This window comes from Bradyrhizobium sp. TM239 (assembly GCF_036247985.1).
GTDB classification, from domain to species: Bacteria; Pseudomonadota; Alphaproteobacteria; order Rhizobiales; family Xanthobacteraceae; genus Bradyrhizobium; species Bradyrhizobium ottawaense.
This window is the reverse complement of record NZ_BTIR01000016.1, coordinates 56323-111915: the sequence shown is the minus strand read 5'-3', so window position 1 is coordinate 111915 and position 55593 is coordinate 56323. Positions and strand designations below refer to the sequence as shown.

Here is a 55593-nt window from a genome sequence, read left to right as displayed (position 1 = left end):
TCCGCGTCATGGCGCCACGCTCGACGGCATGGCCAAGCTCAAGCCCGCCTTCGAGAAGGACGGCACGGTCACCGCGGGCTCGGCATCCGGCATCAATGACGGCGCCGCCGCCGTGGTGCTGATGACCGCCAAGCAGGCCGCCAAGGAAGGCAAGAAGCCGCTCGCGCGGATCGTGTCCTGGGCGCAGGCCGGCGTCGATCCGAAGATCATGGGCTCGGGCCCGATCCCGGCCTCGCGCGCCGCGCTGAAGAAGGCCGGCTGGAATGTAGGCGATCTCGACCTGATCGAGGCCAACGAAGCCTTCGCGGCGCAAGCCTGCGCCGTCAACAAGGATCTCGGCTGGGATACCTCCAAGGTCAACGTCAACGGCGGCGCGATCGCGATCGGGCATCCCGTCGGCGCGTCCGGCGCACGCGTGCTGGTGACGCTGCTGCACGAGATGCAGAAGCGCGATTCGAAGAAGGGCCTCGCCACGCTGTGCATCGGCGGCGGCATGGGCATTGCGATGTGCATCGCGCGCGACTGAAGATAGCTGACACGTAGCTTACGCGCAGTTTGCGCGTGCGCTGCACACGTCAGTGAGTGCGTTGCACGCGACTAAAAAGGCAGCGGTTGCAAATCAAATATTCTTCGCAACCGTGCAGGCCTCGACTAAATACAAACGCCCGGCTCAACGCCGGGCGTTTTGTTCTTGATGTCCGTCAAACCAACCGCATAATCCAACGTTAAAAACGATCGCTTCAGAAACGTCCGAAGAGTCCAAGGGAAGGAATACGACATGGCACGTGTTGCATTGGTCACGGGTGGTACGCGGGGCATCGGTGCTGCGATCAGCAAGGCACTGAAGGCGGCGGGATACAAGGTTGCGGCGAGCTATGCCGGCAACGATACGGCGGCGGAGAAGTTCAAGGCCGAGACCGGCATCGCCGTCTACAAATGGGACGTCAGCAGTTTCGATGCCTGCGCCGAGGGCGTGAAGAAGGTCGAGGCCGATCTCGGGCCGGTCGAGGTGCTCGTCAACAATGCCGGCATCACCCGCGACACCGCCTTCCACAAGATGACGCTGGAGCAGTGGAACGCGGTCATCAACACCAATCTCGGCTCGCTCTTCAACATGACGCGTCAGGTCATCGAAGGCATGCGTGCGCGCAAGTTCGGCCGCATCATCTCGATCTCGTCGATCAACGGCCAGAAGGGGCAGTTTGGTCAGGTCAATTATTCCGCGGCGAAGGCCGGCGACATCGGCTTCACCAAGGCGCTCGCGCTCGAGAATGCCAAGGGCGGCATTACCGTCAACGCGATCTGCCCCGGCTACATCAACACCGAAATGGTGCAGGCGGTGCCGAAGGACGTTTTGGAGAAGAACGTGATCCCGCAGATCCCGGTCGCCCGGCTCGGCGAGCCCGAGGAGATTGCCCGCGCGGTCGTGTTCCTCGCGGCCGACGAGGCCGGATTCATCACAGGCTCGACCATGACCATCAATGGCGGCCAATATCAGGCCTGATGCGGCGCCAAGCCTTTCGATCAAAAGCCTGTAGCTTCAGGCGCAACAAGGCGATAGTGAAGGCGACAATGCCCGGCCTCGTGCCGGGCATCGTTGTCCTCAGAGCCTTCGTTCAATGACCCCGCGCACAGCCACGCTGATCGGATTGACCGCGATCCTGATGTGGTCGCTGCTGTCGGTGATGACGGTGGCGACCGGAAAGATCCCGGCGTTCCAGCTCGCCGCCATGACCTTCGCGATCGGCGGCCTGGTCGGCCTGCTCACCTGGATCGGCCGCGGCGAGGCGGCGAAGAGCCTGCGTCAGCCGCTGGTCGTCTGGGCTGTCGGCGTCGGCGGCCTGTTCGGCTATCACGCGCTGTATTTCCTCGCGCTGCGCTTCGCGCCGCCGGCCGAAGCCGGCTTGCTCAACTATCTCTGGCCGCTCCTGATCGTGCTGTTCTCGTCCTTCCTGCCGGGCGAGCGGCTCGCCCCGCATCACATCGTCGGCGCGGTGCTCGGCCTTGTCGGCACCGTGCTGCTGTTCGCCGGCAACACCTCCGGCTTCGCGGCGGGGCAGGTGCCGGGATTGGCTGCGGCCTTCATCGCCGCGTTCGTCTGGGCGGCTTATTCGGTGCTGTCGCGCCGGCTCAAGGCCGTGCCGACCGATGCGGTCGCCGGATTCTGCCTGGCCACCGCCGCGCTTGCCGCGCTGATGCACGGCCTGCTCGAGACCACCGTCTGGCCGGAGACCACGCTGCAATGGCTCTCGGTGATTGCGCTCGGCATCGGTCCCGTCGGAGCCGCCTTCTACGCATGGGACATCGGCATGAAGCGCGGTGACATCCGCGTGCTCGGCGCCGCCTCCTACGCGACGCCGCTGCTCTCGACCGGCTTCCTCATCGCCGCCGGTTTTGCCAAGGCCAGCGCCAACATCGCCATTGCCGCGATCCTGATTGCCGGCGGCGGCTTGATTGCCGCGAAGGACATGGTGCTAAGGAAGAGGTGAAGGGAGCTACGGCTCCCAGCCCTTTGGTGCGAGCTCGAAGCCTGCGAACTCGAATGCCGGAGCCACGGTGCAGCCGACCAGCGTCCACTCGCCCGTCGTCTCCGCGGATTGCCAGGCCTGCGCCGGCACGATCGCCTGTGGCCGGTCTCCATTCGCAAGGTCCGTGCCGAGCCGCACCTCGTGCTGCGAGCAGCCGTCATGGGCGATGCGCAGCATCAAGGGGCTGCCGGCGTAATAGTGCCATGTCTCGACCGCATCGACGCGATGCCAGTGCGACCGCTCGCCGCGTGCCAGCAGGAAGTAGATCAGGGTCGAGCGCGACCGTCCGTTGACGTCCGTGGTCTGGTCGCGAAACGTCTCGCGGTAATGGCCGCCCTCGGGATGCGGACGGAGTTCAAGGCGCGCGATGATCTCGGCTGCGGTCGGCATCGATCCAGTCAGGACTTTCTTCTGCAGGACTTGCTCTTCAGGACTTGTTCTTGCGCTCGCGCAGCTCGCCGAACACCGCGGCGGCATCCGCGCCCTTCATGTGCAGCCTTGCTGCGACCGACGGTTCGTCGGCGCGCAGGAACACGTTGGCCCGCTTCTCGTCGCCGAGCAGTGTGGGAATGGTCGGCTTGTTCTCGGCCCTGAGCCTCGTCACCTCCGCCGCGCGTGCCTGGAGCGCCGCATTGTCGGGATCGACGGTGAGCGCGAACTTGACGTTTGAGGCCGTGTATTCGTGGCCGCAATAGAGCTTGAAGTCGTCGGGCAGGGCACGCAGCTTCAGAAGCGAATCCCACATCATCGGATAGGTGCCCTCGAACACGCGGCCGCAGCCGATCGAGAACAGCGTGTCGGCGGCGAACACCGTCTTCTCGGTGTCGAACACGTAGGAGATGTGGTCGAGCGTGTGGCCGGGCGTCTCCAGGACGCGCGCCAGCAAATTGCCGATCTTGACCACGTCGGCATTGGCGACACGCAGGTCGACGTTGGCGATTTCGGTGGTCTTGTCGTGCGGCGCGACGACGCGGCAATTGTATTTCCGCTTGAGTTCGGCGACCCCGCCGACATGATCGCCGTGATGATGGGTGATCAGGATGTCGGTGAGCTGCCAGCCCTCGCGCTCCAGCGCCGCCAGGATGGGGCCGGCCTCAGGCGCGTCGATCGACGCCGTCGCCTTGGTTTCCACATCGTGGATCAGATAGCCGAAATTGTCGTTTAAACAGCTGAAAGTACGAATTTCGGCGGCCATGTCATCTCCATCGGGCTCAGCCCCGCCAGACAAATATGGCGTTAACGTTGCGCAGGCAATGCAATATTCCGCGCGCGGCGGCGGTCTCGTGCATGTTACATTGCCGTCATGACCATCGACGTCGTCGACCTCCGCGAGTTCTATTCCCGCCGCCTCGGGATCGTGGCGCGGCAAATGATCAATCGCGGCATCAGGGAACGCTGGCCGAGGGCGGAGGGCCAGCGCGTGCTCGGCCTCGGCTATCCCACACCCTATTTGGGGTTGTTCCGCGAAGATGCCGAGCGCTGCCTCGCCTTCATGCCGGCGGCCCAGGGTGTCCTGAAATGGCCGACGGGTCGGCCGGCGCTGGCCTCGCTGGTCGACGAATTCTCGCTGCCGCTTCCCGACGCTGCGGTCGACCGCATCCTGCTGGTCCACGCGCTGGAGATGTCGGACGATCCGGCCGCGCTGCTGCGCGAGGTCTGGCGCGTGCTGTCGCCGTCCGGGCGCGTGATCGCGGTGATCCCGAACCGGCGCGGGGTGTGGACCCGCACCGACAGCACGCCGTTCGGTCACGGCCGGCCCTATTCGCGCTCGCAGATCACCGATCTGCTGCGCCAGACCTGGTTCACCCCGACCGCTTGGGGCGAGGCGCTGTTCATGCCGCCCTATGCCGGCGGCTGGGTGCTGAAATCGGCGCAGATGTGGGAGCGCGCCGGTGCGGCACTGTCGCTGCCCTTCGCCGGCGTCCATATCGTGGAGGCGACCAAGCAGGTCTACCGCGCGATCCCCGCCAAGCGCGAGCGGGCGCGGCTCATTCCGTCGCTGGCGAAGCCCGTGCTGGTGCCGTCCTCGACGACGGCGACGCGCAGCTAAGTCTCACAAGCGTTGCCGCGACCGATGGTCGTCAAAAACAAATCGTCCCGGCGAGGCCGGGACGATTCCAGATCAGTCGATCAGAAGAAGCTCACTTACTCGCTGGGCGCGAGATCGTCGCCGGATGCGGCTGGAGCCGCCTCTCGCTCGGGGCGCGGGCCATGCGGCCGGCGCCGCCGGCGCGGGAAGCGTTCGCCACCGCCGGCACCGCCCTCGAAGCCGGCCTGGCCGGCATTCGTGCCGCCATTCACCTGCGGCTGCGCACCGGTGATGAAGGAGGGCAGGCGATCGACGTTGCCGGCGTCGGTGACGACGGGCTGCGGCTGATTCTGCGGTTGCGGCTGGGGCTGATATTGCGGCTGCGGGCGATGGTCGCGCTCGCGGTGCTCGCGCGGTTGCTGCTGTTCGCGCTGATAGGGCTGGTTGTCGCGCTGCTGATGATCACGCTGGTGATGATCGCGCTGGCCGTCGCGGTCGCGCGCGAAGGGCTGCTGCTGTTGCGGCTGCGGAACGAAGCCCGGCTCCTGGCCGAAATTCGAGAAGTTCTCGCCGTCGTCGTCGCCGTCGTCGCTGTTGCTGCTGATCGGCTCGTCACCGCGCGGCTGCTGGTTCTGGCGGAACTGTTCCTGGGCAGCGGCGATCAGGCGGAAATAATGCTCGGCGTGCTGGTAGTAGTTCTCGGCTGCAACGGGGTCACCGGAAGAGCGCGCGTCGCGTGCGAGCTGGAGATACTTCTCAGCGATGTGTGAGGCGGTGCCGCGGATCTTGATGTCGGGTCCGTTGGACTCGTAGACCCGGGTCATCGGGTTCTGGCTGCGCCGGTTGTTGTTGTTATTGTTATTGTTGCGGTTGCGCATCCGCTGCTTGTTCTGACCGTTTCTCATGTCCTGCCTTTAATTCCAGCCCTAAACGTTGCACGCATTACTGATTGCTAGGAGTGACCTCGTGCCAGCGGTTCACATCGCTCGCGCGCACCGCGCGCAAGAGCGGATCAAACCCTGCCGATGTTCGTCGACCGTCGCGTTCAACAAGGACGCGTTCCCCACCCGCCAGCACTGATCGCCAGCGAACCCATTCATTTTGCCTGCCGAAACAAGCCCAGCTGTGTTGCGTAAGTCTTCAAGCGCAATATCAGGCTTTCGTTCACTTTGCGGTCGGAGAGCAGCGCAGCTCCAATGGCTATCGCGCTTCACAGGACCTGCGGCTTGGAACCTTTATCAGTAAAGCTCTCGCCCGAGAGCCCGGCTTTCGCCCGTAGGTCTACGGGGCCGGCACCGATGTGTTGATCGGAACGTAGTCGTTCCCAAGGGATATTCCAAGAGCTTTTTGCAAGCCAATCCGGCTTTTATGGGGGCATTTTTCGGGCCGAAACGGCCCGCGGAATGCCCGCCAGGTCGGCCTTGGGTGGCCTGTCCACCGTTAACGCGCCTGCCGTCATCAAGGTTTCAATATTTCTGGCCTGCCCCTGTCCGGCCTCGACGATCAGCGCTCCGCCGGGGGCGAGACGCTCGGCGGCCTGCGGGATCAGGGCGCGATAGGCGTCATATCCGTCATTGCCGCCGTCGAGCGCCAGATGCGGATCGTGCTCGCGCACCTCGATGCTCAGTTTCGGAATTTCGGCGGAGGGAATATAGGGCGGGTTCGAGACGATGAGGTCAAACGGCCCGCGCAGCGCCGTCAGATAGGAGCAGGCAACGAAGCCGGCGCGGCCGGCGAGGCCGAGAGCGGCCGCATTGTCGCGCGCCGTGTCGAGCGCCGTCAGGCTGACGTCGGTGCCGACGCCAAAAGCGCCGGGAATCTCGCGCAGCAATGCGAGCAGGATGGCGCCCGATCCAGTGCCGATATCGGCGATCAATGGGCGCCGCCCCGATATCGCGAGGCCGCGAAAGATCTCGAGCGCCAGTTCGACGACGGTCTCGGTGTCCGGCCGCGGGACCAGTGTCGCCTCGGACAGCCGCAGCGGCATGCCCCAGAACTCCCGCGCGCCGAGAATGCGGGCGACCGGCTCATGCGCGAGCCGGCGCTGCGCGTATCGCTCGAGCCGCGTGGTCTCCTCAGGCGTGAGTTGTCGCGATGCCTGCGTCGCCATCCCGGTCAGATCGAGCTCCAGCGCGGCCCCGACGAGCAGGCGCGCATCGAGGGTCGCCTCCTCGATGCCGGCCGATTGCAGCCGTGCCGCGAGCGCGCGCCGCGCACTCTCGACATTATGTCCGGGATCGATATTTGTCGCCAATGGAGCCATCCTGCCTGCCATCGTGGATAGATCGGCCGGCTCGCTTGCGTCAACGGAAAGGAGCGCGTTTGATCGCGCCTCGCAGCGACGGAGGGGTCCATGACGGCCTATGACGATCAGAACGTCTTCGCAAAGGTCCTGCGCGGCGAGATTCCCTGCTTCGAGGTTTTCAGGGACGACCGCAGCTTGGCCTTCCTCGACATCATGCCGCGCACGCCCGGACACACGCTGGTGATTCCGCGGGCGCCGGCGCGCGGCATCCTGGATATCGCGGAGGACGATCTGGCCGCCGTCGCCCGGACGGCCAAGCGAATCGCGATTGCGGCGATGAAGGCGTTTGACGCTGAGGGCATCATCCTCCAGCAGTTCAGCGAGCCGGCCAGCGGGCAGGTGGTCCTGCACCTGCACATGCACGTCATGCCCGTCAGGGCCGGCGTCGATCTCTTGCCGGCGCAGACGCGCAAGGAAGATATGGCCGTGCTCGCCGATCACGCCAAGCGGATGATCGCGGCGCTTGGCGGCTGAGCCTGGTCGTTGAATGGCGGCTGACTAAACGCCAAGGTAGCGCTGCAGCAGCTCCGGCTGGGCCTTGAGCTCCCGTGCCGGGCCCTCGTGCACGATGTGACCGTTGTTGATGATATAGATCCGGCTCGCCAGCGCCAGCGTCGCCGCCAAATTCTGCTCGACCAGCACGATGGTCTGGCCGGCCGCCGCCAGCTCGCGACAGGCCTTGACGAGATCGTGGACGATCACGGGCGCGAGCCCCTCGAACGGCTCGTCCAGCAGCACGATCTTGGGATCGCGCACCAGCGCCCGCGCGATCGCGAGCATCTGCTGCTCGCCGCCGGAGAGCTCGGTGCCGCGGTTGCTCCGTCGCTCCTTCAGCCGCGGAAACATCTCGTAGATGCGGTCGAGCGGCCAGCGTTTCGGCGCGGTGATCCCGGCAAGGGTGATGTTCTCCTCCACCGACAGGCTGCCGAAGATACGGCGCTCCTCGTGCACGAGCTGCATGCCCGCCTGCGCGATCCTGTGGCTCCTGCGTCCGGCGATATCGATGCCGTCGAACTTCACGCTGCCGCTGCGCGGCGTCACGACGCCCATCAGGCTCTTCAGCGTCGTGCTCTTGCCGGCGCCGTTGCGGCCGAGCAGCGCCACCACCTCGTGACGTTCGACGTGCATGGCGACGTCGAACAGGATGTGGGAATCCCCGTAATAGCTGTTCAGGCCGTTGACCTCGATCAGGCTCATGCGGCGATCTCCCCGTGCACGCCGCCGAGATAGGCTTCCTGCACGGCGGCGTTGGTCCTGATTTCCTCCGGCGTGCCGTCGAGCAGCACCTTGCCCTCCTGAAGCACCGTCACGCGCTCGACCAGCTCGAACAGCGAATCCATGTCGTGGTCGATGATGATCATGGTGCGGCCCCGCGCGATCGATTTGAGCAGCTTGACGGTCTCGATCCGTTCACGCGGGCTCATGCCCGCGAGCGGCTCGTCGAGCAGCAGCAGGCGCGGCGAGGTCGCGAGCGCGAGCCCGATCTCGAGCCTGCGCTTCTCGCCATAAGCGAGTTCGGAGACCGGCGTGTCGGCACGGCGGGTCAGGTTGACCAAAGCGAGCGTATGCTCCACCTGCTCGGCCAGGCCTTTGACGCTGGACAGCTTGCGGAAGAGGTCGAGGCGGAACTTGCCGCGCAGCTCGGCGAGCGCGGCGATCGTCAGGTTCTGCCGCACCGTCAGCCCGGTGAAGAGCTGGTTGACCTGGTAGCTCTTGGTGAGCCCGAGCTGGCAAACCTCGGTGACCTTCAATCCCGTGATGTCGCGTCCCTCGAACACGATCTGGCCCGATGTCGGCGCGATCTCGCAGGTCAGCATCTTGAAGAAGGTCGACTTGCCGGCGCCGTTGGGACCGATGATGCCGCGCAGCTCGCCTTGATTGACGCTGAAATCGATGTCGCTGTTGGCGACGAGGCCGCCATAGCGCTTGGTCAGGCCGGTGGCTTTCAGGATGGGTCCGGAATAAGCGGGGTGCGCGACTTCCTTGGCCTGCATCGGCGCCGGCACGGGTTGTAGCGTCGTCTCAGTGTCCGGCTCGGCCTCCGTATCGTGCCGCTTACGCCTGCCGGCGACGAGGCGATAAAGGTCCGCCAGACCGCCGATGATGCCACCGCGCAGGAAGCAGACCAGCAGCACGAACACGACGCCGAGCACCAGCTTCCAGGCGGCACCCAAGCCCAGCGCGGACTGGAGGAAATCCTGAAGGAAGAGCCAGACGGTCGCGCCGACCAGCGGCCCGAACAATGTGCCGCGGCCGCCGATGGCAGTCTGCATCACCAGCTGGCCGGACGTGTCGAAAGTGAAGGCGTCCGGCGGCATGAAGGCCTGGAGCACGCCAAGCAGGCCCCCGGCGAAACCGGCGTAGGCGGCTGCGATCACGAAGGCGGTCAATTTGTAGCCGTGGATGTTGTGGCCGACAGCGGTGGCGCGCAGCGGATTGTCCCGGATCGCGCTCAGAATTGCGCCGACCGGCGAGCGCACGATCCTCAGCGCGATGATGACGCCGATGAAGTAGCACAGCGCGATGAACTGGTAGAGTGACCAGCCATTGGTGAAGTGGACGGTGGTGAAGCCGAGATCGAAGCTCGGCGTCGGCACGCCCGGCAGGCCGTTCTCGCCGCCGGTGAAGTCGGAGAGCGGATTGAACTCGACGAAGAAGAACACTTCCGCGATCGCGACCGTGATCATGGCGAAGTAGATGCCGGTGCGGCGGAGCGCGATCAGGCCGATCAGATAGCCGGTCGCGGCCGCTGCGATCATGCCGATGATCAGCGCGCCCAACACGTTGCCGAAGCCGGCGCGGGTCAGGAGGTAGGCGGCGACGAAGCCGCCGGTGCCGTAGAAGGCGGACTGGCCGAACGACAACAGGCCGGTGAAGCCGAACAGGATGTCGAAGCCGAGGCCGAACAGGCCCCAGACCAGGATCCGGTTCACGGTGTTGGGCGCGAAGCCGAGATGGGGCAGCACGAAGGGAGCCACGATCAGGCCGATGGCCGTCAGTGTTTCGATCAGGAAGGGGCGTTGCTTGAGCATCAGGAGACCACTTACTCGCGGCCCTGGACGCCGAGCAGGCCATGCGGTCGCACCACGAGCACGAGCGTCATCGCCGCAAACAGCATCACATAGGCGTAGCCGGGGTTGAACATGGAGGTGACGCTGATGATCTCGCCGGCGATCAGGCCGCCCAGGATCGCGCCTGGAAACGAGCCGACGCCGCCGATCACCACCACCACGAAGGTCTGGACCAGGATGTCGTCACCGATGCCCGGTGTCAGCGACACCACCGGCGCGTTGACGATGCCGGCAAAGCCGGCGGCCATCGCGCCGATGCCGAACACCACCATGAAGACCCGGTAGACATTGATGCCGAGCGAATCCACCATCACGGAGTCCTCGATGCCGGCCCGCACGATCATGCCGAGCCGGGTCCGGTACAGGATGATGAACAGCGCGCCGAGTGCGATCGCGACGATGCCGACCACCGCGAGGCGGTAGGTCGGATAGAACATGAAGCCGAGATTGGTGATGCCCTGGAATATCGCCGGCGGCGGCACCAGCTGCGACTGGCTGGAGAAGATCAGCCGGATGATCTCGACGAAGCAGATGCCGAGCCCGAAGGTCACGAGCAACTGGTCCTCGTGCGGCCGATGATAGAAATGGCGAATGATGACGCGTTCCATCGCAACGCCCAGCAGCATCACGAACAGCGAGCCGGCGATCACGGCGAGGATGAACGATTCGGTGTACTGGTAGGCGACGAAGCCGGCATAGCCGCCGATCATGAACATCGCGCCATGCGCGAGGTTGAGCACGCCGAGCGTGCCGTAGATAATGGTCAGGCCGGAGCTGATCAGCGCGAGCAGCGCGCCGAGCGCGAGCCCGTTGAAGAGCTGCGAGACGAGGTTGGGCCAACTAATCATGCAATGATCACGGTTGTGGCGCGTTCCGGCGGTGCGCAGAAAAGGATGACGCCGCAGGAGCCGGAAGCGACCTACGGCGTCACAGGGGGGTAGCGCGAGCTCAGCTGTAGTCGCCGGGATGGCAGCCGAAGGCGTCCGGCTTCTGCATCAAGCCTTCGCCCGGGACGATCTCGACCACGTCGTACCAGTCTTCCTTGGTCTTCATGTCCTTCTGCTGCTTGCCCTTGACGATGATCACCGGGCGGACGCACTGATGGTCCTCGGGGCGGTAATGCACGTCGCCGACCAGGGACGGCAGCGTCTCGCCCTTCTCATAGGCCTTGATCACGTCGGGCGGGTTGAAGCTGCCGGCCTGCTCGCACATGCGGGCCCAGTGCGCGAAGCTGACATAGGCGTTCTCCGCGCCCCATTCCGGCTTGTAGCCGTACTTCTTCTCGAAGGCCTCGTTGAACATCTTGGCGAGCGGAAACTTGTCCTCGAGCGTCCACCAATAGTCGGTGGCGGCGTAGACGCCTTGCATCAGCCCGCCGGTCTCGCGCGCGATGAAGGGCACCTGGTAGGGGACGACCAGCTTCATCTTGTCGAGCACGCCGAACTGCTTGGCCTGCTGGGTCGATAGCACCGCGTCGTGACCCCAGTTGACGTTGATCAGCACGTCGGCGCCGGAATTCGCGACGTTCAGCAGATACGAGGAATAATCGGGCGCGCCGAGCGGCGCGACCTGGTTGGTCACGGTGGTCCAGCCGGCGGTCGCAAGGAAGTCCTGCATCGACTTGGTGACGGTGTGACCGTAGGTGTAATCAGGCGTGAGATACGCAGCCTTCTTGCCCTTGCCGAACTCCTTGACCATGACGGGGCCGATCGCCGCCGCGGCGGTCTGGCCGAAGAAGTTCTGGCGGAAGCCGTAACGGACGCAGTCCTTGCCGGTGGTGTCGTTCGAGCCGGAGATGCCGCAGACGAACAGCACATGCTCGCGCTGGGCGAGCTTGTTCAGCGCCACGGCAACGGCGCTCGAGGTGCCGCCGGTGATCATGATCGCCTTGTTCTCGCTGATGAAGCGCTGCTGCGCCTGCACGGCCTCGTTCGGCTTGGCCGCAGAATCCGCGACGCCGAATTTCAGCTCCTTGCCCAGCACGCCCTTGCTGGTCTTCGGCGAGATCTTCTTGATCAGGTCGTGACCGCTGTTGATGTGCTCGATCGCGAGCTGATAGCCCTTGAGCTCGTCCTCGCCCTGAACGGCATAGGTTCCGGTGCGCGGCACCGAGATGCCGATGAAGGCGGTGGAACCCGAAACGCCCGCGGGATAGGAGCCGACGGCCGGCTTGTCCTCGGCGAAGGCCGGCATCGCAGGCAGCACCGAGCCGCCGATGAGGCCTGCCGTGGTCTGGAGCAGGCCGCGGCGCGAGAGGCCACGGCGAATGAGATTGTCGGTCATGATCGTTTCCTCCGGATATCGTTCTTGTTTGCAGGCAAAACACGACCTGTCCGGCGGCAACCGGCCTCGAAGGGCCTGCCTGCACCGGGCACGTCACATCCGCGTGTGGCTCCTGGACGTAAACATTGCTCGTGAACACCTTCTGTCAATTTCGCCTTTGGTCGAACGACGAAAATTATCGCGTGAAAACATATCGGATCACGATATATATTAGTCTTTGTGAGTACGAGATTGGCGGGTTCGGCGAGAGAGATGCCGCGGCAGACGACAGTAGCGGGTACCCGGAAGCGACGGTCCTGGCCGCAAGAGGCGGAGCGGCAGGAGGCGGCGTGGCCTGCCGGGGAGGGGAGCGACCAGCGCGCATCGCCGCAGCCCGGCGATGCCTTGCGCATGCCGGAGCCGCGCAGCCGGTCCGCCGGTCAGCGGGGGCCGGCCGTCGGCTCCGTTCAGGCCAAGCGCACGCCCGTACCGATGCAGAGACTGAGCGTGCGGGCCCAGAACGTCCTGAAGGAGCTCGCGGTCGAGCTCACCGGCGAGCAGCCGCCGAAGGGGGCCTGGTCGCCCTCGCGCGATCTGCTGCTCGCGCTGACGGCCGAGCGGCTTGCGACGACGCGCAATTGCGGTCCTCACACGATGCGGGAGATCGTCGACTGGGCGCAGGGCTGCGGCGTGACCATCAAGCCGGTGATCCCGCCCGTCGGCTCGCTGTCGCAGATGTGGGGTGAGTTGATCACGAATGCATCCGAAGGCGCCTTGACCAGCGCCGAGATCGCCAGTGCGCTCCAGCGCTCGATCAGGCGGAAGAGCGTTCGTATTCCGATCGCGTTTCAGGTCATCCTGGTGAAGAAGCTCTCCAACTTCGAATAGCAGGGCTGTAAAGCACCCTATATTTGTGCATCTGCGACGCCCGTCGGTGGTTCCGCCCGGCCATCCTTGCTAGTCTCGGCAGCGCCCGCTCCGCCGGCGGGCGGAGGTCGAAGGTACGGAATGGCTGACGCGAAGCGGAAGACTGGACGCACGGCGCGCGCTACGCCCTCGAGGGGCGGCGCAATGCGTGAGGCTGACTATGCGGCGCTCGCGCAATTCCGCTATCAGCTGCGCACTTTCCTCGCCTTTAGTGAAGCGGCGGCCCAGAACGCCGGACTGACGCCGCAGCAGCACCAGGCCCTGCTGGCGATCAAGGGATTGGCCGACCCCGGCGGTGCCAGCGTCGGCGACATCGCCGGCTTCCTCCTGATCCGGCACCATACGGCGGTGGAACTGGTGGACCGCATGGCGAAGCTGAAGCTGATCGGCCGGGAAGCCGATCCCGAGGATGCAAGGCGCGTCCTGGTCAAGCTGACGGCCAAGGGCGAGCAGAAGCTGCGGTCGCTTTCGCGCATTCACCTGGACGAGCTGAGCGCCGCTGCACCCGCGTTGGGCAAGATCCTGCGATCGTTCCCGGCAAAGGTGCGCTGAGGCAGGGATCAGGCTGCCGCGCCTTGAGCGGCGAGCTGCGCGGCCTGATGCTCGGTGGTCAGCGCATCGGTCAATTCGCCGAGCGCTTCGCCTGCGATCACCTGCGGCAGCTTGTAGAGCGTCAGGTTGATGCGATGGTCGGTGACGCGCCCTTGCGGAAAATTGTAGGTGCGGATGCGCTCGGAGCGGTCGCCTGAGCCGACCTTCTCCTTGCGCTCGGCCGAGCGCGCGGCATCGACGCGCTGGCGCTCGGCGTCGTAGATGCGCGAGCGCAGGATGTTCATGGCGGAGGCGCGGTTCTTGTGCTGCGAGCGGCTGTCCTGCATCATCACCACGATGCCGGTCGGGATGTGGGTGATGCGGATCGCCGATTCCGTCTTGTTGACGTGCTGGCCGCCGGCGCCTTGCGCGCGCATGGTCTCGATCCTGAGATCGTCGTTCTTGATGTCGACGTCGACCTCCTCGACCTCGGGCATCACGGCCACCGTCGCGGCCGACGTGTGGATGCGTCCCTGCGTCTCGGTGTCCGGCACGCGCTGCACACGATGCACGCCGGATTCGAATTTCAGCTTGGAGAACGCGCCGCGGCCCTGCACCTCCGCGATGATTTCCTTGTAGCCGCCGACGGTGCCTTCGCTGGCCGAGATCACCTCGACCTTCCAGCCCTGCAAGGCAGCGAAGCGCTCGTACATCCGGAACAGGTCTCCGGCAAACAGCGAGGCCTCGTCGCCGCCGGTGCCGGCGCGGATTTCCAGCACCACGTTGCGGTCGTCCATGGCGTCCTTGGGCAGCAGCGCGACGCGGATCTTCTGGACCAGCTCCTCGATTTTCGGCGCGAGCTCGTCGCGTTCGGCTTCCGCCATGCCGCGCATCTCGGCATCGGTCGCGGGATCGGCGATCAGCGCCTCGGTGTCGGCGAGTTCTTTGACGGCAGACCGATATGCCTTCACGGCCTCGATCAGCGGGGTGATCTCGGCGAGCTCGCGCGTGATCTGCACATAGCGCTCGGAGGAGAGCTGTCCCAGCGATTCGGCCTCAAGAGAGGCGTGATGTGCAAGGAGCACGTCCAGTTTGGCTTCGGGGAGTGACGACATCGGTTCAGTCTCAAATGGCGGAAGGAGGCGAGGCGGCAGCGAGCGGCGACAGGCCCGCTACAATGCCAGGCCTTCGGCCTCGGCAAATTCCGTCAGTTTCTGCCGGATCGAGACGCTGCCCGACGGCGCGTCCAGGAGCGGGCCGAGCATGGCTTCGGCCTTCTTGGCATCGAGATCGATGACCATGGCCTTGACCGGACCGAGCGCGGTTGCCGAAAGCGACAGCGAGCGGTAGCCCAGCGCAATCAGGGCCAGTGCGCCGATCGGCTTGGACGCCATCTCGCCGCAGAGCGAGAGCGACTTGTTCGCCGCCTGCGATTTGCGCGCGATCTCGCGCAGCGCGCGCAGGATCGGCGCCGACATGGTGTCGAAGCGCTCGGAGACCTTGGCATTGCCGCGATCGACCGCGAACAGGAACTGGAACAGGTCGTTGGAGCCGACCGAGATGAAGTCGACCTTCTTCAGGAGCTCGTCGAGCTGATAGAGCAGCGCGGGGACCTCGACCATGGTGCCGATGTCGATTCTTTCAGGCAGCGTATGGCCGTGCTGGCGCAAGTAGGTGAGCTCGCGTTCGACCAGCGCCTTCGCCGAATCGAATTCGGCGACCTCCGAGATCATCGGGAACATGATGCGCAGCGCGCGGCCGCCGCCGGCGCGCAGCAGCGCGCGAATCTGGCCGCGCAGCAGGCCGGGACGATCCAGCCCGAGCCGGATCGCACGCCAGCCGAGCGCGGGATTTTCCTCGATCACGGCTTCCATATAGGGCAGCGCCTTGTCGCCGCCGATGTCGAGGGTGCGGAAGGTGACGGGCTTGCTGCCGGCCGCATCCAGCACGGTGCGATACAGCGCCAGCTGGTCGCTGGTGCGCGGCAGGCTCTGGCCCACCATGAATTGCAGCTCGGTGCGGAACAGGCCGATGCCGGCGCTGCCGGTGTCCTCGATATGCGGCAGGTCGATCGCAAGACCTGCGTTGATCATCAGCTCGACCTTCTGGCCGTCCCTGGTGACGCAGGGCAGGTCGCGGAGCGCTAGATATTGCGCCTGGCGGCGGGCGCGGAAGCGCACGCGCTCGGCGAAGGCCGCCTCGACTTCCTGCGAGGGGCGCACATAGATCGAGCCGGAGGTGCCGTCGACGATGATGGCGTCGCCGGGATCGGCGATGCCCGGCGCATTCGGCACTTCGCCGACGGCGGGAATGCCGAGCGCGCGCGCCACGATCGAGACGTGGGAGTTGGCGGTGCCTTCTTCCAGCACGATGCCGCGCAGGCGCTTGCGGTCGTAGTCGAGCAGCGCGGCCGGGCCCATCGCGCGCGCGATGACGATGGCGTTGTCGGGCAGTTGCTCGCGCGAGGGCGCGTGGTCCTGGCCGACCAGCTGCCGCATCAGGCGGTAGCCGAGATCCTCGAGATCGTGAAGCCGGTCGCGCAAATAGGGGTCGGTCGAGCGCAGCATGCGCGCGCGGGTGTCGGACTGCACGCGCTCGACGGCGGCTTCCGCGGTGAGGCCGGTGGCGACCGCCTCGTGCAGCTTGTGCGACCAGCCCTGGTCGTTGGCGAACATGCGATAGGCTTCCAGCACCTCGCGATGCTCGCCGCCCTCGGCGACGTCGCCGCGCTCCAGCATGCGGTCGAGATCGGCGCGGAGCTTGGCCAGCGCGGTGTCGAGCCGCTTGATTTCCTTGGGCAGGTCCTCGGCGATGTAGTCCTTGATGACGACGCGCGGCTCGTGCAGCACGACATGGCCGAGCGCGATGCCTTCCGAGAGGATCGCGCCGACCTTCTGCGCGGAATGGCGCGCGGCAGGCTCCAGCCCCGGCTGCGCCAGCGCGGACAGCTCGCCCGAGGCGATCAGCTCGGCCAGCACCATCGCGGTTGTCTGCAGCGCCTCGAGCTCCTCCTCGACATAGTTGCGCTTGGCGCGATTCTGCACCACCAGCACGCCGAGCGTGTTGCCGGCGCGCAAGATCGGCACGCCGAGGAAGGAGTGGTAGATTTCTTCGCCGGTCTCCGGGCGGAACGAGAAGGCCGGGTGGCTCTGCGCGTCGCTCAGGTTGAGCGGCGTCGCCTCGCTGGCGACGAGGCCGACCAGGCCCTCATGGGCGCTGAGCACGGTGTGGTGCACAGCCTCGCGGTTGAGGCCTTCGGTGGCGTAGAGCTCCAGGGTGTTGTCGATGCGCAGCACATAGACCGAGCACACCTCGGCCACCATGTTGGCGGCGATCAGCACCACGATCTTGTCCAGCCGCTCCTGGGCCGAAACCTGCTCCGCCATGGTTTCGCGGAGCCGTCTCAACAAGACGCGGGGACCTCCCGACGCGCTCCGCATGTCCCGTCAATCTCCTCCGTCTGCCCGGCCCGGCGGTATCGGCCGGCGGCTGGCCTAAAATTCCAGAAAAACAACCAATTTGTTTGTCCGGCGCAGGCACAAACCCAAAATCTACACGAGATCTAGCGCTTGCACCGAATCAGCGCCGCCTAACTGGGACACAGTCTGCGGCAGCCCACCCTGTTCGCCGTATAGCGAATTGAGGCTTGTTTTGCCAAGCAAAACGCCTGCCAAACGCGAAGGTGTGTACACCTTCGCGTTTGCTGCGACCGCTAAGAGAAAATTAGTCTAGCCCTGATCGAGACCGTAGAGCGTGTGCAGGGTGCGCACCGCAAGCTCAGTATAGGCGGTGTCGATCAAAACCGAGAATTTGATCTCGGAGGTTGTAATGGCCCGGATGTTGATATTCCGTCCGGCGAGGGCCGAGAACGCCTGGGCGGCGACGCCGGCATGGCTGCGCATGCCGCTGCCGATCACCGAGATCTTGGCGACGTCGGTGGCGGTATCGAGCCGCGCATAGCCGATCTTGCCCTTGGCGGCGGTAATGGTGTCCTTGGCGCGGGTATAGTCGGCCGCCGGCACCGTGAAGGTGAGGTCGGTGGTCTTGCCGTCCTCGGAGACGTTCTGCACGATCATGTCGACGTTGATGTTGGCCTCTGCCAGCGGGCCGAAGATCGAGGCCGCGACGCCCGGTTTGTCCTCGATCTGGCGCACCGAGATCTGGGCCTCGTCCTTGGAGAAGGCAATACCGGTGACGACGTGGCTTTCCATGATCTCCTCCTCGCTGCAGATCAGCGTGCCGGGCGGCTGGTTGGCATGCGGGTCGATATCCTCGGGCTTGTCGAAGCTCGAGCGGACGAAGATCGGCATGTTGTGGACCATGCCGAGTTCCACCGAGCGGACCTGGAGCACTTTTGCGCCCTGGGAGGCCAGTTCCAGCATGTCCTCGAATGCGATCTTGTCGAGCCTCTTGGCCTTCGGCACGATTCGCGGGTCGGTTGTGTAGACGCCGTCGACGTCGGTATAGATGTCGCAGCGGTCGGCCTTGACGGCGGCGGCGATCGCGACGGCCGAGGTGTCGGAGCCGCCGCGGCCGAGCGTGGTGATGCGGTTGGTCTTCGGGTCGATGCCCTGGAAGCCGGCGACGACCGCGACCTCCTTGCGCTCCCTGAAGCGCTTGATGATCTCGCTGCCGTCGATGTCCTCGATCCGGGCCGAGGCGTGGGCGTCGCTGGTCTTGATCGGGATCTGCCAGCCCTGCCAGGAGCGGGCCTGGATGCCCATGCCCTGGAGCACGATGGCGAGCAGGCCGGATGTCACCTGTTCGCCGGAGGCGACGACGGCGTCGTATTCGCGCGCGTCGTGCATCGGCGAGGCCTCGGTGCACCAGGCCACCAGCTCGTTGGTTTTGCCGGACATCGCCGAGACGACCACGGCCACTTCATGGCCGGCGTCGACCTCACGCTTCACATGGCGTGCGACGTTGCGGATACGTTCGATGTTGGCGACGGATGTGCCGCCGAATTTCATCACGAGGCGGCTCATGACGACGCGTGCATTCCCTCATAAGGATAAGTATGGTGACCCGCGCGAGGCGATGCCGCAGGCCCGACCGCGCGTATACAGAGGGGCGGGGCCGGGGGCAAGCGGGTTCCTGCTCCGGCCAATCCGGGCAATGGGTTATCAGAGGTTATGGCGCGCTATATTGACGAAATCCTGCAGCCCGGGGAGCGGGTGCTGTATTCGACCAATGCGCATTGGATCTTCTATTTTCCGGGGATTTTGGCCTGGATCGTGGCTTTGGGCCTGCTGATCCTGTCGCGGCAGGCGGCTGTCGATTGGCTCGTTTTGCTTTGCCTGGGAGCCGCGGGTCTCGCGGCGCTGGCGGCGGTGTATTGGACCCTCAAGGGCTGGTTCCACCGCTTCACCACCGAGACCGACGTCACCAATCTCAGGGTCGTGCACAAGACCGGCTTCATCAAGCGCCGCACCTTCGAGATGGCGCTCGACAAGGTCGAGAGCGTCGATGTCGATCAGACCATCCTTGGACGTATTCTCAACTACGGCGACGTGACGATTCGCGGCGTCGGCGAAGGGATCGAGACGATCAAGACCATCGCCTCGCCGCTCGCCTTCCGTAGTTCGATCACCACGCGGTAGGACCGCGCGTAACCATGAGCATGCAGCAAAATACTTCCCTCTCCGCGAGCCCGCAGCCGGGCTCGACCGTCGACGCCGCCGAGATCGCGAAATTCTCAAAGCTCTCGGCGGAGTGGTGGGACCCCAACGGCAAGATGGCGCCGCTGCACCGGATCAACCCGCTGCGGCTCGGCTACATCCGCGACGCCGCGTGCCGCAAGTTCGAGCGCAATTTGCGCAGCCTCAACTGCCTCGGCGGCCTTCGCGTGCTCGACATCGGCTGCGGCGCCGGCCTGCTGTGCGAGCCGCTGTCGCGCCTCGGGGCGCAGGTCATCGGCGTCGATCCTTCCCAGAGCAACATCGCCGCGGCGAAGCTGCATGCCGACAAGGGCCATCTTGCGATCGACTACCGCTGCACCACGGTGGAGGAGATCGACCCGCGCGAGCGCTTCGACATCGTGCTGGCGATGGAGGTGGTCGAGCACGTCGTCGATGTCGGCGTCTTCCTGAAGCGCTGCGCCGCGATGCTGAAGCCGAACGGCCTCATGGTGGTCTCGACGCTGAACCGCAACTGGAAGAGCTTCGCGCTCGCCATCGTCGGCGCCGAATACGTCCTGCGCTGGCTGCCGCGCGGCACCCACGAGTGGAACAAGTTCGTCACCCCCGACGAGCTGACAAAACACCTGCTCGACAACCGCCTCGTCATCACCGAGCAGACCGGCGTGGTCTACTCGCCCTTCGCCGACAAATGGACCCTCTCGTCGGACATGGACGTGAACTACATGGTGGTCGCGGAAGCGATGGTGTGAACTGCCGTGGGTGAGATGCGAGCTGTTGCTTCGGGAACGGTGTCATCCCTGCGAACGCAGGGACCCATAACCACCGGCCCCTGTGGCTAGCAAAGACAGGCGCCCCGAGCATGTACTACGTCTACATCCTCGCCAGCCGCCATCACGGAGCGCTCTATATCGGCGTCACCAACTCGCTCCAGAAGCGTTTGGAGGAGCATCGCGCCGGCAGGGGCTCTGAATTCGTCAAACGCTATGGCGTGCACCGCCTCGTCTACACTGAGGCGTATGAGCGCGCCGAAGAGGCGATCGCCCGCGAAAAGCAGCTCAAGCGCTGGAAGCGCGACTGGAAGATCGAGCTGATCGAACGAGACAATCCGGAGTGGCGTGATCTGAGCGATTTGCTGGTTTGACGCTTGATGCTGCCAAAGCAAACGCTGTCGTCCCTGCGAACGCAGGGACCCATACCGCGTGATCTATCGGTGGGGTGCGGTGTTGGATGCGTGGGTCAGCAGTCGTCGCCAAACTCCTCCCTGGGGTTATGGGTCCCTGCGTGCGCAGGGACGACACCGATTTTGTTGCGAGAGCATCGCACCCATGACGTCCGCGTGATTGACCTGCGTTGCCGCTAGCGGCAGGTTGTCCGCGACTTCTCCTCCCACCGCCCCACCCCATGCTCACCATCGCCAGCCTCTGGATTCCCTTCACCCTCATTGCCGCGTCCGGGCAGGTTGCGCGCAATGCGATGCAGCGGTCGTTGACGAAGCCGCTGGGGACCTGGGGCGCGACCAATATCCGCTTCCTGTTCGGCTTTCCGTTCTCGCTCGTGTTCCTGGGTGTGGTGCTGGCCGTCTCCGGCGATCATCTCAGCACGCCGCCGTTCGTGTTCTGGTCGTGGCTCCTGCTCGGCGCGCTCAGCCAGATCGTCGGCACCGGCCTGATGCTGCTCGCCATGAACGACCGTTCCTTCGTGGTGACGACGGCCTATTTGAAGACCGAAGCGATCCAGACCGCGATCTTTGGCTTCATCTTTCTTGGCGATCACCTGACCTGGCTCAAGGTGCTGGCGATCGTGACCGCGACTGTCGGCGTCGTCGTCACCGCGCTTCGTCCCGGCGGCGAGAAGAGCTTTGCCGAGTTCAAGCCGACCATCACCGGCCTCGCCGCGGCGGCGGCGTTCGCGCTCTCGGCGGTCGGTTTCCGCGGGGCCGTCATCACGGTGCCCGGCGTGTCGTTCGTGACGGCGGCGTCCGTCACGCTGGTGCTCAGCCTGTTCGTGCAGACGTTGATCCTGACGATCTATCTGCTCTGGCGCGCGCCAAACGTGTTGCGGGCGATCCTGGGGCTGTGGAAGCCGTCGCTGTTCGCCGGCTTCATGGGCGCTTTCTCCTCGCAGTTCTGGTTCCTGGCGTTCGCGCTGACGGCCGCCGCCAATGTCCGCACCCTCGCTCTGATCGAGGTGCTGTTCGCGCAAGCGGTGACGTATTACTCGTTCAAGCAGCCGATCGCGCCACGCGAGCTTGCAGGCATCGCGCTGATCATCATCGGCGTCGCGGTGCTGGTGGGGGCTTAGTTCCGGTCTTCCGGCAATGTCGGCAGCGGCGACACCTCGATACCCTCGTCGATCAGCGACTTCGCTTCCTCCGGCGAGGCCTCGCCGTAGATCGGACGGTGCTCCTTGTCGCCGTAATGCATCGCGCGGGCTTCGTTGGCGAAGCGCTCGCCGACATTGTCGGCGTTCTTCACGATGTGATCGCGCAGCTCCTTCAGCTTGGTGCGCAGCTCTTTCTCCTGCGCCAGCATCAGCGAGGTCGGTCCTGACGGTGCAGCCTCGGGCGTCGGAGCAGCCGCCGGTTCCGGCGGCGGCACCGCGCGCCCGCGGCCCTTCTTGCCGACGATGCGCGGGGCCATGATCGCCTTCTCGACCTTGGCGGAGCCGCAGATCGGGCAGGTCACGAGCTTGCGCTTGACCTGCGAATCATAGGCCGACGAGCTCTGGAACCAGCTCTCGAAGTCGTGGTCGCGGTCGCAGCGAAGCGCGTAGCGGATCATGCCGATCCTCGCACGAGGTGCAAATGATCAGGTCCGGCCTTCGGATCGGACACGCCGAAGCGGCGGCCGTGCTGGAGCGAGGGTATCGCGCGGCGTGCGGTCTCGACCTTGGCAGGATCGATCCTGGCCATGATGATGCCGGGCTCGACGTCGCCTTCGGCGAGGATCTCGCCCCAGGGATCGATGATCAGCGAATGGCCGTAGGTCTCGCGCTTGTTCTCGTGGGTGCCTGCCTGCGCCGCGGCGAAGACGAAGCAGCCGGTTTCGATCGCGCGCGCGCGCAGCAGCACGTGCCAGTGCGCTTCGCCAGTCTTGCGGGTGAAGGCCGAGGGCACGGTGATGAAGTATGCGCCGCTCTCGGCGAGGGCGCGGTAGAGCGCGGGGAAGCGCACGTCGTAGCAGATCGTCAAGCCCACGCGGCCCCAGGGCAGATCGGAGATCACCGCGGTCTCGCCCGGCTGGTAATTGGCGGATTCGCGATAGCTCTCGCCGTCCGGCAGCTCGATGTCGAACATGTGGATCTTGTCGTAGCTCGCGAGCACATTGCCCTCGGGCCCGATCAGGAAGGAGCGGTTGACCGCCTTTTCGGCCGAGAAGCGCAGCGCCAGCGAGCCGACATGGAGATGGATCTTGAGTTCCGCCGCGAGCGCCCGGTAGGCCTTCAGCGAAGTGTCGTCCTCTTCGCTCTGCAGATGCTCGAACAGCGCCTTGCGGTTCAGCTGCATCATGTTGCTGACTTCGGGCGTCTGCACGTAGTCGGCGCCATTGGCTGCCGCCTGACGGATCAGCCTTGTGGCCTGGGCGAGGCTGGGCTCCGGCATCAGGCCGGTGCGCATCTGCACCATGGCGGCCGTAAAGGTGCGGTTCTCGCTCATGACACCGCCTTCACGCTGTCCAGCATGTCGTCGAGCTTGCCTTCGCGATCGAGGGCGTAGAGATCGTCGCAGCCGCCGACATGGGTTCCGCCGATCCAGATCTGCGGGAAGGTCGAGCCTTCGCCCGCGCGGTCGTACATCTCGTCCCGCCAGGAGGGGTTCTTGGCGACGTCGAATTCGGTAAAGGTCGCCTTCTTGCGGGTCAGCAGGGACCTCGCCGCGGAACAATAGCCGCAGCCCGGCCTGGTGTAGATCTCGACAGCAGCAGTCATGGCGTCCGGCGCTCTCATGTCATGAAGTCATTGAATTATATGGGACGGGGGCCGCTCTCGACAACCCGGGCGAAGACCAGCACGTCGACCTGGGCGGCTTTGGCCCGGAGCAGGACCCGCGCGCAGGCATCCAGCGTCGCCCCCGAGGTCAGTACGTCGTCGATCAGGACAATGCGGCGGCCCTGGATTTCGGCCTGACGGTCGGGAGATACCTGGAACGCGCCCTGCACATTGGTGGCGCGCTGGGCCCGCGACAGGCCGATCTGCTGCTCGGTGGCGCGCACCCGGCGCAGCACCTCAGCCCTCGCCCTGACCCCGCTCTGCCGTCCGATGATCTGCGCCAGGGCTCCGGACTGGTTGTAGCGGCGGCGCCAGGCCCGCCGCCAATGCAGGGGCACCGGCACCAGCATGTCGGCCCCCGCCAGCAGCTCGCCGCCCGCGCGCGCCATCCAGCGGCCCATGGCCGGGGCCAGATCGGTGCGGTCCTGGTATTTTAGCGCATGCACCAGGGTGCGCGCGACGTCGTCATAGCGCACTGCCGCGCGGGCGCGCTGGTAGGCCGGCGGGCTCGCGATCGCCTCCATCGACAGCATGTCGGGGCCGGGATCATAGACGAAGGGAATGCCGAGCCGCGGACAATAGGGACGTTCGATGAACGACAGCCGCGCCCAGCAGGCCGCGCAAACGCCCTCGCCATCGACCGGCTCGCGGCAGGACACGCACAAGGTCGGCAGCGCGATGTCGAGCGCGAGCCGTGCCGCACGCGACAGCGCGTGGCGGCCGGCCGTCCATGCCCCCCGGAAGGGGCCGGCGATGGAACGGGTGGGGGCGGCGTCGGCTTCCATGCGGGAAGGCTAGCGTTCCACGACAATCCGCTCAAGTCGCACTCGTGCCCCGGACGCAGCGCAGCGCCCCAGGCGATGCAAGGCATCGTCCGGGGCAGTGCGCTGCAGAGCCGGGGCCCATCTCACCGCATCGTGCGGTGCTGCCTTCCGGGTCCCGGCTCTGCGCAGCGTCACTACGTGCCGCACCGCGTCCGGGACACGAGAGGGGAGATTGCAATGACCAGCGTGATCGGCGTAACCAGCGGCATGGCTACCGCCCCTCAAACCCCGCCCGCTCTGTTCGATCGCGCTTTGCTGCAATCGCGGCAGCGGCGTGCGCAGGCGCAGGGCGAGGTGACTTTCCTGCTCGATCGCGTCGCCGAGGACATGTCCGACCGGCTGGGCGCAGTGATGCGGGAGTTTCACGCGGCGGCCGATCTCTGGACGCCGGGTGAGGGTCTTGCGGCGTTGCGCACGCGCCTGCCGTCGATCCAACGGATCGCGCTCGATGCTGTGGGCGCAGAGAAGCTGCGCTTCGCGCCGGAAAGCCTCGATCTCCTCGTCTCCGCGCTGGCGCTGCAATTCGTCAACGACCTGCCGGGCGTGCTCGCACAAATCCGCCGCGCGCTAAAGCCGGACGGGTTGCTGCTCGCCGCCATGATCGGCGGCGACAGCCTGACCGAGCTGCGGCAGGCCTTTGCCGCCGCGGAAGCCGAATGCGAGGGCGGCGTTTCGCCGCGCGTCGCGCCGTTCGCCGACCTGCGCGACATCGGCGCGCTGTTGCAGCGCGCGGGCTTTGCGCTGCCGGTGACCGATGTCGACCGCGTCGTGGTGCGCTACGGCAATGCGTTCGCGCTGATGCAGGATCTCCGCCGCATGGGCGCGGCCAACGTGCTGATCGAGCGGCGGCGCACGCCGTCGCGGCGCGCGACGCTGCTGCGGATGGCCGAAATCTACGCCGAGCGCTTTGCCGATGCCGACGGCCGCATCCGCGCGACGTTCGACATCATCTGGCTGTCCGGCTGGGCCCCGCATGCCAGCCAGCAGCAGCCGCTGAAGCCGGGGTCGGCGAAAGCGAGTCTCGCGGAGGCGGTGAAGAAGGCGGGGAAAGAGTGATCCGTGTTCCGGACGCGCTGCAGCGTGAAACGCTGCTGCGCAGAGCCGGGACCCAGCTCCGCGGCAAGCGTGGGCCCCGGCTCTGCAGCGCATCGCTGAAGGAGCGCTGCGCTGCGTCCGGGGCACAGTGCATCTCACATCAATAGATCAATCAGATGCGGGATCAGCGGAATGTCCGCGGGCGGCATCGGGTAGTCGCGCAGCTTGTTGGCGCGGACCCAGGCCAGGGTCTGGCCCTCGCGCGGCGTCACCATCCCTTCCCAGCGGCGGCAGATATAGAGCGGCATCAGGAGGTGGAAGGTCTCGTAGCCGTGGCTCGCGAAGGTCAGCGGGGCCAGGCACGGCTCGGCGACGGTGATGCCGAGCTCCTCGTGTAGCTCGCGGATCAGGCTCTGCTCCGGCCGTTCGCCCGGCTCCAGCTTGCCGCCGGGAAACTCCCAGAGGCCGGCCAGCGTCTTGCCCGCGGGGCGCTGCGCGATCAGGACGCGCTTGTCGGCGTCGATCAGCGCGCAGGCCACAACCAGTGTCAGTTTCAGATCGGCCATGCCTGAATGTCGCCCGCTGAAGATCATTCGCAACGGTTTGTTAACCCCATTGCGGCCCGTGTTTCCGAGGTTCCCATAAGTCATATTTAATCGACGGTTCCTAGAGTGAAAACGCTTAAACCACTCCGGGCCCCGAACCATGCGCGCCGTGCCTTCCACCATCATCCGCCGGTTCATCCGCGACCGGCGCGGCAATATCGCTGTGATCTTCGCACTCGCCTGCGTCCCGCTGATCACGGCGGTCGGCTGCGCGGTCGACTATTCGCGCGCGACGCAGACCCGGGCCAAGCTTCAGGCCGCGGCCGATGCCGCCAGCGTCGGCTCGATCGCAAAGGCCTCGCCGGCCTTCAAGGCCGCCGGCACCATGACGTCAGATGGCTCGATCTCCGTCGGCGTCACCGACGCCCAGAACATTTTCGACGCCAATCGCGCCAATCTGACCGGCTACACCCTCAACAGCGCCACGCCGACCGTGGTCAAAACCGGCTCGACCGTCACCTCGACCGTTGCGTTCAACGCCACCATGAACACCATGTTTCTCGGTCTGATCGGCAAGACCGCGCTGACGCTGAGCGGTACGTCGAAAGCCACGGCCAGCATGCCTCTCTATATCGACTTCTACCTGCTGCTGGACAATTCGCCGTCGATGGGCGTGGCGGCGACACCGGACGACGTGACCAAGATGGTCAACAACACGTCGGATAAATGCGCCTTCGCCTGCCACGACTACAACGACTCCAACAACTACTACAATCTCGCCAAGACGCTCGGCGTGACGACCCGGATCGACGTGCTGCGCAGCGCGACGCAGTCGCTGATGGACACGGCCGCTGCCACGCAGACCTATTCCAATCAGTTCCGCATGGCGATCTACGATTTCGGCGCCTCGTCCAAGACGATCGGTCTGCGCGCGTTGTTCTCGCTGTCGTCGAGCCTGTCGAGCGCCAAGACGGCGGCCGGCAACATTGACCTGATGGGCGTCTACGGCAACAACGACAGCTACACCAAGGACCAGGATACGCAGTTCAGCACCCTCTTTCCGGCGATCAGCAACGAGATCCCGAATCCCGGAAGCGGCACGTCCAACTCACCCCTGAAATATCTGTTCTTCGTCTCCGATGGCGTTGCCGACGAAAGCAACGCGGGCTGCCTGAAGCCGCTCTCGGGGAGCTCGCGATGTCAGTCGCCGCTCAATGCTTCGCTTTGCAAGGCGATGAAAGATCGCGGGGTCAAAATTGCGGTGCTGTACACCACGTATCTGAAACTGCCGACCAACAAGTGGTACATGGACTGGATCGACCCATTCAACCAGGGTCCGTTCGGTCCATCGCCGAACAGCCAGATCGCGCAGAACATGCAGAGCTGCGCCTCACCCGGGTTCTATTTCGAGGTCAGCCCGACCCAGGGCATCTCGGAGGCCATGAACGCGCTGTTCAAGAAGGCGGTTGCAGACGCGCGCATCTCGGGGTGAGCTGCTCACCTCTCCCTGCCAAGCAAGGCGAGGGAGAAGAGCTACGACCTGTAATCGCCGTTGATCGCGACGTATTCCTTGGTGAGGTCGCAGGTCATGACGCGGTCACGGCCCTTGCCGAGGCCGAGCGAGACCTTGATCGCGATCTCCGGCGCCTTCATCGCTTCCGAGACCTGTGCCTCGTCATAATCAGGATCGCGCGCGCCGCTCTTGGCGACGCGGATGCCGTTGAAGGAGATCGAGAGCTTGTCGCGATCGGCCGGCTCGCCGGCCTTGCCGACTGCCATCACGACGCGGCCCCAATTGGCGTCCTCGCCGGCGATCGCCGTCTTCACCAGCGGCGAGTTGGCGATCGACATCGCGATTCTGCGCGCCGAGGCCTTGGTCTTGGCGCCCTCGACCGTGATCTCGACCAGCTTGCGCGCGCCTTCGCCGTCCCGGGCCACTTGTTCAGAAAGATTGGCGAGCACCTGGTTGAAAGCCCTGACGAAGGCCTTCAGCCGCGGATCGCTGGCGCGGCTGATCTTCGGTGCGCCGTGCGCGGCGGCAGCGCCGGTGGCGAAGGCCAGCAGTGTGTCCGAGGTCGAGGTGTCGCCGTCGATCGTCACCGCGTTGAAGGTGTCCTCGACGCCGCTCTTGAGCAGCGCCTGCAAGGCCGCGGGCGCGATCGGCGCGTCGGTGAAGATGAAGGACAGCATCGTGGCCATATCGGGGGCGATCATGCCGGCGCCCTTGGCCATGCCGTTGATGGTGACCTTGGCCTTGCCGAGCTTGACGGTCGCGGTCGCGACCTTCGGGAAGGTGTCGGTGGTCATGATCGCCTTGGCGGCGGTGAGATAATCGCCGGGCTCGGCGGCTTCAGCCAGTCGGCCCAGCACGCCGTCGAACTTGGTCGCGTCCAGCGGCTCGCCGATCACGCCGGTCGAGGCCAGGAAGATTTCGCCCTCGCTGCATCCGACCGCCTTGGCCGCGATCTTGGCGGTCAGCGCGGTGGAGGCGCGGCCGGTTTTGCCCGTAAAGGCATTGGCGTTGCCGGAATTGACCACCAGCGCGCGCGCCTTGCCGCCCTTCAGCTTGGCGCGGCACCATTCCACCGGTGCGGAGGGGCATTTCGATTTGGTGAAGACGCCGGCGACCGCGGTGCCCTTGTCCATCACCGCCAGCAGCACGTCGGTGCGGTTCTTGTAGCGGATGCCGGCTTCGGCCGTCGCAAGACGAATGCCCGCGATCACGGGCATGTCGGGAACTGTTTTCGGGGCGAGCGGGGAGACGGAGGAGGACATCGCGGGGGCGCCTTGGTGGGATCTGAATATGCAGATGCCCGGCGCGGGGGCCGGGCATCACGAAGGCTTAGATACTCTTCACGTCACCGAAGTGACAGCGAATTCTTACTTCTTTGCAGGCGGCGCCATCTTGCTGTCGGAGGGCTTCGCCGCATCCGCCGGCTTGGCGTCGGCCGCCGGCTGGTCCAGCCGCTCGACCTTGGCTTCGGCGCGCAGCTTGGCGACGTAGTCGGCCTGGGCCTTGCGGGTGACGTACTGCTCGATCTGGGCCTTGACCTGCTCGAAGTCGGGCGCCTTGCGGTTGCGCTTCTCCTCGACCTTGATGACGTGCCAGCCGAACTGCGACTTGACGGGGTCGGAGATCTTGCCGGGCTCGAGCGCGAAGGCGATCGTCGAGAATTCCGGCACCATCTGCTCCTTGGTGAAGAAGCCGAGATCGCCGCCGTCGGCCGAGCCCGGATCCTTGGACTTCTTCTTGGCGAGCTCGGCGAAATCGGCGCCCTTGTCGAGCTCGGCCTTCACCGCCTTGGCCTCGTCCTCGGTCTCGACCAGGATGTGGCGGGCGCGCACTTCCTGCTCGCCGGTGATCTGCTTGGAGGCCTCTTCATAGACCTTCTTCATGGCGTCGGGGGTGGTAGCGGCCTTGCCCTCGCCCGCGAGCAGGCTGTCCATCAGAAGCCGGTTGCGGGCAAATGCCAGGCGCTTCTTGAATTCCTCGCCATCGGCAACCTTCTTGTCCTCGGCAGCCTTGCTGACGATTTTCATGTCGATCAGGAAGGACAGGACGTTCTCGTCCTTGGTCGCCGGGTCCATCTGGGCGAGGCTCGGCCCGAGCTCCTCTTCGGCCATGGCGACGTCGCTCTTCTTGATTTCAGCGCCATTGACCTTCGCCAGGACCGGATCGTCGGCGGCCCGGCCGGGACCCGCGATCAGCGCCAGCGCAAGGCAGCCCACGAGGGCGGTGGCGAGGCCGAAGCGCAGGCCGGTTTTGGTTACCGGGAACGAGGTGGTCATGGAAAATCCTTATGTTGAAGCAGGGGGCTGCTCGAGCGGGGCGGACACTCGCCCAATACAGGGGGGCTTGGCAACGCGAAAAGTCTGTCAAAATGATGAATTAGCCGCAATGCGCCCGCCGTTGACAAGGCCCTGACCGGGCCATATCTCTGCCCGGTCGCGACCATGGCGATGGCGTTTATTTTGCTGCGTTTTTGGCCGTTGAACCCAAACTTGCCCAATTCCCACCCATATGGCGGATGACCCCCCGCAGTCCGGGCTCTGACGCCATCAGGCGTCACGGTGAGTTGATAGGCAGGCGGGTGACAACTTCTTGGCTGCAACGCGGTTGAATCGCGAACACAGGAACTAGGCATGATCGGCGCGCTCGCCCGCAAGTTTTTCGGCTCCGCCAACGACCGGCGGGTGAAGGGATATCAGTCCCGCGTCAACGCGATCAACGCGCTGGAGGCAGAGGTCTCGAAGCTCTCCGACGAGGCGCTCAAGGCCCGCACTGCCGACTTCAAGAAACAGCTCGCCGAGGGCAAGACGCTGGACGACCTGCTCGTCCCCGCCTTCGCCACCGTGCGCGAGGCTGCCAAGCGCACGCTCGGCCAGCGCCATTTCGACGTCCAGCTGATCGGCGGCATGGTGCTGCACGAGGGCGACATCGCCGAGATGAAGACCGGCGAAGGCAAGACGCTGGTGGCGACGCTCGCGGTCTACCTCAACGCGCTCGCCGGCAAGGGCGTCCACGTCGTCACGGTCAACGACTACCTAGCCCGCCGCGACTCCGGCTGGATGGGCCAGATCTACGGCTTCCTCGGCATGACCACCGGCGTGATCGTGCACGGCCTCGACGATGCCGAGCGCAAGGCGGCCTATGCCTGCGACATCACCTACGGCACCAACAACGAATACGGCTTCGACTATCTCCGCGACAACATGAAGTACCGGCTCGAGGACATGGTCCAGCGGCCGCATTTCTACGCCATCGTCGACGAGGTCGATTCCATCCTGATCGACGAAGCGCGCACGCCGCTGATCATTTCCGGTCCGCTCGACGACCGCTCCGATTTCTACAACACCATCGACGGCTTCCTGCCCAAGCTCGACAAGACCGACTACGAGGTCGACGAGAAGCAGCGCACGGTGACGCTGACCGAAGCCGGCATGGAGAAGATCGAGACCCTGCTGCGCGATGCCGGCCAGCTCAAGGGCGAGTCGCTCTACGACGTCGAGAACGTCTCCGTCGTGCACCACATCAACCAGGCGCTGCGCGCGCACACGCTGTTCACGCGCGACAAGGACTACATCGTGCGCGACGACGAGGTCGTCATCATCGACGAGTTCACCGGACGCATGATGCAGGGCCGCCGCTATTCCGAAGGTCTACACCAGGCGCTGGAAGCCAAGGAGCATGTGCAGGTTCAGCCGGAAAACCAGACCCTGGCCTCGATCACCTTCCAGAACTATTTCCGGATGTACGAGAAGCTCGCCGGCATGACCGGCACGGCGTTGACCGAAGCGGACGAGCTCTTCGACATCTACAAGCTCGAAGTCGTCGAGATCCCGACCAACGTGCCGATCGGCCGCCTCGACGAGGACGACGAGGTTTATCGCACCCACAAGGAAAAATACACGGCCATCCTCGCCGAGATCGAGCGGGCCAATTCGCGGCTGCAGCCGGTGCTGGTCGGCACGGCGTCGATCGAGAAGTCGGAAGTGCTGGCCGAGTTTCTCAAGCAGAACGGCTACAAGCAGATCGATTTCGGCAAGGAGAACGCGCTCGACAAGCTGTACGCTGCCGCGCGTGCCGGCAAGCCGGCGAAACTGTTCGCGGTGCTGAATGCGCGCTTCCACGAGCAGGAAGCCTATATCGTCGCGGAAGCCGGCGTGCCCGGCGCGATCACGATCGCGACCAACATGGCCGGCCGCGGTACCGACATCAAGCTCGGTGGCTCGCTCGAGATGCGCATCCCGAAGGAGACCGCGGGCATCGAGGACGAGGCCGAGAAGGCCAGGAAGATCGAGCAGATCAAGGCCGACGTCGAGCGCTTCCGCGACATCGTGCTGAAGGCTGAAGAGATCGTCGAGATCGAGCCGGCGAAGGGCAACAAGCCCGCCAAGACCGTGACGAAGCCCGGCGGCCTCTACATCATGGGCTCCGAGCGCCACGAATCCCGCCGTATCGACAACCAGCTGCGCGGCCGTTCCGGCCGTCAGGGCGATCCCGGCCGCTCGAAATTCTTCCTGTCGCTGGAAGACGATCTGATGCGCATCTTCGGCTCGGATCGTCTCGACAGCATGCTCCAGCGTCTCGGCCTGCAAGAGGGCGAGGCCATCATCCATCCCTGGATCAACAAGGCCCTGGAGAAGGCGCAGCAGAAGGTCGAGGCGCGCAACTTCGATATCCGCAAGAACCTGCTCAAGTTCGACAACGTCCAGAACGATCAGCGCAAGGTGATCTTCGACCAGCGCGTCGACCTGATGAAGGACGAGAGCGTCGCCGAGACCGTCACCGACATGCGCCACGCCTTCATCGACGACCTCGTCGCCAAGCACGTGCCCGAGCATGCCTATGCCGAGCAGTGGGACGTCGCCGGCCTGAAGGAAGAGCTGAAGCGCGTGCTCGATCTCGACCTGCCGGTCGACGAATGGGCCAAGGAAGAGGGCATCGCCGACGAGGAGCTGCTCACGCGCATCGAGACCAAGGCCGACGAGCACATGGCGGCCAAGGTGGCGCAATGGGGTCCCGACGTGATGCGTTACGTCGAGAAGACCATCCTCTTGCAGACGCTCGACCATCTCTGGCGCGAGCATCTGATCATGCTCGACCATCTGCGTCAGGTCATCGGCCTGCGCGGTTACGGCCAGCGCGATCCCTTGCAGGAGTACAAGACCGAAGCCTTCAATCTCTTCCAGGAGATGAGCGCGCACCTGCGCGAGGCCGTCACGGCGCAGCTGATGCGGGTCGAGATCGTTCCGCCGGAGCAGGAAGCGCCCGTGCTGCCGCCGATGGAGGCGCACAAGTTCGACCCGAACACCGGCGAGGACGAAATGGCGCTCGCCAGCGTCACGCTCGGAGCCCAGACCTCCGACGCCGCGCTGCGCGACCCGAAGAACCCGGCAAGCTGGGGCAAGGTCGGCCGCAACGAGGACTGCCCGTGCGGCTCAGGCAAGAAGTACAAGCACTGCCACGGGCGGTATGCCTGATCGATGATCTCAATACCCAGCGAACTCGCGGTGCTGTGTTGGCCTTCGAGTTCGCGAGGGATTGAAATGCTTCCGATCCATACGGTGCCTGCTGATCTTCAGGGGCATCACGAATGGTGGCCTGCAGCGCCTGTTCCTGTGGTCACTCCCGAGTGCCCGCTGCAGCAGATTGTCGGCGGCCACTCGCTCGTCCGGCTGTGCAGCTGAAGCCTGGAAAGCCGATGGTCAAAGCGCGGCATCGTGTCTCGGAGAACGCCTTCGGGTAGACCATCCAATCTTTTGCCACTGCTCATTGTGATCTGGATCACCTCTACTGAGCTCAATCCGTGTTTTGATTGAATCGCACGGGGGCCGAAAATTGGGAGCCAGACAATGTCCAAACGCGCGCTGCCAACCACCTTGTGTGTTCTTGCCCTGAGTTTCTACGCTTGCGGTTCCGCCCCTGCGAGCCAAGTGGGCGGATGGTGGGGCGGAACATGGTCGTGCAACATAGACGGCCGGTCGGCCCGGATGAAATGGGCCGCCGTTGATGACAGTCAGACAAGCTGTAACGGCGACACTTGCACCACCAGCTCGGGAGCACGCTGGGCAGGCAGCTTCTCAGATAATGGCTCGCGATGGGTGAAGTTAACAAATCCGCGCAGCGGAACGCAGGGCGGCGTGTACTTCAACCATGCCGACGGCAATAAATGGTATTTAGCCAAACCGGTCAGCAACAAGGCCGCGGGCTGGACGACATGGAACGGCCAACGCTATTCCCTCTCGTGCTGGCGATGATGCAATTATGCGGCGCCTGCTCATTCTCCGCCCGGACTTGAGGACGAGCCTTGAGAGCTGAATAAGGCCCGCGTGCGCTCTGTGAGCGTCACCAATGCCAGCGTGACCAGCGCGCGTGCTTTCATGGAGGTCCTCTCTCCATGCATTGAATGGCAGATGAGTGTGTCGGGCTTCGCAAGGCCCCCACGCTCCAATCCACGAGGTCTAATTCGAGCTGTCGATCAAGCTCTCCAGCAGCCGCTTCAATTCGCTCGTCGACTTGTCGCCGTAGCTCTCCAGGATATGCTCCTCCTGGTCGACCGCGAGCGAGTTGAGCTTCTTGCACAGCACCTTGCCGCGGTCGGAGATGAACATCAGCACCTTGCGGCGGTCGCCCGGGTCCTGCACGCGATAGACCAGCGTGTCGGAGACCATGCGGTCGATCATCTTGGTCAGCGTCGGATGGTTGAGCAGCACGGCGCCCGCAAGCTCGCCCATCGAATGGCCGTTGCCATCGGACAGCACCTTCAGGATGCGCCACTGCTCGACGGGAACGCCTTCCTTGCTCAGGCGCAGTTCCAACTGCCGGTTGATCTCCCGGTTGGCTTGCGCGAGCAAATAAGCGAGGTGTTCGGTGATCGGGGTGTTTTCTTTCGACGGTTTTGCCACGGCTAAGACTTCGTCTTGACCCAATTGAGTGAATGTCTTGCAATCGATGCTGCATCTATATGCACTTCAATTCTTGAATATTCAATATTTTCAAAATAGGATCATTGCCCAACAAAAGGGCGGAAGCCGCGGCCGCCTGCTCAATGTGCTTTCAGGTCTGGTGCCAGACAGGAGTTGGCGTGCGCGCGACGGTAAACTTCCCGGCTCACGGCGGTCCGGCGTTGCCACCGTCTTTGCTGTTCAGGAATCTGTCGTCCGCGGCAGCGGATTTCGACCTGTCGCCGTTTGACACGCATGTCATGAAACGCCGCGGCGCGCGCAACAAGCTGCGCATCGGCAATTTCCTCACCTTCACCGGCTCGCCCGGGATCTGGGGCCCGACCTCCACCAACAGCGCCATGCTCGCGGTCGCCGAGATCAACAAGCGCGGCGGCATCCTGGGGCGCGAGCTCGAGCTTTCGATCTACGATTCCGGCGGCCCGATCGAAGACGTCGTGCGGCGCGCCGAGCAGGCGATCGCCTTCGACGAGGTCGACCTGATCATGGGCTCGCATATCAGCGCCGTCCGAGTCGCCTTGCGCAAGGTCACCGGCAACCGCATCCCCTACATCTACACCCCGGTCTATGAAGGCGGCGAGCGCACCCCGGGCGTGATGGCGATCGGCGAGACGCCGCGCTGGCAGAGCCGGCCGTCGATCCACTGGCTCGCGGACGTCAAGAGGGCGGCGCGCTGGTACCTGATCGGCAGCGACTATGTCTGGCCCTGGCAGTCGCATCGCGCGGTGAAGCGCTACATCAAGGAGGCCGGCGGCCAAATCGTCGGCGAGGAATTCGTCCCGGTCGGCGAGGACAATCACGAGCCGCATCTGGCGCGCATCCGCGCCGCCAAGCCCGATGTCGTGCTGATCTCGCTGATCGGCACCGACAGCATCACCTTCAACCGCGCCTTCGCGGAAGCCGGCCTTGCGACGTCGACGCTGCGGCTTGCCGGCGCGATGGACGAGACCGTGCTGCTCGGCATCGGCGCCGACAACACCGAGAATTTGTTCTGCGCCTCCGGCTATTTCAACTGCATGGCCTCGCGTGCCAATGACGAGTTCCTCGGCGGCTACCAGGCCATGTTCGGCCCGCACGCGCCGCCGGTCGGCTCGGTCGGCCAGTCGAACTATGAGGGGTTGCGGTTCCTGGAGTCGGTGGCCAATCGCGCTGGCTCGCTGGCGCTGCGTCCGCTGCTGAAGGCTGCACGCAACACCGTTTACTCGGCGGGCCGCGGTCCCGTCATTCTTCGCGACGGGCGCGCCGAGATGCCGATGTACCTCGCTGAAGCCGACGGTCTCGACTTCAAGCTGATCAAGACGCTTTGAGACGCGGCTGTTGATACGTCGCGGCGGAATTGCGAAATAATACTTGAAAAGGAAAATATTTCCGTCTGTAATATCGACACGGAGCCGATCGGCCCGCGCCGTTGAGGCGTGCGACCGCGAGGCGTCCGTCCAAAAGCCAGGGATCAAGAAGCCTCAGAGGAGAGCGCCGTGACAGTTGTCCTTCCCACCCCCGCCCAATTGCGCAGTGTCGCCGAGCAGTGCGGCCTTTCGCTCACCGATGACGACGTCGCCTCGTTCCGCGGCCTGATGCAGGGCTCGATCGAGGCCTACAATCTCGTTGCCACGATGCCGGACGAGGTGCCCGAGGTGAAATATCCGCGCACCCCGGGCTATCGCCCCTCGGCCGAAGAGAACCCGCGCAACGCCTGGTATCGCAAATCGACCGTGAAGGGCGCCGCCAGCGGCAAGCTCAAGGGCAAGACCGTCGCGCTGAAGGACAACATCATGCTGGCCGGCGTTCCCATGACCAATGGCTCGTCGACGCTGGAAGGCTATGTCCCGGATTTCGACGCCACCATCGTCACGCGCATGCTGGATGCCGGCGCCGAGATCGCCGGCAAGGTGCATTGCGAGCACTTCTGCCTGTCCGGCGGCAGCCACACCGGCTCTTACGGGGCGGTGCACAATCCGCACAAGATGGGCTACTCGGCCGGCGGCTCGTCATCGGGCTCGGGCGTCGTGGTCTCGCTCGGCGAGGTCGACATGGCGATCGGCGGCGATCAGGGCGGCTCGATCCGCATGCCGGCCTCGTTCTGCGGCATCTACGGCATGAAGCCGACCTGGGGCCTCGTGCCCTATACCGGCATCATGCCGATCGAGATCTATGTCGACCATACCGGTCCGATGACCGCGACGGTCGCCGACAACGCGCTGCTGCTCGAAGTGCTCGCCGGCGACGACGGCTACGATCCGCGCATCAAGTCGCCGAAGGTCGAGGAATACACCAAGGCGCTCGGCCAGGGCGTCAAGGGCATGAAGATCGGCATCGTCAAGGAAGGCTTTGAGCAGCCGGTTGCGGAAGCTGCCGTGAATGAAAGCGTGCGCGAGGCGGCAAAGCGCTTCAAGGATTTGGGCGCCACCGTCGAGACGGTGTCGATCCCGATGCACCTCCTCGGCGGTGCGATCTGGACCCCGATCGGCACCGAAGGCCTGACCCAGACCATGATGTTCGGCGACGGCTACGGCCTTAGCCGCGGCGATCTCTACTCGACCTCGCTGATGGATTTCCATCGCGGCTGGCGCCGCCAGGCCGACTCGCTGTCCGAGACCACGAAATTGTTCATGATGCTCGGCACCTACATCAACAACAATTTCGGTCCCCGCTTCTACGGCAAGGCGCTCAACATCTCGCGGCGGCTGACCGCGGCCTACGACAAGGCGTTCGGCGACTACGATCTGCTGCTGATGCCGACCACGCCGATGAAGGCGACCAAGCTGCCGGAGCCCAATGCCAGCCGCGAGGAGTACGTCGCCCGCGCACTCGAGATGATCTCCAACACCGCCCCGTTCGACATCACCCATCATCCCGCGATGTCGCTGCCCTGCGGCATGGTCGACGGCCTGCCGGTCGGCCTGATGCTGGTCGGCCGGATGTTCGAGGAATCCACCATCTACCGCGCCGCGCACGCCTTCGAGCAGATCGGCGACTGGAAGAAGATGTGAGCGGGGCCTTGATGAAGACGGGCGGAAGACCAGAGCGTTTTCGAGCGAAGTGGACGCCGGTTCGCGTCAAGAAAACGCGTCAAAACAAGAATCCAAAGCATGGCTAACGCGTTCGTCGCGGCGTTCGAGATCCTGAGCTTCGGCGCGATCATCGTCCTGATCGTGCTGGGGCTCGGGATCATCGCCAGCATGATGGGCATCTTCAACTTCGCGCAGGGCGAGTTCGTCCTGCTCGGGGCCTACATCACCTATCTCGCCTACGCCAAGGGCCTGCCGATCTGGGCCGGCATGGTCGCGGCGCCTTTCGTCGTCGGCGCGCTCGGCTTCGTGCTGGAGGCGCTGATCATCCGGAGATTCTACGCCGCGCCGATCGTGGCGATGCTCGGCACCTATGCGCTCGGCCTGATCATCCGCGAATCCGTGCGCGGCCTGATCGGCGGCTTCTATCTCACTGTGCCCGAGCCGATCGGCGGTTCGATCGACATCGGCGCCATGCACATCTCGGCCTGGCGTTTCACCATCATCGTCATCACGCTGCTGGTGATGGCCGGCTGCTATCTGCTGCTGTCACGCACCAATTTTGGTCTGCGCATGCGCGCCACGCTGGAGAATCCATCGCTGGCGCGGGCATCGGGCATTTCCACGCCCCTGATGTACGGCGCCACCTTTGCGTTCGGCTCCGCGCTCGCCGGTCTTGCCGGTGCGCTGATCGTGCCGGTGTTCAGCCTCTACGCCGACCTCGGCCTGCGCTTCCTGATTCAGGGGTTTGTCGCCGTCATGGTCGGGGGTGTCGGCTCCTTCATCGGGCCGGTTGCGGGCGCCGGCGTCATCGGAACGCTCAGCGCCGCGCTGCCCTGGGTGATGGCGCCTGTCGTCGCCGACGTCCTCGTCTTCGTTCTCGCCATTGTCTTCATCAAATTCCGCCCGCAGGGCCTCATCGCTGGAAAAGGGGTTTAGTCACATGTTCGATCGCACGCAGCTCTCACGCCGCCGCTTCCTCTCCAATTTCGCCTTTGCCTCCGGCGCGGTCGCAACCGGGGTCGGCAGCTGGGTGATCCCGGCGCCCTGGGCCAATGCGGCCGAAGCCCCGATCAAGGTCGGCATCGCGACCGACCTCACCGGCCCGATCGCCTACGCCGGCAATGCCGATGCCAACGTCGCGAAAATGGTGATCAAGGAGATCAACGCCGCCGGCGGCATGCTCGGCCGTCCGCTCGAGCTCTATATCGAGGACACCGCGTCGAACGAATCGGTCGCGGTCGGCAACGTGCGCAAGCTGATCCAGCGCGACAAGGTCGACATGGTGCTGGGCGGCATCACCTCCTCGATGCGCAACGCGATCAAGGACCCCATCGTGGCGCGCGGCAAGACGCTCTACATCTATCCGCAGCTCTACGAGGGCAAGGAGTGCACGCCCTATCTGTTCTGCACCGGTCCGACGCCGGCGCAGCAATGCGACGAGTTCATTCCGTGGCTGATCAAGAACGGCGGCAAGAAGTTCGCGCTGCCCAGCGCCAATTACGTCTGGCCGCACACGCTCAACGTCTATGCCCGCAAGGTGATCGAAGCGAACGGCGGCGAGGTCGTGTTCGAGGAATACTACCCGCTCGACCAGGTCGATTTCTCCGCGACCGTCAACCGCATCATCTCCAACAAGGTCGACGTGGTCTTCAACACCGTCATCCCGCCCGGCGTCGGGCCGTTCTTCAAGCAGCTCTATGAAGCCGGCTTCCTCAAGAATGGCGGACGGCTCGCCTGCGTCTACTATGACGAGAACACGCTCAACATCAATCAGGCCGCCGAGATCGAGGGCCTCGCCAGCTGCCTCGACTATTTCAAGGTGCTGACCAAGGAGAACCCGTTCGACGCCAAGCTCCAGGCGGCCTATGAGAAGGACTTTCCCGGCAACTTCCTGTTCGCCGCCGGCAGCGCGGCGACCGGCACCTATCGCGGCCTGAAGCTGTGGGAGGCCGCGGTGAAGGAAGCCGGCAAGATCGATCGTGAGTCGGTCGCGGCGGCGCTCGACCATGCCAAGATCGCCGAAGGTCCGGGCGGGCCTGCCGAGATGGTGCCAGGCAAGCGGCACTGCAAGATGAAGATGTACACCGCCGTCGCCAAGGGTGGAAACTACGAGATCGTCGGCCGCAGCAACGGCCTCGTCGACCCCAAGGAATGCTGAGGCGGAATGCCGAAAGCAATGGGCGCAGTGAAGCAGGCAGTCCCCGCCGGGATCGGCGGGGAACAGGACGTTGCAATGGCCGGTAGCCGGGCGGCGGGACAGACCATATCGACGCGAAGGATACTGCCGATCGTCGAGGGCGTCGTGCTCATCGCGGCGCTGCTCGCGCCGCTGCTGCTGCAGGACTATCTCACAGTGTTCGCGACGCGCGTGATCATCCTCGCGCTGTTCGCGCTGTCGTTCGACCTGGTCTGGGGCTATGCCGGCATCATGAGCTTCGGCCAGGCCCTGTTCTTCGGCTCGGCCGGCTATGGCGTGGCGTTGCTCGCACGGGACCTCGACATCACCAACATCTTCCTGGTGCTGCCCGCGGGCACGCTGATCGGCCTCACCTTCGCGCTGCTGCTCGGCGGCTTCCTGCTGCTCGGACGGCATCCTTCCAGCGTGATCTTCGTCTCGCTCGGCACGCTCACCGGCTCCTACGCCGCCGATCGGCTGGCGCGCGGCTGGTATTATCTCGGCGGCCAGAACGGCATCCCCTCGATCGCGCCGATGACGCTCGGTTCGTACGAGTTCACGGAAGGGCCTTCCTTCTATTATCTCGTGCTCGGCATTCTCGTCGTGGTCTATCTGCTCTGCCGTTTCCTGGTGCGCTCGCAATTCGGTCTGGCGCTCGCAGGCCTGCGCGAGAACGAGCAGCGCATCGCCTTCTTCGGCTACAAGGCGCAGCACCTCAAGGCGATCATCTTCACCATCGGCGGCGGCGTTGCCGGGCTTGCCGGCAGCCTCTATGCCTTCCACGAGGGATTCGTCTGGCCCAACATGGTCGGCGTCGTCGTCTCGACGCAAGTGGTGCTCTATGTGCTGTTCGGCGGCTCCGGCACGCTGATCGGCGCCGTCATCGGGGCCGTCATCGTCGAGGGCGTCAGCTTCTGGCTCTCGGACAATTATCGCGATATCTGGCCGATCATTCTGGGCTTGCTGCTGCTGCTCGTCATCCTGTTCCGCCCGCTCGGCCTGATCAGCTTCGTGCTCGGCGAGCGCGAGCGGGTTGGTAGCTTTGGTGCTGCCGCTAAGGAGAATCGCGATGCTCCTTGAAGCCGCCGGCATCAAGAAGATCTTCGGCAAGCTCACCGCGCTCGATGGCGCCGCGCTCAGCGTCGGCGCCAACGAATTCCACGGCCTGATCGGCCCGAACGGCTCCGGCAAGAGCACGCTGATGAAGTGCATCGCCGGCGCCGAGGTACCGACGCAAGGCAAGGTGTCGTTCGTCAACACCGACATCACCGCGTTCACGCCGACCGAGCGCGCCCGTGCCGGCATGAGCCTGAAATTCCAGATCACCAGCGTGCTGCCGTCGCTGACGCTGTACGATAACATCCTGCTCGCGCTGCAGGCGCAGTCCTCGCTGGTCGACCTCGTGTTCTCGCGCACCAGGGGCGCGCTGCATGACCAGGTCATGTCCATGCTGACGCAGTTCCGCCTTGCGAATCGCGCCTTCGAGCCCGCAGCAGCGCTGTCGCACGGCCAGCAGCAATGGCTGGAGATCGCGATGGCGCTTGCGGGCAAGCCGAAATTGCTGCTGCTCGACGAGCCGACCGGCGGCATGAGCCTGGAGGAGCGCCGCGTCACCGGCGAGCTGCTTCAGCCGATCAAGCAGCATTGCTCGCTCGTCATCGTCGAGCACGACCTCGATTTCATCCGCGACATCTGCGATCGCCTCACCGTGCTCGACCAGGGCAGGGTGCTGGCGTCCGGTACGGTGTCGGAGATCCAGGCCAACAAGGCCGTCCAGGAGATTTATTTGCGCCGTGCCTGAATTTTTGGACATCAAGCATCTCGACGCCGGCTATGGCCGCAGCCAGGTGCTGTTCGACGTCAACCTCGGCATTCCCTGGCGCGGCGGCGTCGCCGTGCTCGGGCGCAACGGCGCCGGCAAGACCACGCTGATGAAGACCATCGTCGGCGAATTGCCGGCGTGGAAGGGCGAGGTCGGCTTTGACGGCCGCGACATCAGTCGCCGCGCCACCCAGGAGCGCGTCCGGGCCGGCATCGGCTACGTGCCGCAGGAGCATTCGGTGTTCGCGCGCCTGTCGGTGCGCGACAATCTCGCCGTCGGCTCGCTCGCGAGCAGGAAGGCCGACGCCGTTGACCAGGTGCTGACCATCTTCCCGAAGCTCGGCCAGCGCCTCGACCAGCCCGCCGGCACCCTGTCCGGCGGCGAACGCAAGATGCTGGCGATCGGCCGCGCCATGCTGGGCGATCCCAAGCTGCTGCTGCTGGACGAGCCGACCGAAGGCGTCTGGATCGGCGTGATCGAGGAGATCACCGAACGCCTGATCGATCTCGCCAAGAGCATCGCCGTCATCATCGTCGAGCAGCACCTCGACCTCGCGCTGCGCGTCGCCGACTACGCCTATGTGCTCGACCGCGGCCGCGTCGCGCTGCAAGGCGAGGCGGGCGAGGTGCGGGGCAATCCGGAGCTGATGCGATATCTGGCGCCGTAGAGTGTCACTTGCCACCAGCTCCAAACCCCTCGCAACGCGCCCTTCAGTCCCGTCATCCCGAGGTGCGAGCAGCGCGATGCGTAGCATTGCGTAGCGAGCCTCGAAGGATGAACGGCCGAGCTGTCAGTCGGGCCGTCGCCATTCGAGGGCCGCTGAAGAAGCGGCCACCTCAGGGTGACGGTCAGAGATTGTCGATCGAGGGGGACCGGCACGAAAGTCGAGCGGTTACTTCACCGCCCCAAGGCCGCCGCACCTTTCAATGGCGGCCCGCCAGCCGGCCGCATCGATCTTGGGAAGTTGGTAGCTCGTCGTCCTGCTCGAAATCGTCAGCGGCGACGCTCTCTCCATCAGGCCGAGCAGGCGCGCCTGGGCCCGCTTCCAGCGCTTGCCGAACAGCTCCGGGTCCTGCCTCGAGTAGCCCAGATCCCATTGGACGAAATTGGTCGCGTCGTCGTCTGCCGAAATCTCCTCGAATTCGCCAATGAGCTTGATTGACTTGCTGCCGTTTCCGATCGTGATCGTCGCCTTTCCGGCGCGGCCGGCCTCGCCGGGATATCTTGCATGCAGGCCCAGAGCGCGTCCGCAGCCCAGCACGAACGTCACCTTGCCCTGATCCCTGTAGCTCAGCGAGGGAAGATCGCGATTGTCGAATTCCAGCTTCCAGCTTCCCGCAGTCGCGAGAGAGGGAGCCGTCAGGAGAGCCAAGGCAGGTGCAACGGCAAAGGCAAGGACGGCGGCCTTCATGGTCACGTCCTTCGCGGGTTCGGAACGATCTTGATGTGCCGTGCGATGGCTTTGAGCAGCTCCGGGTCCTTGACCGCGACCGGCGGCGGCGGCTTGCCCTCGAGGGCCTGGCCGATCGTATGTCGCTGGTCATCCCTGGCCGCGATCTTGTCGCGATGGAAGGCAACGATCTCGGCAAAGGGATAGTCCAGCTCCTCGGCCGTCAATTCGGCGGTCAGCGCCTCGGCGGCTTCCCAGCTCGATGCCCGTCGCAGCACGTCGAGCAGTAGCAGGCGGGTATCGATCGACGTGATCCGGGGCCCCTCGAGATGACGGGCGGCTCTGAGGCGGAGTGCAGCCGCGTCGGACGGCCGGTTGCTGTCGTCGGCCACCCATGCCGCCGACAGCGTGCTCAGGAACGCCGATCTCCGTTCTCCGTCATAGGCGTGCTGCGCGGCGCGCACCAGGAAGCGGCGCGATACCGGGTCGGGCGCTGGGTCGAGCGAGGCGGCGCGGAATTCGGCGGTATCGAGGAAGCTCCGCGCCTTCGCGTCGCCCTTGTCGATGCTCGGGGCAACGTAGCCGCAATAGGGGCATTCCTGCAGCCAGCTTGCGATGGTCCAGCGGTACATTTTCGGCGGCCGCTGGTCGAGGTCGCGAGAGCCGAACGAGTTCGAGCTCATCAGCACGGAATGCTCGGAGGTCTTGCCGCAGCAATGGCATTGCAGCTTCCTGGTGTCGTAATCTGTCATCCGAGGTCCACCTACGCTCCCCATCGCTTTCGCAGATTGTCGCGAAACGTCTCCGACGCCTGGACCAGCGTCTCGAGCACGCCTCTCTGACTGCCGCCGTAGAGCACCTTCCGGTTGCCGGCCATGTCCAGGATGCTGCGACGAAAGATCGGCTTGCCGGCATCGAGGAAGGTCCGCAGCACCGCGAAGCCCCGCTCCAGGACCGGCTCGGCATCTTCCACCCGTTCGCGCGCATACCCCGTGGCGAGCTCCGCCAGGATCCAGAGCAGGGCCGCAGCGTCGTCTCCATAAGTCCGCTCGCAGATCTCCAGCAGCCGCTTCAGCAAAGGCTCGGCCTTCCAGAACTCTCCACAGTCGAGATAGGCCGATATCATGGCTTCGAGAGCCTTCTGAACCTCCAGGCTGTCCGCTCCAAATCGTTCCTCGATGATGTCGAGACCGGACGCGAAGGCGGTCGCGGCCTTGCGCAGACTCTCGAATTTGGTCCCGTGTCGCTGCAGTTTGCAGGAATTGGCATGGACGATGGCGGAGGTGAGCAGCGTCCGGGCCGCTTCCTCGCTTCTCTTCCCGAATATCTTCTCTTTCAGATGCAGGCTGCGCAGCAGATTCGTCTCGGCGTCCGCCCATTTCGTCAGGCGCGCGCCGATCTCGGCGAGCGTGTCGACGGCGGCGGCCACTTCGATGCTGACGGCGCCGTGGACCTTCTCGAGGATCGAGATGCTGCGCTCCAGAAAAGCCCTGGCGCGGGAATAATCCCCGGCGGAGGCCCATTTCCGGGCGATGGCTTCGCATTCCTCGGCGGCCTGCCAACTGTGCTCGCCGGAGAGCCTGGTCCTGATAGCCAGCCGCCGCAGCTGAAACGGCTCGACCAATTTGAAGTCGACGCGGCCTGCATGGCCGATCCATTCATCGAGGTCGCCCAGGATGGACTGCGGCCCATGCAGGCTCTCCTGGATCGAGATGCAGCGGTCGAGAAAGGGGATGGCTTCGACCGGGTCCTCGCTTCTGCAGATCAGCTTGATCAGCGTGCGCAGGGCTGTGACGACCTCGTCGCTGATCGGACCGTGGCGCTTTTCCAGCCCGGCGATGTGTCGAAGGTGGTTCTCTGCGTAGAAGGATGCCATGGACCGCTCTGTTCAACCTCCGCTGCTCAAAGCCGCATCCTGGCCAGTTTTTCGCCGCGAGTCCGGTTCGGTCGTGAGCCGAATGCCTTGCGGCACAGCGGCCCGAAGGCTTCGATGGATGCGAGGGCACCGGCGCCGACATCCGCGGGCCTGGCCTCGAAGGTCTTGACCCGCCCGTTCTGACCAACGATGGCGGTCACGTCGCAGAAGAAATCCTCGCGCCGCTCGCCTTGGTCGGCTGCCTCGAAGGTGGCCGTCGTCTTCATTCGCCAGTGATAGGCGCGGTCCTGGTCCTTGCGGCCGAAAGGGACGATCTGATCGGGGTGGCCGTATGTCTGCATCAGCTCGACGACGGCGGTGCCCCTGAAATCGTCGCGTGGTCCCGCCAGCGCGTGCTGGTCCGGAATTGCGACCGCCGACAGAACGAAAAGAAAAATCACCGTACGAAGGAAAGTGCGTTGCAGCATGCTTTTGGCTCTATCGGAGACAGTCGAAAGATATCTGATTACGTCCCGGCAACGCGGTTTGCACGCGCAACTTTCGGCCGAGCGAGAGCCGCTGGCGAACGATGCGGGGGGCCTTTCGTGATATTGCCGGATATCGCTTCTCGCCTTCGCTCTCCGAGCTACGGCTGACACTTCGCTGCTCCGGGCTGCAGGTTGCGCTCACCCGCTCCCCTTCTTCCAGTGTCAAACAGCCGACATGACATCGCGATCCCGCGGCGCTTTTCGCCCGGGTTTTGCTTCGCTTCTGGCACCCTTCGGAATCGGAAGGGCGCAGGGAAGGCCGGGTACCGGCTGGCACCCGAGGGCCCCTGTGCAATGATGCGTAGATAGACGCTCACAGGGGAGACACAGGTGCAGCCCGATAACCGGCCTTCCCTGCGCAGTGGGTTGACGGCTTATGTCGCGCTCTCCTCGGGGAGCGATGCACTCTTGCCCCCGTCGCCTCGCGAGATCGCTGATGTGCGCAACCCGGTCGGGCCCGCACACCACCGCGGAGACTTGACGCCAGCCTGCGGGCGCCAGGACCACACGATTTTGCCGTACGCAGCCAGCGTTGTCGTACCGCGCCCGCTGATCGCTCACGGGGACTACCCGCCCTGCGACCGCACCTGGCGCCAACACCGCCCGCGTCCACCGCAACTCACCCCACGAACCGTGACGATCGCGACCCGCCCTTTCCGGCAGGATGAGATGGCGAGGGAGTATAGGGTGTGTCGCGGTTCGGGTAAAGAGAATTATTTTAATCCGAAGGGACGATTGAATGGATCATCGTTCGGGCTGCGAACCCTGCTGATGCCGTCATCCTGAGGTGCGAGCAGCGCGGTGCATGAGCACCGCGTAGCGAGCCTCGAAGGATGTGCGGGCGAGCTGCCAGCCGGGCCGTCGCCCTTCGAGGGCCGCTGAAGAAGCGGCCACTTCAGGGTGACGGGGAGGCATGGTCGATCGCGAGAACAGGTGCGCGGTGTGCCCGCCTACTTCACCGCCCCAAAGCGGCTGTCGAACGAGTTCGACGAGATCACCGGCGCGGCGCCCATGATCTGCGTCGCTTCACCCGCACCATCCGCCACCGACGGCTTCAGCGCCGGGCGCGTTGCGGCGAGGCGGGTGTCGGGCTGCTTTGCCGGTTCGGCGGGCTTGGCGGCCACGGTCGCAGCCGGCTTCGGCGCGTCCTTTGCTGCTTCCTTGGACTTGTCATGCCCCGGCACGAACCGGGTCACTGCGGCCTTGAGCCGCGACGCTGCGGTCGGCGGCGTGGTGGTCGTGGTGGCCGGAGCGACGGATGCGGTGGCTTGCGGCGGCGGGGTGGTCGCTGTCGTGTCGGATGAGCCCATGCCCATCTTGCGGCCGAGGTTGGAGAAGAACCCGCCGGATTTCTCAGTCGTCGGCGCGGCCGTGGCGACGCGGGCGCTGGTCGCGGGCGCGCTGACGGCGACCACCGGCTCTTCCTGCGGCGCAGGCGCGGACGCCACGGAATCGAGGTTCGGCTTGGGCGGATTGACGTGGCCGGGGATCGTGCCCGGCGCCTTGGCCATCGCCAGCATCTGCAGCGTGGTGCCTTCGGCGCCTTCCGACAGGCCGGTCGAGCCTTCCGGAATCTTCGCGGCAAAGATCTTGTTCATGCCGCCGTCGATGCCGGTGTTCATGCGCGCCACCGGCGTGCCCTTGGCGACCAGCTTGGCGTATTCCGCCTCGTCCTTGGCCTGCTTGCCCCGCACGGCGGCGACGACGTCCTCGGGGATCACATAGGCCGGGCACTTTGCCGAGGCGTCGAACACCGGATCGCGCTTTGCGTCCGCGGGCTTCGCCGCGTCGAAGACGTACTTCTTCTCGCAGAAATCGACCTTCGGCTCCTGCCGCGTCACCTCGAAATGATCATAGCCTTCCTTGATCATCTTCCAGAACGGCATGTTCGGATTGTTCCGGTGCTTGGCCATGTTCACCGGCGTCATCTTGAACGGATAGGCCTGCAGCTGGAACGCCTTCTGGCCGCCGAAGAAGGATTCGCGCCCGAGCGAATAGATCTCCGCGATCTGCTCGTCCGTCATCGCGTAGCAGCCGCGCGAGGAGCAGTCGCCATGCACCATCAGCTGCGAGCCGGTGCGGCCGAGAGCCTTGTCGAACGCGTTCGGGTAACCCGTGTTGAAAGACAGGTAGTACGCCGATTGCGGATTCATCTGGCTCGGGTTGATCGAATAAAATCCCTCCGGCGCCTGGCGGTCGCCTTCGCGCACCTTCGGTCCGAGGTCGCCCGACCAGCGGCAGATCGGATAGGTCTTGAGCAGCGCGAACTGGCCGTTGCGGGCCTGCTTCCAGACCTCGAGCTCGGCCTCCTGCTTGAACAGGCGGACCAGGATCGGCGATTGCAGATCCATGTCCTTCTCGACCATCGCAGCCAGAAGCTTTGGCGGCACCGGCTGGTTGGCCTTGGCGTTGGTCGCGAGCGAGACCTGGTCGGTATCGCAGCCGGCCAGCAGGACGCTGGCCGTCATCAGCGCGACCGAAGCCAAAAGCGCGCGAGCAAGCGAACGAGAAATCAAGATGGACCCCACACCGTGCCGGGCATTGAAGCGCGAACCCCAATTCTGATGAAGCATGATCCGACCGGAGAACCGGACCCGTCGTGACGGGCTTTTTCAGCTCACGCCCCAGCGCTTATGCCCTGAAGCCATTGATTAAAATTCTAACCTCTGGGTCATGTGGTCGCAACCCGAGCGGGGATCACGAGCCCGTTGGCCCGTCGGCATGGTCAACGAAGACTGAATGGACGCGACTTGGGACGGAACTTGGGCTTCTTGGCCCATCTGGGACTCAGATCGCTGATTTGGGCAAAAAAAGGGTTAATGCGGGGTTACCGGGGGGCGGCTGGGCTGGCTCTCGTGCCCCGGACGCTGCGCAGCGCTCCTTCGGCGGTGCGCTGCAGAGCCGGGGCCCACGCCCATGCCGATCTCCGGAGCCTGCCGGGTCCCGGCTCTGCGGAGCAGCGCTAGGGCGCTGCACCGCGTCCGGGACACAAAAATCGCCGAATCAGCCCAGTTTCCGGCCGATATCGAGGAATTTCTGCCGGCGCTGCTTGCGGATGGCGTCGCCGTCGAGGCCCCGGAGCTCGTCGAAGGCCTTGGCGATGGCGTCGCCGGTGGTGGCGATCATGGCGGCGGGGTCGCGGTGGGCGCCGCCGACCGGCTCCTTCAAAATGCTGTCGATCACGCCGAAGCGGAGCATGTCCTGGGCGGTGATCTTCATGTTGTTGGCGGCTTCCTGCGCCTTGGTGCCGTCGCGCCAGAGGATGGAGGAGGCCGCCTCCGGCGAGATCACGCTGTAGATCGCGTGCTCCAGCATCAGGACCTTGTTGGCGGTGGTGATCGCAATGGCGCCGCCCGACATGCCCTCGCCGGTGATGATGGCGACGTTCGGCACGGTCAGCGCGATGCAGGCATCGGTCGAGCGCGCGATCGCTTCGGCCTGGCCCCGCTCTTCGGCGCCGATGCCGGGATAGGCGCCGGCGGAATCGGCGAGCGACAGCACGGGCAGGCCGAACCGCTCGGCCATCTCCATCAGCCGCACGCATTTGCGATAGCCCTCGGGGCGCGCCATGCCGAAATTGTGCTTGATGCGGCTCTCGGTGGAATCGCCTTTTTCCTGGCCCATCACGCAGATCGCTTCGCCGCGGAAACGGCCGAAGCCGGCGACCAGCGCCTCGTCCTCGCCGAACTTGCGGTCGCCGGCGAGCGGGGTGAATTCGGTGATCAGGCCCTTGATGAAATCGTTGAAATGCGGCCGCTGCGGATGCCGCGCGACCAGCGTCTTCTGCCACGGCGTCAGGTTCTGATAGAGGTCGGCCAGCGCCTGCGCCGCCTTGTCCTCGATCTTCCCGATCTCCTCGGAGATGTCGGTGCCGGACGCCGCCAGCGTCCTGAGCTCGTCGACCTTGGAGTCGAGCTCGGCGACGGGCTTTTCGAAGTCGAGATAGCTGCGCATCTGGTCTTGCATCAACTCAATATAGGGAGGACGGGGCGAGGCGGCGAAGCGGATTTAGACTGGCGGAAAGAAGTGTAGCTTCTTCAATGAGTTGACCTGTGTGCTGCGAGCGGGCCCGTCAAATCATGCGAAGGCCCCGGCTCTTTCTGCGGAGATGTGGCCGAAGTCAAGGCGGTTTCGGCCTCCGCCGTCGTCCCCGCCCACGCGGGGACCCATAACCACAGGGAGAAGTTTGGCGAAGATTGGCAGTGAAGAGGCCCTTCCGTAGGACTCACAGCGGCTGTCACAGATAGATCACGCGGTATGGGTCCCTGCGTTCGCAGGGACGACAGTCATTTCTCCGCCAGCGGGTGCAGGTCGCGCACGAGGCTCTTCAGCCGCTCCTCCACCACATGGGTGTAGATCTGCGTCGTCGAGATGTCGGTGTGGCCGAGCAGGGTCTGCACGATGCGCAAATCGGCACCATTGTGCAGGAGATGGCTGGCAAAGGCATGGCGCAGCACGTGCGGGGAGACCAGCCGCGCCTGCAGCCCCGAGGCGACCGCGAGCTCCTTGAGGTCGCGGGCGAAATGCTGGCGCGTCAGATGTCCGCTCTCGCCGAACGAGGGGAACAGCCACTTGGAAGCGGCGAGGCTGTCCTTCTTCTTCTCCGTCTTCGCAGCTTCCGTCGCCGCGAGATAATCGGCCATCGCCTGGCGCGAGGCCTCGTTGAGCGGCACCAGGCGCTCCTTGTTGCCCTTGCCGCGCACCACGATCATGCGCGCGTCGCGCTTGGCCGCCGAGCGCGGCAGCGCCACCAGCTCGGAGACGCGCAAGCCGGTGGCGTAGAGCACCTCGAGCAGGCAGTAGAGCCTTAAAGAGCGTAGCCGCTTCGACGGCGAGGCATCTTGCGCCTCGCTCAATTCCTTGGCGCGGCGGAGCATGCGGTCGACATCGGCGATCGACAGCACCTTCGGCAGGCCGCGGCCGCGCTTGGGGCCGGACAGGATCGCGGCGGGATCCTCAGCTCGGATGCGTTCGTTCAGCAGGAAGCGATAGAGATGCCGCATCGCCGACAGCCGCCGCGCGACGCTGGTGGATTTGAACCCGCGGGCATCGAGATCGGCGAGATAATCGCGCAAATTTTGCGTCTCGGCGTCGGCAAAGCTGTGCCCGACGCGGCCCAAAAATTCCGAGAAATCGGTGAGGTCGCGGCGATAGGCGTCGAGCGTATTGGGCCCGGCGCCCTGTTCCGCCGCGAGCATGTCGAGGAACAGGCCGGTGAGCTTGGCATCTGAGGGCTTGGTGCGCATGCCCGGGAGGCTAGCTCCTATTTCTTGAGAAACTCACCAGCAATGGGGAGCGGGCCCGAACGCTCTCGTCGAAATTCTAGGCCATTTCGCTGATCGCCGTCGCCTGCGACCAGACCACCATCCAACGCCCCTCGCGATGCTCGTAAGTGTCAGTGTGCCAATAGTCCGCAGGGGCAACGCGGTGGCCAGCAAAAACGATCTCCAGCCTGGCGCGATATCGGATCACGGCGTGATCGTTCTGCTGGCGGGCTGCGATCGCGCCGGGTTCCCACATCAGGTACTGGATCTGCCCGCTCTGGATCGCACCCAGATATTCGCCCTTGGAGAGCGGCATGCCGATGGGCGTTATCAACTGAAACTCCGGTGCATGAAGCGGCTCCGCCTGCGCAATGTCTCCCTCGACCAGCGCGCGCAGCCGGGCCCGTTCGGTGTTGCGGATGTGCTCGGCTTGCGGTGAGTCCGTGTCGGTCGCGTGCGTCGTCATTGGTGGTTCTCCAGTTCTGCAAGAGTGGGCGAGGGGGTCCAGCCGTCTACGGCGTGGCGATCAAGCGATGGTCGATCAGGCTTTGGGCGCTGGCCCGGATGCAATCCTCATCAGGCCGTGGTTGCCAGTTCAGCACGCGGTGCGCCTTGGCGGCGCTGACGCTGAGGTCGCGGTCGAGCTCATGCACGATCATGCGCGAGCGCCCGCTGAACGGGGCCAGCGCCCTCACCATCCAGTTCGGCACGTCCCCGCGCGGCAAGCGGGCCGCATAAGCCGGAAACGATGTCGCCAGCACCGCGGCCAAGTCCCTCAACCAGAAAAAACCTCCGCCGACGATGAAGCGCTCTCCGGTGGCATCAGGACAGGTCATCGCGCGGATATGGGCGTCGGCCACATCACGCACGTCCGCGACCGCAAAGCCAAAGCGCGGCACACGCTTCAACTTGCCGCTCATCATTTGCTGGATCAGTCCGACGGACGTGCCGTATTGCGGGCCGAGCAGCGGTCCGAAGATCATGCCGGGATTGATCACGCACAGATCGAGCCCGCTGTTCCGCGCAAAGCTCCACGCGGCCTGCTCGGCCAGCGTTTTCGATTTGTAGTAGGGCGTCGCCCGCGCGCTGGTCGGATCGGTCCAATCGTTCTCGGTGTAGGGAGGCCGGCCGCTACCGTGATTGGTGGCGGCAATCGAGGATGTCAGCACCACGCGTGCCACGCCGGCGTCATGGGCCGCGCGCAACACGCGGAGCGCACCGTCGCGCGCGGTCTGGATTAGCTCGTCTTCGTTGTCAGGCAATCCCGCCGGAAATGGCGAGGCCGTGTGAATGACATAGCGACAGCCCTTCAGAGCGTCGTCCCATCCGTCGTCGGAGCAAAGATCCGCCCGGGCAAAACTGAGCGCACCGGCGGCAGGCGCGGTCGCGCAAATCTGGCTCCGGATCCGGTTGCAGGCGTGCAGACTGCGGACGGTCCCGCGCACGCGATAGCCGCTCGCCAGCAGCTGGCTGGCGACATGGCCGCCGAGAAATCCGCCGACGCCGGTCACCAGGACCGTGGCGGTCGGTTGAGGAAGTTGAGAATCCATTTGATTTTTCAAGCTCTTGAGCTCCGGTCAAGTCGAATTGGACAATTAGATTGTAATTGTCTAATCGTCTTTTGACGAATTGGACTTGAACTGTCAATATGTCTCTATGAAAGACAGCGATCACAAGGCCGGAGCAATTCTCGAGGCGGCATTGCCGGTGTTCGTCCGCCACGGCTTCCGCAAGACGTCGATGGCCGACATCGCGCGGGCGGCGGGCATCTCGCGCGCGGCGCTCTATTTGAGCTTTGGCAGCAAGGAGGAATTGTTTCGGGCCGGGTCGGAGCGGGCGCATGCCAAGACGATGCGCAGCGTCGAAGCCGCGCTCGCCGGCGACGGCGACGTGTTCAGCCGGATCGAGCTGGCGATTGCAGCGTTCCAGCGCGATTTGATCGTGCCGTTCGCCGGCAGCGCGGACGCGGCAGAGCTGTTCGACGCCAATATGACGCTGGCCAAGGACATCACGCTGGCAGCACGCGCCCGGTTGGTGGCTTTGCTTGCTCGCGCACTGGCCGATGCGCAAGCGCGGAATGCGATCACCCTGGACGCTTTGAAGGCCTCGCCGACAGACCTCGCCGGCATCATCGTGGCGGCGATGGAAGGGATCAAGGAGGCGCAGGCCGCGGGCCAGAATCTTCTCGAAGATACGCAGCTATTCTTGCGCCTGCTGCGCCTCGCTTTGACGCGAAGTTCGCAGGGCGCCTGACGCGTGCAACCAACGTCTATTTCTTGAGAAACTTGTCCGGCGGGATCGTCACCGTCATTTCCCGCGACTTGGGACTGACGAAATTGGCCAGTGCGAAGACCACGCCATAGACGATGCCGGCGATCACGGCGACGACCGTCAGGAAGCGGAACAGGCTGGGCATCGTTCTGGGGTCTCTGCAGGGGACTGGCGGGCAAATTAACCAATGAAATCATCCAACATGTTCGCCGTTTCGTGGCAAGAGTCCACTGGCGAGGCCCCCTTTGGGGTCGTATAGGTGGCCAAAGCATGCCGCCTTTGGCGGCAAATCGAGCGAGATCCAATCGAGCGAGACATGTCCGACGCCGCCCTGCCGATACCAGCTTCGCCCGAAGCCGACATCCTGTCGGCGCTCGGGGCGCGCTCGATCGTGCTCGTCGGTATGATGGGGGTGGGCAAATCCACCATCGGCCGCCGCATGGCTCTCCGGCTCAAGCTGCCCTTTGTCGATGCCGACACCGAGATCGAGACCTCGGCCCAGATGAGCATCCCGGAGATCTTCGAGCGCCATGGCGAATCGTATTTCCGTGACGGCGAGGCGCGGGTGATCGCGCGGCTGCTCGACAGCGGGCCGGTGGTGCTGGCGACCGGCGGCGGCGCCTTCATGCGCGAGGAGACGCGCGCGCGCATCGCGGCGAAGGCGGTGTCGATCTGGCTCAAGGCCGACCACGACGTCATCATGCGCCGCGTGCGGCGCCGCGCCGACCGTCCGCTGCTCCAGACCGCCGACCCTGAGGGAACCGTGACGCGCCTCCTCACCGAGCGGGAGCCGGTCTATAGCCATGCCGACCTCACCATCGCCTCGCGCGACGTGCCGCACGACAGAATCGTCGAGGAGACCATCGAGGCGCTGCGCGCGCATCTCTGTGGTGAGCAAGCCACCCAACCACCTGCCGACGTTGCGAGTGCGTTAAGATGACTGCGCCGTTGAAACATTCCGATCCCGTCAAGGTCGAGGTCGCGCTGGAAAACCGCGCCTATGACATCGTCATCGGCCGCGGGGTGCTGTCCTCGCTCGGCGAACGCGTCGCAGCTTTGCGTCCCGGCGTGCGCACCGCGATCGTGACGGATCGCACGGTGGCAAAGCACTGGCTCGAGCCCGCCGAGGCTTCGCTTGCCGCCAGCGGCATCCCGACCTCGCGCATCATTGTCGAGGAAGGCGAGATCTCCAAGACCTATGCTGGCCTGGAGAAGGTCAGCGAGGCCCTGATCGCCGCCAAGATCGAGCGCAACGATCTCGTCGTCGCGCTCGGCGGCGGCGTGGTCGGCGATCTCGCCGGCTTTGCCGCCGCGATCCTGCGCCGCGGGGTCGATTTCGTGCAGGTGCCGACTTCGCTGCTGGCGCAGGTCGATTCCAGCGTCGGCGGCAAGACCGGCATCAACTCGCCGCAGGGCAAGAACCTGTTAGGGGCCTTCCACCAGCCGGTGCTGGTGGTCGCCGACACCGCCGTGCTCGACACGCTGTCGCCGCGGCAGTTCCGCGCCGGCTATGCCGAGGTTGCCAAATACGGCGTGCTCGGCGACGAGGCTTTCTTCACCTGGCTTGAAAAGAACCATTCCGACATCTTCAAGGGCGGCTCGGCGCGCGAGCATGCGATCGCGACCTCCTGCCGCGCCAAGGCCGGAATCGTCTCCCGCGACGAGCGCGAGACCGGCGAGCGCGCGCTGCTCAATCTCGGCCACACCTTCGGTCACGCGCTGGAAGCCGCGACCGGTTTTTCCGACCGCCTGTTCCACGGCGAGGGCGTTGCCATCGGCATGACGCTGGCGGCGCAGTTCTCGGCGAAGCTCGGCATGATCGGCGAAGCCGAGGCGGTGCGCGTCGAGCGTCATCTGATCGAAGCCGGTCTGCCGACGCGCCTGCAGGACATCGCGGGCTTTGCGCAGGAGGGGCTTGCCGATGCCGACGCGCTGATGGCCCTGATGGCGCAGGACAAGAAGGTCACGCGCGGCAAGCTCACCTTCATCCTGCTGGAGGCCGTCGGGCGCGCGGTGATCGCGAAGGATGTCGAGCCGGCCCCGGTGCGGGATTTTCTGAAAGAGAAGCTCGCGCAAAAGGTTTGATGCGCGATTGAACTTCTGTTGAGTGGTGCATGGACTGGCTCGGATTCACCATCGTCATTCTCTGTCTTCTCGTCTCCGGCTTCTTCGCCGCGAGCGAGACCGCGCTGACCGGCGCCTCGCGCGCCAGCATGCTCCGCCTCTCCAAGCAGGGTAATCACGACGCCGACGTCGTCTCCGATCTGCTCGATATGCGCGAGCGCCTGATCGGGGCGCTGCTGCTCGGCAACAACATCGCCAATATCGGCTCCTCGGCGATCGCCACCGCCATCTTCACGGCCTGGTTCGGCGATGTCGGCGTGCTCTATGCGACCGGCGTGATGACCGCGCTGGTCGTGATCTTCGCGGAGGTGCTGCCCAAGACCATCGCGATCAATGCGCCCGACCGCGTCGCGCTTGCGGTCGCGCGCCCGATGCGGCTGACGATGTACGTGCTGGGGCCGCTGCTGCGCATCGTCGAGGTCATCGTGCGCCTGCTCATGCGCCTGTTCGGCCTCGCCGGCGAGCACCAGGCGATCCTGTCGCCGACCGAGCGCCTGCGCGGCGCGGTCGACCTGTTGCACCACGAGGGCAAGTTCGAGAAGCAGGACCGCGACATGCTCGGCGGCCTCTTGGACCTGCGCGAGCTCCAGGTCTCCGACGTCATGATCCATCGCACCGAAATGATGATGATCAACGCCGATTTGCCGCCGGAGGAGCTGGTGCGCGAGGTGCTGGCGACCGAATACACCCGCATCCCGCTCTGGCGCGAGAAGCCGGAGAACATCATCGGCGTGCTCCATGCCAAGGACCTCTTGCGCGCGATCCGTGCTGCGGACGGCGATACCTCGCGCATCGACGTCTCCACCATCGCGCTGCCGCCCTGGTTCGTGCCGGAGATGCGGCCGCTGGCCGAGCAGCTCAAGGCGTTCCGCCGCCGCAAGACCCATTTCGCGCTCGTCGTCGACGAGTATGGCGAAGTCGAAGGTCTGGTGACGCTGGAAGACATCCTGGAGGAGATCGTCGGCGACATCTCCGACGAGCAC

56 protein-coding genes (2 of these 56 cut by a window edge) are annotated in these 55593 nt (G+C 64.9%); 27 read left to right on the top strand and 29 right to left on the bottom strand.

What is annotated here, in order from left to right:
- The 3 genes from AABA84_RS25530 to yddG form a co-directional block, all read left to right on the top strand.
- A protein-coding gene (locus tag AABA84_RS25530; protein WP_212247155.1) for an acetyl-CoA C-acetyltransferase crosses the window boundary here: on the top strand, positions 1-526 show its 3' end. 653 nt of this gene lie to the left of the window's left edge; the window shows 526 of its 1179 coding nt (coding positions 654-1179); its start codon lies off the left edge, out of view; the stop codon is at positions 524-526.
- 252 nt (positions 527-778) lie between these two features.
- Entirely contained in the window at positions 779-1504 is a 726-nt protein-coding gene (gene phbB / locus AABA84_RS25525) for an acetoacetyl-CoA reductase (protein ID WP_212247153.1), read from the top strand.
- Between the two features lie 115 nt (positions 1505-1619).
- A complete protein-coding gene (gene yddG / locus AABA84_RS25520) occupies positions 1620-2489 on the top strand; it encodes an aromatic amino acid exporter YddG (protein WP_338313582.1) in 870 nt (289 codons plus the stop codon).
- A 6-nt stretch (positions 2490-2495) separates the two neighbouring features.
- Here yddG and AABA84_RS25515 read toward each other — a convergent pair whose 3' ends face one another.
- Both AABA84_RS25515 and gloB read right to left on the bottom strand, forming a co-directional pair.
- Positions 2496-2918 (bottom strand): cupin domain-containing protein, encoded by a 423-nt coding sequence (locus tag AABA84_RS25515; protein ID WP_212247147.1) that lies wholly within the window; start codon positions 2916-2918, stop codon positions 2496-2498.
- 37 nt (positions 2919-2955) lie between these two features.
- Entirely contained in the window at positions 2956-3723 is a 768-nt protein-coding gene (gloB, locus tag AABA84_RS25510) for a hydroxyacylglutathione hydrolase (RefSeq protein ID WP_212247146.1), read from the bottom strand.
- Between the two features lie 108 nt (positions 3724-3831).
- On the opposite strand from gloB, the gene AABA84_RS25505 reads away from it, so the two are divergent.
- On the top strand, positions 3832-4578 hold the full coding sequence (locus AABA84_RS25505) for a methyltransferase domain-containing protein (RefSeq protein WP_018320530.1): 747 nt from the start codon (positions 3832-3834) through the stop codon (positions 4576-4578).
- A gap of 95 nt (positions 4579-4673) precedes the next feature.
- On the opposite strand, the gene AABA84_RS25500 is transcribed toward AABA84_RS25505, so the two are convergent.
- Together AABA84_RS25500 and prmC are read right to left on the bottom strand one after the other, a co-directional pair.
- Positions 4674-5462, bottom strand: a complete 789-nt coding sequence (locus tag AABA84_RS25500; protein ID WP_212247145.1) for a DUF4167 domain-containing protein — start codon at positions 5460-5462, stop codon at positions 4674-4676.
- 461 nt (positions 5463-5923) lie between these two features.
- Entirely contained in the window at positions 5924-6820 is an 897-nt protein-coding gene (gene prmC / locus AABA84_RS25495; RefSeq protein WP_338313581.1) for a peptide chain release factor N(5)-glutamine methyltransferase, read from the bottom strand.
- A 90-nt stretch (positions 6821-6910) separates the two neighbouring features.
- Here prmC and AABA84_RS25490 point away from each other — a divergent pair, with 90 nt between their 5' ends.
- Entirely contained in the window at positions 6911-7336 is a 426-nt protein-coding gene (locus tag AABA84_RS25490) for an HIT domain-containing protein (RefSeq protein ID WP_338313580.1), read from the top strand.
- 24 nt (positions 7337-7360) lie between these two features.
- Here the strand turns inward: AABA84_RS25490 and AABA84_RS25485 are convergent, their stop codons facing one another.
- The 4 genes from AABA84_RS25485 to AABA84_RS25470 all read right to left on the bottom strand — a co-directional run bounded on the left by AABA84_RS25485 (position 7361) and on the right by AABA84_RS25470 (position 12216).
- Positions 7361-8059, bottom strand: a complete 699-nt coding sequence (locus AABA84_RS25485; protein WP_338313579.1) for an ABC transporter ATP-binding protein — start codon at positions 8057-8059, stop codon at positions 7361-7363.
- Positions 8056-9894 carry a branched-chain amino acid ABC transporter ATP-binding protein/permease gene (locus tag AABA84_RS25480; protein ID WP_338313578.1) on the bottom strand — a complete coding sequence of 613 codons (1839 nt, stop codon included), beginning with the start codon at positions 9892-9894 and terminating at the stop codon, positions 8056-8058. The genes AABA84_RS25485 and AABA84_RS25480 overlap by 4 nt, the downstream gene beginning before the upstream one ends.
- A gap of 11 nt (positions 9895-9905) precedes the next feature.
- Complete coding sequence (locus AABA84_RS25475; protein ID WP_026202378.1) at positions 9906-10781, bottom strand: branched-chain amino acid ABC transporter permease; 876 nt, start codon at positions 10779-10781, stop codon at positions 9906-9908.
- A 100-nt stretch (positions 10782-10881) separates the two neighbouring features.
- Positions 10882-12216, bottom strand: a complete 1335-nt coding sequence (locus tag AABA84_RS25470; protein ID WP_212247139.1) for a substrate-binding protein — start codon at positions 12214-12216, stop codon at positions 10882-10884.
- Between the two features lie 471 nt (positions 12217-12687).
- Here AABA84_RS25470 and AABA84_RS25465 point away from each other — a divergent pair, with 471 nt between their 5' ends.
- Together AABA84_RS25465 and AABA84_RS25460 are read left to right on the top strand one after the other, a co-directional pair.
- Entirely contained in the window at positions 12688-13083 is a 396-nt protein-coding gene (locus AABA84_RS25465; RefSeq protein WP_338313577.1) for a hypothetical protein, read from the top strand.
- A 120-nt stretch (positions 13084-13203) separates the two neighbouring features.
- Entirely contained in the window at positions 13204-13674 is a 471-nt protein-coding gene (locus tag AABA84_RS25460; protein WP_338309009.1) for a MarR family winged helix-turn-helix transcriptional regulator, read from the top strand.
- Between the two features lie 8 nt (positions 13675-13682).
- On the opposite strand, the gene prfA is transcribed toward AABA84_RS25460, so the two are convergent.
- The 3 genes from prfA to AABA84_RS25445 all read right to left on the bottom strand — a co-directional run bounded on the left by prfA (position 13683) and on the right by AABA84_RS25445 (position 18638).
- Entirely contained in the window at positions 13683-14768 is a 1086-nt protein-coding gene (gene prfA / locus AABA84_RS25455) for a peptide chain release factor 1 (RefSeq protein WP_212247135.1), read from the bottom strand.
- Between the two features lie 57 nt (positions 14769-14825).
- Entirely contained in the window at positions 14826-17093 is a 2268-nt protein-coding gene (gene ptsP / locus AABA84_RS25450; RefSeq protein ID WP_338313576.1) for a phosphoenolpyruvate--protein phosphotransferase, read from the bottom strand.
- 288 nt (positions 17094-17381) lie between these two features.
- Positions 17382-18638: an aspartate kinase gene (locus AABA84_RS25445; RefSeq protein WP_338313575.1), complete on the bottom strand. Its 1257-nt coding sequence runs from the start codon at positions 18636-18638 to the stop codon at positions 17382-17384.
- 147 nt (positions 18639-18785) lie between these two features.
- Here AABA84_RS25445 and AABA84_RS25440 point away from each other — a divergent pair, with 147 nt between their 5' ends.
- The 4 genes from AABA84_RS25440 (at position 18786) to AABA84_RS25425 (ending at position 21593) form a co-directional block, all read left to right on the top strand.
- Positions 18786-19253, top strand: coding sequence for a PH domain-containing protein (locus AABA84_RS25440; RefSeq protein ID WP_338313574.1), 468 nt, complete (start codon positions 18786-18788; stop codon positions 19251-19253).
- A gap of 14 nt (positions 19254-19267) precedes the next feature.
- Positions 19268-20041, top strand: a complete 774-nt coding sequence (ubiG, locus tag AABA84_RS25435; protein WP_212247127.1) for a bifunctional 2-polyprenyl-6-hydroxyphenol methylase/3-demethylubiquinol 3-O-methyltransferase UbiG — start codon at positions 19268-19270, stop codon at positions 20039-20041.
- Positions 20042-20151: 110 nt separating this feature from the next.
- On the top strand, positions 20152-20433 hold the full coding sequence (locus AABA84_RS25430) for a GIY-YIG nuclease family protein (RefSeq protein ID WP_212247125.1): 282 nt from the start codon (positions 20152-20154) through the stop codon (positions 20431-20433).
- 260 nt (positions 20434-20693) lie between these two features.
- Entirely contained in the window at positions 20694-21593 is a 900-nt protein-coding gene (locus AABA84_RS25425) for an EamA family transporter (RefSeq protein ID WP_212247123.1), read from the top strand.
- On the opposite strand, the gene AABA84_RS25420 is transcribed toward AABA84_RS25425, so the two are convergent.
- From AABA84_RS25420 to AABA84_RS25405, 4 genes are read right to left on the bottom strand one after another with little or no spacing between them, the layout of a single operon-like run.
- Positions 21590-22072, bottom strand: a complete 483-nt coding sequence (locus AABA84_RS25420) for a DUF1178 family protein (protein WP_212247122.1) — start codon at positions 22070-22072, stop codon at positions 21590-21592. The two genes, AABA84_RS25425 and AABA84_RS25420, sit on opposite strands and share 4 nt — an antisense overlap.
- Complete coding sequence (locus AABA84_RS25415; RefSeq protein ID WP_338313573.1) at positions 22069-22947, bottom strand: carbon-nitrogen hydrolase family protein; 879 nt, start codon at positions 22945-22947, stop codon at positions 22069-22071. Before AABA84_RS25415 ends, AABA84_RS25420 begins: the two co-directional genes overlap by 4 nt.
- Positions 22944-23219, bottom strand: a complete 276-nt coding sequence (gene grxC / locus AABA84_RS25410) for a glutaredoxin 3 (protein ID WP_338309014.1) — start codon at positions 23217-23219, stop codon at positions 22944-22946. The genes AABA84_RS25415 and grxC overlap by 4 nt, the downstream gene beginning before the upstream one ends.
- A 35-nt stretch (positions 23220-23254) precedes the next feature.
- Entirely contained in the window at positions 23255-24064 is an 810-nt protein-coding gene (locus AABA84_RS25405; RefSeq protein WP_212247120.1) for a ComF family protein, read from the bottom strand.
- 216 nt (positions 24065-24280) lie between these two features.
- On the opposite strand from AABA84_RS25405, the gene AABA84_RS25400 reads away from it, so the two are divergent.
- Positions 24281-25159, top strand: a complete 879-nt coding sequence (locus tag AABA84_RS25400) for a methyltransferase domain-containing protein (protein WP_338313572.1) — start codon at positions 24281-24283, stop codon at positions 25157-25159.
- A 134-nt stretch (positions 25160-25293) separates the two neighbouring features.
- Here AABA84_RS25400 and AABA84_RS25395 read toward each other — a convergent pair whose 3' ends face one another.
- Complete coding sequence (locus tag AABA84_RS25395; RefSeq protein WP_338313571.1) at positions 25294-25704, bottom strand: (deoxy)nucleoside triphosphate pyrophosphohydrolase; 411 nt, start codon at positions 25702-25704, stop codon at positions 25294-25296.
- A 139-nt stretch (positions 25705-25843) separates the two neighbouring features.
- Between AABA84_RS25395 and AABA84_RS25390 the strand changes: the two genes are divergently transcribed.
- The gene (locus tag AABA84_RS25390; RefSeq protein ID WP_212247117.1) at positions 25844-27175 is read left to right on the top strand and encodes a TadE/TadG family type IV pilus assembly protein; all 1332 of its coding nucleotides are present in this window, start codon (positions 25844-25846) and stop codon (positions 27173-27175) included.
- Between the two features lie 41 nt (positions 27176-27216).
- Here the strand turns inward: AABA84_RS25390 and argJ are convergent, their stop codons facing one another.
- Entirely contained in the window at positions 27217-28458 is a 1242-nt protein-coding gene (gene argJ / locus AABA84_RS25385; protein ID WP_338313570.1) for a bifunctional glutamate N-acetyltransferase/amino-acid acetyltransferase ArgJ, read from the bottom strand.
- Positions 28459-28563: 105 nt separating this feature from the next.
- Positions 28564-29472 carry a peptidylprolyl isomerase gene (locus tag AABA84_RS25380; protein ID WP_212247113.1) on the bottom strand — a complete coding sequence of 303 codons (909 nt, stop codon included), beginning with the start codon at positions 29470-29472 and terminating at the stop codon, positions 28564-28566.
- A gap of 354 nt (positions 29473-29826) precedes the next feature.
- Here AABA84_RS25380 and secA point away from each other — a divergent pair, with 354 nt between their 5' ends.
- Both secA and AABA84_RS25370 read left to right on the top strand, forming a co-directional pair.
- On the top strand, positions 29827-32667 hold the full coding sequence (gene secA, locus AABA84_RS25375) for a preprotein translocase subunit SecA (protein WP_338313569.1): 2841 nt from the start codon (positions 29827-29829) through the stop codon (positions 32665-32667).
- Positions 32668-33039: 372 nt separating this feature from the next.
- Positions 33040-33444 (top strand): DUF6006 family protein, encoded by a 405-nt coding sequence (locus AABA84_RS25370; protein WP_212247108.1) that lies wholly within the window; start codon positions 33040-33042, stop codon positions 33442-33444.
- Positions 33445-33648: 204 nt separating this feature from the next.
- On the opposite strand, the gene AABA84_RS25365 is transcribed toward AABA84_RS25370, so the two are convergent.
- Positions 33649-34092, bottom strand: a complete 444-nt coding sequence (locus AABA84_RS25365; protein WP_018320557.1) for a MarR family winged helix-turn-helix transcriptional regulator — start codon at positions 34090-34092, stop codon at positions 33649-33651.
- Positions 34093-34129: 37 nt separating this feature from the next.
- Between AABA84_RS25365 and AABA84_RS25360 the strand changes: the two genes are divergently transcribed.
- From AABA84_RS25360 to AABA84_RS25325, 8 genes are all read left to right on the top strand, one after another.
- A complete protein-coding gene (locus AABA84_RS25360) occupies positions 34130-34381 on the top strand; it encodes a hypothetical protein (RefSeq protein WP_212247594.1) in 252 nt (83 codons plus the stop codon).
- Positions 34272-35456 (top strand): substrate-binding domain-containing protein, encoded by a 1185-nt coding sequence (locus tag AABA84_RS25355; RefSeq protein WP_212247107.1) that lies wholly within the window; start codon positions 34272-34274, stop codon positions 35454-35456. The genes AABA84_RS25360 and AABA84_RS25355 overlap by 110 nt, the downstream gene beginning before the upstream one ends.
- A 168-nt stretch (positions 35457-35624) precedes the next feature.
- Positions 35625-37139: an amidase gene (locus AABA84_RS25350; protein WP_338313568.1), complete on the top strand. Its 1515-nt coding sequence runs from the start codon at positions 35625-35627 to the stop codon at positions 37137-37139.
- Positions 37140-37238: 99 nt separating this feature from the next.
- A complete protein-coding gene (locus AABA84_RS25345; RefSeq protein WP_028141883.1) occupies positions 37239-38096 on the top strand; it encodes a branched-chain amino acid ABC transporter permease in 858 nt (285 codons plus the stop codon).
- A gap of 4 nt (positions 38097-38100) precedes the next feature.
- A complete protein-coding gene (locus tag AABA84_RS25340) occupies positions 38101-39318 on the top strand; it encodes a substrate-binding protein (RefSeq protein ID WP_338313567.1) in 1218 nt (405 codons plus the stop codon).
- A 6-nt stretch (positions 39319-39324) separates the two neighbouring features.
- Positions 39325-40416, top strand: coding sequence for a branched-chain amino acid ABC transporter permease (locus AABA84_RS25335; protein WP_338309023.1), 1092 nt, complete (start codon positions 39325-39327; stop codon positions 40414-40416).
- Positions 40406-41137: an ABC transporter ATP-binding protein gene (locus AABA84_RS25330; RefSeq protein WP_338313566.1), complete on the top strand. Its 732-nt coding sequence runs from the start codon at positions 40406-40408 to the stop codon at positions 41135-41137. Before AABA84_RS25335 ends, AABA84_RS25330 begins: the two co-directional genes overlap by 11 nt.
- The gene (locus AABA84_RS25325) at positions 41130-41825 is read left to right on the top strand and encodes a branched-chain amino acid ABC transporter ATP-binding protein (RefSeq protein ID WP_212247093.1); all 696 of its coding nucleotides are present in this window, start codon (positions 41130-41132) and stop codon (positions 41823-41825) included. The genes AABA84_RS25330 and AABA84_RS25325 overlap by 8 nt, the downstream gene beginning before the upstream one ends.
- A gap of 225 nt (positions 41826-42050) precedes the next feature.
- On the opposite strand, the gene AABA84_RS25320 is transcribed toward AABA84_RS25325, so the two are convergent.
- From AABA84_RS25320 to AABA84_RS25280, 9 genes are all read right to left on the bottom strand, one after another.
- Entirely contained in the window at positions 42051-42569 is a 519-nt protein-coding gene (locus AABA84_RS25320) for a hypothetical protein (protein ID WP_338313565.1), read from the bottom strand.
- Positions 42570-42571: 2 nt separating this feature from the next.
- A complete protein-coding gene (locus AABA84_RS25315) occupies positions 42572-43300 on the bottom strand; it encodes a hypothetical protein (RefSeq protein WP_338313564.1) in 729 nt (242 codons plus the stop codon).
- A gap of 11 nt (positions 43301-43311) precedes the next feature.
- Complete coding sequence (locus tag AABA84_RS25310; protein ID WP_338313563.1) at positions 43312-44424, bottom strand: tetratricopeptide repeat protein; 1113 nt, start codon at positions 44422-44424, stop codon at positions 43312-43314.
- 26 nt (positions 44425-44450) lie between these two features.
- On the bottom strand, positions 44451-44891 hold the full coding sequence (locus tag AABA84_RS25305) for a hypothetical protein (RefSeq protein WP_338313562.1): 441 nt from the start codon (positions 44889-44891) through the stop codon (positions 44451-44453).
- A 1010-nt stretch (positions 44892-45901) separates the two neighbouring features.
- On the bottom strand, positions 45902-47419 hold the full coding sequence (locus AABA84_RS25300) for a L,D-transpeptidase family protein (protein ID WP_338313561.1): 1518 nt from the start codon (positions 47417-47419) through the stop codon (positions 45902-45904).
- A gap of 535 nt (positions 47420-47954) precedes the next feature.
- The gene (locus tag AABA84_RS25295; RefSeq protein ID WP_212247083.1) at positions 47955-48917 is read right to left on the bottom strand and encodes an acetyl-CoA carboxylase carboxyltransferase subunit alpha; all 963 of its coding nucleotides are present in this window, start codon (positions 48915-48917) and stop codon (positions 47955-47957) included.
- A 320-nt stretch (positions 48918-49237) separates the two neighbouring features.
- Positions 49238-50197 carry a site-specific tyrosine recombinase XerD gene (gene xerD, locus AABA84_RS25290; RefSeq protein WP_212247082.1) on the bottom strand — a complete coding sequence of 320 codons (960 nt, stop codon included), beginning with the start codon at positions 50195-50197 and terminating at the stop codon, positions 49238-49240.
- A gap of 76 nt (positions 50198-50273) precedes the next feature.
- Positions 50274-50681 (bottom strand): nuclear transport factor 2 family protein, encoded by a 408-nt coding sequence (locus tag AABA84_RS25285; RefSeq protein WP_338313560.1) that lies wholly within the window; start codon positions 50679-50681, stop codon positions 50274-50276.
- Positions 50682-50727: 46 nt separating this feature from the next.
- Complete coding sequence (locus AABA84_RS25280; RefSeq protein WP_338313559.1) at positions 50728-51765, bottom strand: SDR family oxidoreductase; 1038 nt, start codon at positions 51763-51765, stop codon at positions 50728-50730.
- Positions 51766-51871: 106 nt separating this feature from the next.
- On the opposite strand from AABA84_RS25280, the gene AABA84_RS25275 reads away from it, so the two are divergent.
- The gene (locus AABA84_RS25275) at positions 51872-52468 is read left to right on the top strand and encodes a TetR/AcrR family transcriptional regulator (protein ID WP_038951268.1); all 597 of its coding nucleotides are present in this window, start codon (positions 51872-51874) and stop codon (positions 52466-52468) included.
- A 16-nt stretch (positions 52469-52484) separates the two neighbouring features.
- Here the strand turns inward: AABA84_RS25275 and AABA84_RS25270 are convergent, their stop codons facing one another.
- The gene (locus AABA84_RS25270; RefSeq protein WP_014439243.1) at positions 52485-52631 is read right to left on the bottom strand and encodes a hypothetical protein; all 147 of its coding nucleotides are present in this window, start codon (positions 52629-52631) and stop codon (positions 52485-52487) included.
- Positions 52632-52802: 171 nt separating this feature from the next.
- On the opposite strand from AABA84_RS25270, the gene AABA84_RS25265 reads away from it, so the two are divergent.
- The 3 genes in view from AABA84_RS25265 to AABA84_RS25255 are tightly spaced (at most 29 nt apart) and all read left to right on the top strand, a layout consistent with a single transcriptional unit that may run on beyond the window.
- On the top strand, positions 52803-53426 hold the full coding sequence (locus AABA84_RS25265; protein WP_212247081.1) for a shikimate kinase: 624 nt from the start codon (positions 52803-52805) through the stop codon (positions 53424-53426).
- Positions 53423-54571, top strand: a complete 1149-nt coding sequence (gene aroB, locus AABA84_RS25260; protein ID WP_338313558.1) for a 3-dehydroquinate synthase — start codon at positions 53423-53425, stop codon at positions 54569-54571. The genes AABA84_RS25265 and aroB overlap by 4 nt, the downstream gene beginning before the upstream one ends.
- A gap of 29 nt (positions 54572-54600) precedes the next feature.
- Positions 54601-55593, top strand: partial view of an HlyC/CorC family transporter gene (locus tag AABA84_RS25255; protein WP_212247071.1) — the 5' portion only. It continues 312 nt past the right edge of the window; the window shows 993 of its 1305 coding nt (coding positions 1-993); it begins with the start codon at positions 54601-54603; its stop codon lies beyond the right edge, outside the window.

Bases quoted from the DNA above. Each gene is read 5' to 3' on its own strand.
- ptsP (WP_338313576.1), bottom strand. From the start codon at position 17,093: ATGCGGAGCGCGTCGGGAGGTCCCCGCGTCTTGTTGAGACGGCTCCGC.
- AABA84_RS25490 (WP_338313580.1), top strand. From the start codon at position 6,911: ATGACGGCCTATGACGATCAGAACGTCTTCGCAAAGGTCCTGCGCGGC.
- AABA84_RS25280 (WP_338313559.1), bottom strand. From the start codon at position 51,765: ATGGATTCTCAACTTCCTCAACCGACCGCCACGGTCCTGGTGACCGGC.
- AABA84_RS25345 (WP_028141883.1), top strand. From the start codon at position 37,239: ATGGCTAACGCGTTCGTCGCGGCGTTCGAGATCCTGAGCTTCGGCGCG.
- AABA84_RS25295 (WP_212247083.1), bottom strand. From the start codon at position 48,917: ATGCAAGACCAGATGCGCAGCTATCTCGACTTCGAAAAGCCCGTCGCC.
- yddG (WP_338313582.1), top strand. From the start codon at position 1,620: ATGACCCCGCGCACAGCCACGCTGATCGGATTGACCGCGATCCTGATG.
- AABA84_RS25320 (WP_338313565.1), bottom strand. From the start codon at position 42,569: ATGAAGGCCGCCGTCCTTGCCTTTGCCGTTGCACCTGCCTTGGCTCTC.
- AABA84_RS25395 (WP_338313571.1), bottom strand. From the start codon at position 25,704: ATGGCCGATCTGAAACTGACACTGGTTGTGGCCTGCGCGCTGATCGAC.
- AABA84_RS25390 (WP_212247117.1), top strand. From the start codon at position 25,844: ATGCGCGCCGTGCCTTCCACCATCATCCGCCGGTTCATCCGCGACCGG.
- AABA84_RS25430 (WP_212247125.1), top strand. From the start codon at position 20,152: ATGTACTACGTCTACATCCTCGCCAGCCGCCATCACGGAGCGCTCTAT.
- AABA84_RS25340 (WP_338313567.1), top strand. From the start codon at position 38,101: ATGTTCGATCGCACGCAGCTCTCACGCCGCCGCTTCCTCTCCAATTTC.
- argJ (WP_338313570.1), bottom strand. From the start codon at position 28,458: ATGTCCTCCTCCGTCTCCCCGCTCGCCCCGAAAACAGTTCCCGACATG.
- AABA84_RS25265 (WP_212247081.1), top strand. From the start codon at position 52,803: ATGTCCGACGCCGCCCTGCCGATACCAGCTTCGCCCGAAGCCGACATC.
- AABA84_RS25480 (WP_338313578.1), bottom strand. From the start codon at position 9,894: ATGCTCAAGCAACGCCCCTTCCTGATCGAAACACTGACGGCCATCGGC.
- AABA84_RS25475 (WP_026202378.1), bottom strand. From the start codon at position 10,781: ATGATTAGTTGGCCCAACCTCGTCTCGCAGCTCTTCAACGGGCTCGCG.
- AABA84_RS25405 (WP_212247120.1), bottom strand. From the start codon at position 24,064: ATGGAAGCCGACGCCGCCCCCACCCGTTCCATCGCCGGCCCCTTCCGG.
- AABA84_RS25305 (WP_338313562.1), bottom strand. From the start codon at position 44,891: ATGCTGCAACGCACTTTCCTTCGTACGGTGATTTTTCTTTTCGTTCTG.
- AABA84_RS25285 (WP_338313560.1), bottom strand. From the start codon at position 50,681: ATGACGACGCACGCGACCGACACGGACTCACCGCAAGCCGAGCACATC.
- prfA (WP_212247135.1), bottom strand. From the start codon at position 14,768: ATGTCGTCACTCCCCGAAGCCAAACTGGACGTGCTCCTTGCACATCAC.
- AABA84_RS25425 (WP_212247123.1), top strand. From the start codon at position 20,694: ATGCTCACCATCGCCAGCCTCTGGATTCCCTTCACCCTCATTGCCGCG.
- AABA84_RS25460 (WP_338309009.1), top strand. From the start codon at position 13,204: ATGGCTGACGCGAAGCGGAAGACTGGACGCACGGCGCGCGCTACGCCC.
- AABA84_RS25420 (WP_212247122.1), bottom strand. From the start codon at position 22,072: ATGATCCGCTACGCGCTTCGCTGCGACCGCGACCACGACTTCGAGAGC.
- secA (WP_338313569.1), top strand. From the start codon at position 29,827: ATGATCGGCGCGCTCGCCCGCAAGTTTTTCGGCTCCGCCAACGACCGG.
- AABA84_RS25330 (WP_338313566.1), top strand. From the start codon at position 40,406: ATGCTCCTTGAAGCCGCCGGCATCAAGAAGATCTTCGGCAAGCTCACC.
- xerD (WP_212247082.1), bottom strand. From the start codon at position 50,197: ATGCGCACCAAGCCCTCAGATGCCAAGCTCACCGGCCTGTTCCTCGAC.
- AABA84_RS25415 (WP_338313573.1), bottom strand. From the start codon at position 22,947: ATGAGCGAGAACCGCACCTTTACGGCCGCCATGGTGCAGATGCGCACC.
- AABA84_RS25515 (WP_212247147.1), bottom strand. From the start codon at position 2,918: ATGCCGACCGCAGCCGAGATCATCGCGCGCCTTGAACTCCGTCCGCAT.
- AABA84_RS25400 (WP_338313572.1), top strand. From the start codon at position 24,281: ATGACCAGCGTGATCGGCGTAACCAGCGGCATGGCTACCGCCCCTCAA.
- AABA84_RS25380 (WP_212247113.1), bottom strand. From the start codon at position 29,472: ATGACCACCTCGTTCCCGGTAACCAAAACCGGCCTGCGCTTCGGCCTC.
- gloB (WP_212247146.1), bottom strand. From the start codon at position 3,723: ATGGCCGCCGAAATTCGTACTTTCAGCTGTTTAAACGACAATTTCGGC.
- AABA84_RS25335 (WP_338309023.1), top strand. From the start codon at position 39,325: ATGCCGAAAGCAATGGGCGCAGTGAAGCAGGCAGTCCCCGCCGGGATC.
- AABA84_RS25500 (WP_212247145.1), bottom strand. From the start codon at position 5,462: ATGAGAAACGGTCAGAACAAGCAGCGGATGCGCAACCGCAACAATAAC.
- AABA84_RS25470 (WP_212247139.1), bottom strand. From the start codon at position 12,216: ATGACCGACAATCTCATTCGCCGTGGCCTCTCGCGCCGCGGCCTGCTC.
- AABA84_RS25270 (WP_014439243.1), bottom strand. From the start codon at position 52,631: ATGCCCAGCCTGTTCCGCTTCCTGACGGTCGTCGCCGTGATCGCCGGC.
- AABA84_RS25465 (WP_338313577.1), top strand. From the start codon at position 12,688: ATGCAGAGACTGAGCGTGCGGGCCCAGAACGTCCTGAAGGAGCTCGCG.
- AABA84_RS25445 (WP_338313575.1), bottom strand. From the start codon at position 18,638: ATGAGCCGCCTCGTGATGAAATTCGGCGGCACATCCGTCGCCAACATC.
- prmC (WP_338313581.1), bottom strand. From the start codon at position 6,820: ATGGCTCCATTGGCGACAAATATCGATCCCGGACATAATGTCGAGAGT.
- AABA84_RS25315 (WP_338313564.1), bottom strand. From the start codon at position 43,300: ATGACAGATTACGACACCAGGAAGCTGCAATGCCATTGCTGCGGCAAG.
- AABA84_RS25300 (WP_338313561.1), bottom strand. From the start codon at position 47,419: ATGACGGCCAGCGTCCTGCTGGCCGGCTGCGATACCGACCAGGTCTCG.
- ubiG (WP_212247127.1), top strand. From the start codon at position 19,268: ATGAGCATGCAGCAAAATACTTCCCTCTCCGCGAGCCCGCAGCCGGGC.
- phbB (WP_212247153.1), top strand. From the start codon at position 779: ATGGCACGTGTTGCATTGGTCACGGGTGGTACGCGGGGCATCGGTGCT.
- grxC (WP_338309014.1), bottom strand. From the start codon at position 23,219: ATGACTGCTGCTGTCGAGATCTACACCAGGCCGGGCTGCGGCTATTGT.
- AABA84_RS25310 (WP_338313563.1), bottom strand. From the start codon at position 44,424: ATGGCATCCTTCTACGCAGAGAACCACCTTCGACACATCGCCGGGCTG.
- AABA84_RS25370 (WP_212247108.1), top strand. From the start codon at position 33,040: ATGTCCAAACGCGCGCTGCCAACCACCTTGTGTGTTCTTGCCCTGAGT.
- AABA84_RS25485 (WP_338313579.1), bottom strand. From the start codon at position 8,059: ATGAGCCTGATCGAGGTCAACGGCCTGAACAGCTATTACGGGGATTCC.
- AABA84_RS25440 (WP_338313574.1), top strand. From the start codon at position 18,786: ATGGCGCGCTATATTGACGAAATCCTGCAGCCCGGGGAGCGGGTGCTG.
- AABA84_RS25275 (WP_038951268.1), top strand. From the start codon at position 51,872: ATGAAAGACAGCGATCACAAGGCCGGAGCAATTCTCGAGGCGGCATTG.
- AABA84_RS25505 (WP_018320530.1), top strand. From the start codon at position 3,832: ATGACCATCGACGTCGTCGACCTCCGCGAGTTCTATTCCCGCCGCCTC.
- aroB (WP_338313558.1), top strand. From the start codon at position 53,423: ATGACTGCGCCGTTGAAACATTCCGATCCCGTCAAGGTCGAGGTCGCG.